44 protein-coding genes and 1 tRNA gene (2 of these 45 only partly in view) are annotated in these 57,671 nt (G+C 65.4%); 21 read left to right on the top strand and 24 right to left on the bottom strand.

Going from position 1 to position 57,671, the window contains the following annotated elements; translation table 11 throughout:
• Positions 1-682, top strand: the 3' end of a protein-coding gene (locus AC1DIX_RS01795) for a family 1 glycosylhydrolase (RefSeq protein WP_477321540.1). Its footprint begins 1,571 nt before the window's first position; 682 of the gene's 2,253 nt are visible here — the last part of the coding sequence; its start codon lies beyond the left edge, outside the window; its stop codon occupies positions 680-682.
• 212 nt (positions 683-894) lie between these two features.
• Entirely contained in the window at positions 895-1,839 is a 945-nt protein-coding gene (locus AC1DIX_RS01790; RefSeq protein ID WP_477321538.1) for a VirK/YbjX family protein, read from the top strand.
• 219 nt (positions 1,840-2,058) lie between these two features.
• Here AC1DIX_RS01790 and waaF read toward each other — a convergent pair whose 3' ends face one another.
• The 6 genes from waaF to dnaE all read right to left on the bottom strand — a co-directional run bounded on the left by waaF (position 2,059) and on the right by dnaE (position 12,700).
• Positions 2,059-3,096, bottom strand: coding sequence for a lipopolysaccharide heptosyltransferase II (gene waaF, locus AC1DIX_RS01785; RefSeq protein WP_477321536.1), 1,038 nt, complete (start codon positions 3,094-3,096; stop codon positions 2,059-2,061).
• Positions 3,093-4,823 (bottom strand): lipid A export permease/ATP-binding protein MsbA, encoded by a 1,731-nt coding sequence (msbA, locus tag AC1DIX_RS01780; RefSeq protein ID WP_477321534.1) that lies wholly within the window; start codon positions 4,821-4,823, stop codon positions 3,093-3,095. The genes waaF and msbA overlap by 4 nt, the downstream gene beginning before the upstream one ends.
• Before the next feature lie 213 nt (positions 4,824-5,036).
• Entirely contained in the window at positions 5,037-6,071 is a 1,035-nt protein-coding gene (locus AC1DIX_RS01775; protein ID WP_477321532.1) for a glycosyltransferase family 9 protein, read from the bottom strand.
• Entirely contained in the window at positions 6,071-7,357 is a 1,287-nt protein-coding gene (locus AC1DIX_RS01770) for an O-antigen ligase family protein (protein WP_477321530.1), read from the bottom strand. Before AC1DIX_RS01770 ends, AC1DIX_RS01775 begins: the two co-directional genes overlap by 1 nt.
• Before the next feature lie 118 nt (positions 7,358-7,475).
• A complete protein-coding gene (locus AC1DIX_RS01765) occupies positions 7,476-9,029 on the bottom strand; it encodes a methyl-accepting chemotaxis protein (RefSeq protein ID WP_477321528.1) in 1,554 nt (517 codons plus the stop codon).
• A 176-nt stretch (positions 9,030-9,205) separates the two neighbouring features.
• Positions 9,206-12,700: a DNA polymerase III subunit alpha gene (gene dnaE, locus AC1DIX_RS01760; protein ID WP_477321526.1), complete on the bottom strand. Its 3,495-nt coding sequence runs from the start codon at positions 12,698-12,700 to the stop codon at positions 9,206-9,208.
• A gap of 222 nt (positions 12,701-12,922) precedes the next feature.
• On the opposite strand from dnaE, the gene AC1DIX_RS01755 reads away from it, so the two are divergent.
• Positions 12,923-13,774: a sulfurtransferase gene (locus AC1DIX_RS01755; RefSeq protein WP_477321524.1), complete on the top strand. Its 852-nt coding sequence runs from the start codon at positions 12,923-12,925 to the stop codon at positions 13,772-13,774.
• 95 nt (positions 13,775-13,869) lie between these two features.
• Here AC1DIX_RS01755 and AC1DIX_RS01750 read toward each other — a convergent pair whose 3' ends face one another.
• The 4 genes from AC1DIX_RS01750 to AC1DIX_RS01735 all read right to left on the bottom strand — a co-directional run bounded on the left by AC1DIX_RS01750 (position 13,870) and on the right by AC1DIX_RS01735 (position 19,201).
• Complete coding sequence (locus AC1DIX_RS01750) at positions 13,870-14,442, bottom strand: DUF4214 domain-containing protein (RefSeq protein WP_477321522.1); 573 nt, start codon at positions 14,440-14,442, stop codon at positions 13,870-13,872.
• Positions 14,443-14,664: 222 nt separating this feature from the next.
• Positions 14,665-16,023: a TolC family outer membrane protein gene (locus AC1DIX_RS01745; RefSeq protein WP_477321520.1), complete on the bottom strand. Its 1,359-nt coding sequence runs from the start codon at positions 16,021-16,023 to the stop codon at positions 14,665-14,667.
• A 2-nt stretch (positions 16,024-16,025) separates the two neighbouring features.
• Positions 16,026-17,396, bottom strand: a complete 1,371-nt coding sequence (locus tag AC1DIX_RS01740) for an HlyD family type I secretion periplasmic adaptor subunit (RefSeq protein WP_477321518.1) — start codon at positions 17,394-17,396, stop codon at positions 16,026-16,028.
• Positions 17,396-19,201, bottom strand: a complete 1,806-nt coding sequence (locus AC1DIX_RS01735) for a type I secretion system permease/ATPase (RefSeq protein WP_477321516.1) — start codon at positions 19,199-19,201, stop codon at positions 17,396-17,398. The genes AC1DIX_RS01740 and AC1DIX_RS01735 overlap by 1 nt, the downstream gene beginning before the upstream one ends.
• 349 nt (positions 19,202-19,550) lie before the next feature.
• Between AC1DIX_RS01735 and AC1DIX_RS01730 the strand changes: the two genes are divergently transcribed.
• The 9 genes from AC1DIX_RS01730 (at position 19,551) to AC1DIX_RS01690 (ending at position 32,519) form a co-directional block, all read left to right on the top strand.
• Positions 19,551-20,351: an ABC transporter permease gene (locus AC1DIX_RS01730; RefSeq protein ID WP_477321514.1), complete on the top strand. Its 801-nt coding sequence runs from the start codon at positions 19,551-19,553 to the stop codon at positions 20,349-20,351.
• Positions 20,351-21,571, top strand: coding sequence for an ABC transporter ATP-binding protein (locus AC1DIX_RS01725; RefSeq protein ID WP_477321512.1), 1,221 nt, complete (start codon positions 20,351-20,353; stop codon positions 21,569-21,571). Before AC1DIX_RS01730 ends, AC1DIX_RS01725 begins: the two co-directional genes overlap by 1 nt.
• Positions 21,568-22,959 carry a class I SAM-dependent methyltransferase gene (locus tag AC1DIX_RS01720; protein ID WP_477321510.1) on the top strand — a complete coding sequence of 464 codons (1,392 nt, stop codon included), beginning with the start codon at positions 21,568-21,570 and terminating at the stop codon, positions 22,957-22,959. Before AC1DIX_RS01725 ends, AC1DIX_RS01720 begins: the two co-directional genes overlap by 4 nt.
• Complete coding sequence (locus tag AC1DIX_RS01715; RefSeq protein ID WP_477321508.1) at positions 22,943-26,719, top strand: glycosyltransferase; 3,777 nt, start codon at positions 22,943-22,945, stop codon at positions 26,717-26,719. Before AC1DIX_RS01720 ends, AC1DIX_RS01715 begins: the two co-directional genes overlap by 17 nt.
• Positions 26,716-28,368, top strand: coding sequence for a DUF6311 domain-containing protein (locus AC1DIX_RS01710; protein WP_477321506.1), 1,653 nt, complete (start codon positions 26,716-26,718; stop codon positions 28,366-28,368). The genes AC1DIX_RS01715 and AC1DIX_RS01710 overlap by 4 nt, the downstream gene beginning before the upstream one ends.
• Complete coding sequence (locus tag AC1DIX_RS01705) at positions 28,365-29,306, top strand: glycosyltransferase family 2 protein (RefSeq protein WP_477321504.1); 942 nt, start codon at positions 28,365-28,367, stop codon at positions 29,304-29,306. The genes AC1DIX_RS01710 and AC1DIX_RS01705 overlap by 4 nt, the downstream gene beginning before the upstream one ends.
• Positions 29,293-29,691, top strand: coding sequence for a GtrA family protein (locus AC1DIX_RS01700; RefSeq protein WP_477321502.1), 399 nt, complete (start codon positions 29,293-29,295; stop codon positions 29,689-29,691). The genes AC1DIX_RS01705 and AC1DIX_RS01700 overlap by 14 nt, the downstream gene beginning before the upstream one ends.
• A gap of 1 nt (position 29,692) precedes the next feature.
• Positions 29,693-30,733, top strand: coding sequence for an acyltransferase (locus AC1DIX_RS01695; RefSeq protein ID WP_477321500.1), 1,041 nt, complete (start codon positions 29,693-29,695; stop codon positions 30,731-30,733).
• 91 nt (positions 30,734-30,824) lie between these two features.
• Entirely contained in the window at positions 30,825-32,519 is a 1,695-nt protein-coding gene (locus AC1DIX_RS01690) for a histidine kinase famiy protein (RefSeq protein WP_477321498.1), read from the top strand.
• A 121-nt stretch (positions 32,520-32,640) separates the two neighbouring features.
• Here the strand turns inward: AC1DIX_RS01690 and AC1DIX_RS01685 are convergent, their stop codons facing one another.
• Positions 32,641-34,113, bottom strand: a complete 1,473-nt coding sequence (locus tag AC1DIX_RS01685) for a DEAD/DEAH box helicase (protein ID WP_477321496.1) — start codon at positions 34,111-34,113, stop codon at positions 32,641-32,643.
• Positions 34,114-34,427: 314 nt separating this feature from the next.
• On the opposite strand from AC1DIX_RS01685, the gene AC1DIX_RS01680 reads away from it, so the two are divergent.
• Positions 34,428-35,123 (top strand): EF-hand domain-containing protein, encoded by a 696-nt coding sequence (locus tag AC1DIX_RS01680; protein WP_477321494.1) that lies wholly within the window; start codon positions 34,428-34,430, stop codon positions 35,121-35,123.
• Between the two features lie 2 nt (positions 35,124-35,125).
• Here the strand turns inward: AC1DIX_RS01680 and AC1DIX_RS01675 are convergent, their stop codons facing one another.
• Positions 35,126-35,863 carry an anti-sigma factor family protein gene (locus AC1DIX_RS01675; RefSeq protein ID WP_477321492.1) on the bottom strand — a complete coding sequence of 246 codons (738 nt, stop codon included), beginning with the start codon at positions 35,861-35,863 and terminating at the stop codon, positions 35,126-35,128.
• A complete protein-coding gene (locus tag AC1DIX_RS01670) occupies positions 35,860-36,381 on the bottom strand; it encodes an RNA polymerase sigma factor (RefSeq protein ID WP_477321490.1) in 522 nt (173 codons plus the stop codon). The genes AC1DIX_RS01675 and AC1DIX_RS01670 overlap by 4 nt, the downstream gene beginning before the upstream one ends.
• 69 nt (positions 36,382-36,450) lie before the next feature.
• Between AC1DIX_RS01670 and AC1DIX_RS01665 the strand changes: the two genes are divergently transcribed.
• Together AC1DIX_RS01665 and AC1DIX_RS01660 are read left to right on the top strand one after the other, a co-directional pair.
• Complete coding sequence (locus AC1DIX_RS01665; protein WP_477321488.1) at positions 36,451-37,740, top strand: S8 family serine peptidase; 1,290 nt, start codon at positions 36,451-36,453, stop codon at positions 37,738-37,740.
• A 110-nt stretch (positions 37,741-37,850) separates the two neighbouring features.
• The gene (locus AC1DIX_RS01660; RefSeq protein WP_477321486.1) at positions 37,851-38,912 is read left to right on the top strand and encodes a hypothetical protein; all 1,062 of its coding nucleotides are present in this window, start codon (positions 37,851-37,853) and stop codon (positions 38,910-38,912) included.
• A gap of 29 nt (positions 38,913-38,941) precedes the next feature.
• Here AC1DIX_RS01660 and AC1DIX_RS01655 read toward each other — a convergent pair whose 3' ends face one another.
• On the bottom strand, positions 38,942-39,559 hold the full coding sequence (locus AC1DIX_RS01655; RefSeq protein ID WP_477321484.1) for an LON peptidase substrate-binding domain-containing protein: 618 nt from the start codon (positions 39,557-39,559) through the stop codon (positions 38,942-38,944).
• A 42-nt stretch (positions 39,560-39,601) separates the two neighbouring features.
• Complete coding sequence (locus AC1DIX_RS01650; RefSeq protein ID WP_477321482.1) at positions 39,602-40,078, bottom strand: cupredoxin domain-containing protein; 477 nt, start codon at positions 40,076-40,078, stop codon at positions 39,602-39,604.
• Positions 40,079-40,186: 108 nt separating this feature from the next.
• On the opposite strand from AC1DIX_RS01650, the gene AC1DIX_RS01645 reads away from it, so the two are divergent.
• Both AC1DIX_RS01645 and AC1DIX_RS01640 read left to right on the top strand, forming a co-directional pair.
• Complete coding sequence (locus tag AC1DIX_RS01645; RefSeq protein ID WP_477321480.1) at positions 40,187-42,463, top strand: CHASE domain-containing protein; 2,277 nt, start codon at positions 40,187-40,189, stop codon at positions 42,461-42,463.
• Positions 42,464-42,477: 14 nt separating this feature from the next.
• Entirely contained in the window at positions 42,478-43,737 is a 1,260-nt protein-coding gene (locus AC1DIX_RS01640; RefSeq protein ID WP_477321478.1) for a cytochrome P450, read from the top strand.
• A gap of 8 nt (positions 43,738-43,745) precedes the next feature.
• Here AC1DIX_RS01640 and AC1DIX_RS01635 read toward each other — a convergent pair whose 3' ends face one another.
• Positions 43,746-44,195, bottom strand: coding sequence for a glycine zipper 2TM domain-containing protein (locus AC1DIX_RS01635; protein WP_441934763.1), 450 nt, complete (start codon positions 44,193-44,195; stop codon positions 43,746-43,748).
• 190 nt (positions 44,196-44,385) lie between these two features.
• On the opposite strand from AC1DIX_RS01635, the gene AC1DIX_RS01630 reads away from it, so the two are divergent.
• Complete coding sequence (locus AC1DIX_RS01630; RefSeq protein ID WP_477321476.1) at positions 44,386-45,051, top strand: endonuclease III domain-containing protein; 666 nt, start codon at positions 44,386-44,388, stop codon at positions 45,049-45,051.
• 61 nt (positions 45,052-45,112) lie between these two features.
• Here AC1DIX_RS01630 and AC1DIX_RS01625 read toward each other — a convergent pair whose 3' ends face one another.
• Complete coding sequence (locus AC1DIX_RS01625) at positions 45,113-45,571, bottom strand: nuclear transport factor 2 family protein (protein WP_441934761.1); 459 nt, start codon at positions 45,569-45,571, stop codon at positions 45,113-45,115.
• A gap of 181 nt (positions 45,572-45,752) precedes the next feature.
• On the opposite strand from AC1DIX_RS01625, the gene AC1DIX_RS01620 reads away from it, so the two are divergent.
• Entirely contained in the window at positions 45,753-47,138 is a 1,386-nt protein-coding gene (locus AC1DIX_RS01620; RefSeq protein WP_477321474.1) for an RNA-guided endonuclease InsQ/TnpB family protein, read from the top strand.
• Between the two features lie 165 nt (positions 47,139-47,303).
• Here AC1DIX_RS01620 and AC1DIX_RS01615 read toward each other — a convergent pair.
• From AC1DIX_RS01615 to AC1DIX_RS01590, 6 genes are all read right to left on the bottom strand, one after another.
• Positions 47,304-47,382: transfer RNA gene (locus AC1DIX_RS01615), tRNA-Ile, on the bottom strand.
• Between the two features lie 120 nt (positions 47,383-47,502).
• Positions 47,503-49,710 (bottom strand): RNA polymerase sigma factor RpoD, encoded by a 2,208-nt coding sequence (rpoD, locus tag AC1DIX_RS01610; RefSeq protein ID WP_441934843.1) that lies wholly within the window; start codon positions 49,708-49,710, stop codon positions 47,503-47,505.
• Between the two features lie 249 nt (positions 49,711-49,959).
• Positions 49,960-51,762 carry a DNA primase gene (gene dnaG / locus AC1DIX_RS01605; RefSeq protein ID WP_477321472.1) on the bottom strand — a complete coding sequence of 601 codons (1,803 nt, stop codon included), beginning with the start codon at positions 51,760-51,762 and terminating at the stop codon, positions 49,960-49,962.
• 163 nt (positions 51,763-51,925) lie between these two features.
• Complete coding sequence (locus AC1DIX_RS01600) at positions 51,926-52,375, bottom strand: GatB/YqeY domain-containing protein (protein WP_441934758.1); 450 nt, start codon at positions 52,373-52,375, stop codon at positions 51,926-51,928.
• Between the two features lie 136 nt (positions 52,376-52,511).
• A complete protein-coding gene (gene rpsU / locus AC1DIX_RS01595; RefSeq protein ID WP_005665410.1) occupies positions 52,512-52,724 on the bottom strand; it encodes a 30S ribosomal protein S21 in 213 nt (70 codons plus the stop codon).
• 116 nt (positions 52,725-52,840) lie between these two features.
• Complete coding sequence (locus AC1DIX_RS01590) at positions 52,841-54,067, bottom strand: BaiN/RdsA family NAD(P)/FAD-dependent oxidoreductase (protein ID WP_477321470.1); 1,227 nt, start codon at positions 54,065-54,067, stop codon at positions 52,841-52,843.
• A 113-nt stretch (positions 54,068-54,180) separates the two neighbouring features.
• On the opposite strand from AC1DIX_RS01590, the gene AC1DIX_RS01585 reads away from it, so the two are divergent.
• A complete protein-coding gene (locus tag AC1DIX_RS01585) occupies positions 54,181-55,635 on the top strand; it encodes a hypothetical protein (RefSeq protein ID WP_477321468.1) in 1,455 nt (484 codons plus the stop codon).
• 161 nt (positions 55,636-55,796) lie between these two features.
• On the opposite strand, the gene ybiB is transcribed toward AC1DIX_RS01585, so the two are convergent.
• Positions 55,797-56,783: a DNA-binding protein YbiB gene (ybiB, locus tag AC1DIX_RS01580; RefSeq protein ID WP_477321465.1), complete on the bottom strand. Its 987-nt coding sequence runs from the start codon at positions 56,781-56,783 to the stop codon at positions 55,797-55,799.
• 142 nt (positions 56,784-56,925) lie between these two features.
• Here ybiB and AC1DIX_RS01575 point away from each other — a divergent pair, with 142 nt between their 5' ends.
• A protein-coding gene (locus AC1DIX_RS01575; RefSeq protein ID WP_477321589.1) for a 3-deoxy-7-phosphoheptulonate synthase crosses the window boundary here: on the top strand, positions 56,926-57,671 show its 5' portion. Its footprint extends 313 nt past the window's final position; 746 of the gene's 1,059 nt are visible here — the first part of the coding sequence; the start codon lies at positions 56,926-56,928; the stop codon falls past the right edge of the window.

The raw sequence follows: 57,671 nt of genomic DNA, 5'->3' as shown, positions 1-57,671 counted from the left end.
CGAGCGGGAGCTCGAGCGCTGCATGCGCGAGAACGCCCACGGTCCCACCGTGCTGGCGCTGGCGGCGATCCGCCACGCGGTGCGCTTCCTGACCTTCTCCAGCGACCTGGTGTTCGACGGCAGCCTGGGCCGCCCTTATGTCGAATCCGACCGGGTGGCGCCGCTGAACGCCTATGGCCGCAGCAAGGCCGAGGCCGAGCGCCGCGTGCTGGATTCCGACCCGCAGGCGTTGGTGGTGCGCACCAGCGCCTTCTTCGGTCCATGGGACGAGCACAACTTCGTGACCCAGGCGCTGGCGGCCCTGTCCGCCGGCCGGCCTTTCGCGGCGGCCGGCGACATGACGGTGTCGCCGACCTATGTGCCGGACCTGGTGAATGCCTGCCTCGACCTGCTGATCGACAAGGAGTCCGGCATCTGGCACCTGAGCAACGGCGAGGCCATGAGCTGGGCCGAGCTGGCCCAGCGCGCCTGCGCCGCCGCCGGCATCGATCCGGCCGGCCTCGAGGTGCGTACGGCTGCCGAGCTCGGAATGGCGGCGCCGCGTCCCCTCCACAGCGCGCTGACCAGCGAGCGCGGCCTGATCCTGCCCTCCTTCGGCGACGCCCTGGGACGCTATCTGCGCGAGCGTGAACTGGGCGGGGAAAGCTTCGACCAGGAAGAGTCGGCGCATTACGCCAGCTGATCAGTTCGTTTGATCAAAAAGCAACAGCCGCGCCAATTTTGGGCGGCTGTTGCTGTTTATATGCTTGACGAATAGCATTGTATTTACCATCGGGATTTCTTTAGTTACACTGTGTTACATAGCGTTACGTTACGCGATTCCGTGTTCACAGCCATGTCCGCCTGCCTTGTCTTATCGATCTCTTTTCCCCTTGCCAGCGCAGGGAGCCCGGAATGAAGCTTTATCGTGAAGAACGGGGCTGGGCCGAACGGCTCATCGCCGCCGCCACGCCGTCCGTCACCCTGGACTCGGCGGTTCCTTCCCACCTGTCGCGCCTGCCGCTGCTGCGCGAGCGGATCAAGATCCGCGTGCGCGCCCTGCTGCATCCGCTGCAGACCCCGGCCTGGCTGCGCCTGCTGAATTCCCATCCGGCCTTCTCGGAATACGTGCGCAACTGCCCGCGCTTCCTGTACAAGGTCTACCGCCCGTATAACAGCCAGGCCCTGACGGCCGGGGAAAGGCTGGCGGCGATCCAGGCCCACTACCAGTTCATCTTCCGCCTCGGCCTCGGACAGACGGTGGCGCGCGCCAGCATCGGGCCGGTGGTGCTGGCGGCTGCCGAAGGCAAGAGCGGCCTGCCCTACGAGATCCAGCTGCGCACGGTGAACATGTTCGACCGCGAAGGCGAATTGGTCATGCAACTGGCCCAGGACGGCAAGGTGATCTACACGGTGGCCTTCACGATCGCTCCGCGCGCGGGCCGTCCGGCCATGAGCATCGGCTGCGTCCAGGGCGGCAAGCTTGACGACGCCCGCGAAGCGATCCGCCTGGCCACCCGCGACCTGCACGGCCTCCGCCCCAAGCAGTTGATGGTGAGCCTGGTGCGCCAGCTCGGCTTCGAATACGGCTGCGAGCGCCTGCACCTGGTCTCGAACCGCAACCGTGTGATCTACACGGCGATCCGCCTCGGCCGCGTGCTGGCGGATTACGACCTGCTGTGGGAAGAGATGGGCGCCGTCAGGAACGCCAGCGGCGACTACGAACTGGACTGCGCCCCGATAGCGGCGCCGGACCTGGAAAACATCCCGTCGAAGAAGCGCTCGGAAGCAAGAAAGCGCCACGAACTGCTGTGCGGCCTCGCCGAAGGCGTCTGCCTCAACCTGCGCGCCCGCAGCTGACCATCAAATTCGGGGTCATCAAATTCGGGGTCAGAGCACTTTTTTGAGCAATGGCCCCAGATAAACCTTTTGCTCCGGCCGAGGGCCCGAAGGCGCTCCCTTCCGGGCGATGCCGACGCTGCGGTCTGCAAAGGTAGTGCTTGGCGATTGCCCGAGGGCTTTTGCCAAAAAAAGTGCTCTGACCCCGAATTTTTAAAAAGTGCTCTGACCCCGAATTTTTCAGGTGCGGGTCAGGATGGGGGCCAGTTCGCTCCAGACGCGATCCACGCTCATCTTGTTCATGCAGTCGTGATGCCCCAGCGGGCATTCGCGCTTGCGGCAGGGCGAGCATTCCAGGCGCAGGGAGACGGTGCGTGCGATTTCCGACAGCGGCGGCGCGTAGTCCGGATCGGTCGAGCCGTACAGCGCCACCACCGGGCGGTTCAGGGCCGAGGCGATGTGCAGCAGGCCCGAGTCGTTGGAGACCACCGCGCGCACCTGCGCCAGCAGGGCGATGGCGTCGTCCAGCGAGGTCTGGCCGGCCAGGTTGAGGATGAGGCTGGATGCGGCGCCGGCCCTGGCCAGGACCTGGGCGCAGGCTTCCTGGTCGTTCGGCGATCCGAGCAGCGCCACCTGCACGCCCGGCACCGTGTCCGCCACGCGCGCCGCCAGCTCGCCATAGTGGGCCGGCGGCCAGCGCTTGGCGATGCCGAATTCCGCGCCCGGGGCGAAGGCCACCAGCGGGCGCTGCAGGTCGATGCCGAGGCGCCGGGCGACGGTCTCGGTTTCTTCGCCGGCCACGATCAGCGAGGGCCGCGCCAGCTGGCCCGGCAGCGGCAGCTCGGGCTCGCGCGCCAGCGCCGCGTAGAACGGCACCATCGAGCGCGGCGGGCTGTCGTCGTGGTGCATCACGTTGACCATCCCGTAGCGCATCTCTCCCTTGTAGCCGACCCGTTGCGGAATCCGCGCGAGCCAGGGGATCAAGGCATATTTCAGGGTGTTCGGCAGCACATAGGCGTCGCGGTAGCCGCGCTTGCGCAGCTGCCGCGCCGTCTTCAGGCGCTCGCCCAGCTGCAGGGCGCGGTGCCGGAACGGCGTCTCCATGATCTGGTCGGCTTCCTGGATGCGGCGCCACACCGGCACCACCTGCGGCGGCGCCAGCACGTCGATGGCGCGCTCCGGGTGGGCCTGCTTGAGCAGGCGCAGCAGGGGCTGGGCCATCACGGCGTCGCCGATCCAGTTCGGCGAGATGACGAGGGTGCGCTCCTGGCCGTTCATGTCGCTTCCGCCGGGGTCGTGAACTGCAGCCGGTACAGGTTGGCGTAGGCGCGGCCCAGCGCCAGCAGCTCGTCGTGGGTGCCCTGTTCGACGATGCGGCCCTGCTCCATCACCACGATCAGGTCGGCGCGCTCGATGGTCGACAGGCGGTGCGCGACCACGAAGGTGGTGCGGCCGGCCATCAAGGTATCGAGCGCGGCCTGCACGGCGCGTTCCGATTCGTTGTCGAGCGCCGACGTCGCCTCGTCGAGGATCAGGATCGGCGCATCCTTGTAGATGGCGCGCGCGATCGCCACGCGCTGGCGCTGGCCGCCGGACAGGCGCATGCCGTTCTCGCCGATCATGGTCTCGACGCCGTCCGGCAGGCGCGCCACCACGTCGTCGAGGTGGGCCGCCTTGATCGCCGCCGCCAGCCGCGCATAGTCGACCTGCTCGGCGCCGTAGGCGATGTTGGCCTTCAGGGTGTCGTCGAACAACACCACGTTCTGGCCGACCAGGGCGAGCTGGGCGCGCAGGCTGGGCAGGGTGATGTCCTGGTAGGGGGTGCCATCCAGCAGGATACGGCCCGACTGCGGTTCGTAGAAGCGCGCCACCAAGTTGACGAAGGTGGACTTGCCGCCGCCCGACATGCCGACCAGGGCCACGGTCTGGCCGGGCTTCACGTCCAGCGACACGCCGTCCAGCGCCTGCGCCTGGGTGTTCGGGTAGCGGAATCCCACGCGCTCGAAGCGTACGTGGCCCTGTGCGCGGCCCAGCACCTGCGTGCCCGGGTCGTGCTCGATCGGCGCGTCGATCAGCTCGAACACGGTTTCGGCGGCGGCGATCCCGCGCTGCATCGGACCGTTGACCTCGGCCAGCGCCTTCAGCGGCGTCAGCAGCATCAGCATCATGGTCACGAAGTTGGTGAACTCGCCCACCGTCATGTTGGCGCGCAGGGCCAGCACCACCACCAGCGACAGCGCCAGCGAGGTCGCGATCTGGGTCACCGGGGTGGTGGCGGCGAAGGCCACCGTCATGCGCTGCGAGAAGCCGCGCAGGGCTTCGCTGCGCCGGTAGAAGCGGCGGCTTTCGTAGCGCTCGCCGGAGAACACGCGGATCACCTGGTGGCCGCGCGCTGCTTCGTCGACCACCTGGGTCATCTCGCCGGTGACGCGCTGGTTTTCGCGGTTCAGGTGGCGCAGGCGCTTGCTGGTGGTGCGCACGATCACGGCGGTCAGCGGTACCACGACCAGCGCCACCAGGGTCAGCTTCCAGTTCAGGTAGAGCAGCGCCGCCAGCAGGCCGATCACTACCAGGGTGTCGCGCACGAAGGCCACGAACACCGACTGGATCATGTCGATCACCTGGCGCACGTCGTTGACGACGGTGTTGATCACCTTGCCGGTCGACTCTTCGTGGAAGCGCGCCACCGGCAGGCGCAGCAGCCTTTCGAAGGCCTGGGCGCGCAGGTCGTTCAGGACCCGGCTCAGCACCCAGTTGTTGTAGTAAGCGGTGGCGAAGGTGCCGATGCCGCGCAGGACGAAAATCGAGACCAGCACGCCGGGAATCCACCACAAGCTGAAGTCGACCTTGTTCTTGAAGCCCTTGTCCATCAGCAACTCGAGCGCCTTGCCAAGCAGGGGCTGGGTAGCCGCGGTCAACGCCATCGCCAGTAGTGAGCCGAAGGCGCGCGAGCGGTATGGTTTGACGATTGCCCAGAGGCGCTTGACGATATTAATGGTATCCACTTGATTTCATAGAATTCTTCTGGTGGTCCCGTCGAAGGAACAGCCACCAGGCTCGCACATTGTCCAATTTGCTTGGAGAAGCCGAAGGACGAAGACTGACTTTACTCGATGCCAGTTACCTGATGGATTACACCGTGTCAGACCGAAAGGAAGCCGTGCGAACTCTTCTAGCTAAAACACTATTTTCGCATGAGCGGTAGCTGAGGACCAGCGCTACGTGTCGTCCCTGTTGACCTGCCCGGACCATTCCAGCAAGACTTGACGGACCATGTCCGGCGCAAGGGCCCGCATGCAGGCACAATCGTCGGAACCGGGGCATCCCGCACATGCCTGCGGCCTGGACAGATTACGTGCTTGCGTCCCCAAGGCGCCCCAACGTGCCGGATCAATCGGTCTCAGCGGCGGGAACAGGCCCAGCGTGGGACGTCCGAGCGCGGCAGCGATGTGGAGCGGTCCGGTACCACTCGCGACCAAACCGTCGGACGCCCCAATCAGCGCCGTGAGCCCGTCGAGGTCGAACTTTCCGCACAAGTTGATAACGTTCGGCAATGCCAGCAGTTCAGCCGCCTGCTCCTCCAACAGCTGTCCTTCCCCGGCGCTTCCCGTGACCCAAAAATGGATATGGGAATGCGCCACGAGATCGCGCGCCAGGTGCGTGTAATGAGCGAGCGGCCATTCGCGTCCGTTGTTGTTCGACTTGGGATGCAGGATGAAATAGCAGCCTTCACGCTCACGCAATGCAAGCACCGCCTGGTTCCGCGGTGCGGATAAGCCGTAGTATGGCGGCAGCTCTTGCAGCGACGGGCGGACATCCATACCCAAGGGACGCAGGAGAGCAAAATTCAGTTGTGCCTCGTGCAGAGCCGACCTGGCACGGCTGAAATACGCCAGCTTATTGCAGGTAAATAAATGGAACAGCCGATGGCTGGTTCCGACCCGATTATGGACACGGGCCTGTTTCGCCGCACGCGCCAGCCTGCGGTCTGGAAACGCAAAAATCACGGTATCGTAATCGCCTTGCGCCAGTACCTCCAGCAGATCATCCTCTGCCTCCGGTGCAATCACATGATCGACGAAGCGGCAATGGCGTACCACAGGTGCGGCGTACGGGCGGCACAACATGTCGATCTGGACATCCGGAAACCGGCATTTCAGATACCCGACCAGAGGCAAAGTGAGCACGACGTCACCAATATTATCGGTGCGGCAGATGAGAATACGCTGAAAATGGACGGAGGAAGGAGCCATTATCGGGGCGAGTCGGTAGGCGCCGATGCCGCAGGCACGTGGGTCGATGTCGCCAGACAAAATCCCATGATTGTGCACACCATCAACGCATAGAAGACCTTTGTAATCATCAGCCAGAACATCACATCGGTCAGGCCAAATCCGATGAAACAAACCACCAGCACCACGCCGGTCAGGCCGAGCGCGGCCCGCTCGCCACTGCTATTCTTCAGTACCTTCCAGAAAAATATTAATGGCCCAACGTACATCAGCAACAAAAAACTGAGATCGAGAATGCCGCCCGTGGCCAGGGTATTCAGCACATCATTATGACTGCTGCTGAACTCAAGCGCGGTACTGTGCTGCAGTCGCCCCTGTGCTGCCATGGCTTGCAGGGTAGCGTGGAAGGCATCGCGTCCGACACCCAGCCATGGATGTTCGGCAATCATCATCAGCGATGCTTTCCATAATTCCAGCCGGACACCGACGTTGGTACCGGCGTTTTGCACGGTGAAATACTGGTTGACCTCCGAGACGGCTTCGGCCACGCGCCGCGCAATGCCAATCGAAGGGACGAAATAAGCACCAACGCAAGCAAGCAGCACGATTCCGGCGCTGTACCAGAGCACCCGGCCGTGCATTTTGCCGCCGAATTTAAGTAGTGGCGGCAATACGAGCAGGAAACCCAGCCAGGCGCCGCGCGACTCCGATAACACAGCCACGGCCACACCGGCAAACAGGGCGACAATGGGCAGCAAGGCGAACCTGGTCTGACGCAACGCCGTAAGCGCACATAAGGACATCGCCCCCATCGCTACGGCCAGGTCGCCGAATGTGATTGGATGGTGGGTAAACCCCTCGACACGCTCGATACCGAAGGCGAAGCGCTGTACCAGCGCGAGGATGGCTGCGCCAATCGTACCGCTGCACAAGCCCAGCCAGAACCATCTGACATCCGGCTTGAGACAAGCGATGACACCGATGCAACTCAACGCAAGCAACAGGCGCAATGGCCCGTCCAGCGTGTGCAGCGCCTGGTGGAAGTACAAAAGTCTTGCCAGAGAGATCAGGAAGTACCCGGCGAAGCCGGCGATGGTCCAGCGGATCGCACCCCAGTTGCGCGAATAGAAGTCGGGCAATCCCTTATTCAGCAGCCATATCGCCATGAGCAGGACCGCGACCTGGCCAATATGTACGCCCCCCTCTACAACCAGGCTCATGAAAGGCAACAGAAATGCCAATGCGGATGCCAGGACCTGAACGCCATCGACTGGGCATTGTCGGGTTTGAACTTTGGCTAGTTTCATAAGGCAATACAGCACTGCAGCCGGGACACTTGAGGGTTGTCATTATAAGAGAAAGCTTATTAGCACACAGAAACGCAATCCTGTGCCATGACTGCAGCTCGAGCATCCCGGCGCAGGACTACGTTGCCGCCACCCGGAACACACTGACCGTCCGCGCCAGCTTCGCCGCCTGCTCCTGCATCGCTTCCGACGCCGCCGCCGCTTCCTCCACCAGCGAGGCATTCTGCTGGGTCACCTGGTCCATCTGGGCGATCGCCTGGTTGATGTGATCGATGCCCGTGCCCTGCTCCCGGGTGGCGCTGCTGATCGCGCCGATCATGCTGCTGACGCGGTTCACGCTGGCGACGATCTCCTGCATCGTGGCGCCGGCATCCAGCACCAGCCTGGCGCCGTCGCCGACCTTCTCGACCGAGTCGCCGATCAGTTCCTTGATTTCCTTGGCCGCCTGGGCCGAACGCTGGGCCAGGTTGCGCACCTCGCCCGCCACCACCGCGAAGCCCCTGCCCTGCTCGCCCGCGCGCGCCGCCTCGACCGCCGCGTTCAGCGCCAGGATATTGGTCTGGAAAGCGATGCCGTCGATGACGCCGATGATGTCGACGATCTTGTTGGACGACGTTTTGATCGCTTCCATGGTGTCGACCACGCGCGCCACCACCTCGCCGCCGCGGTCGGCCACACCGGCGGCCGATTCGGYCAGCTGGCTGGCCTGGCGCGCGTTCTCGGCGCTCTGTTTGACGGTGCTGGTCAGCTCCTCCATCGAGGCCGCTGTCTCTTCCAGCGAGCTGGCCTGCTCCTCGGTGCGGCTCGACAGGTCCAGGTTGCCGCTGGCGATCTGGCTCGAGGCCGTCGCGATCAGGTCGGTGCCGCTGCGCACCTGGGTCACGATGCCGGCGAGGGCGTCGCGCATGGCTTTCATGGCCGCCATCAGGCTGTCGCGGTCGCCTTCGCGCACGATCACTTCCGCGCCGAGGTCGCCGCCGGCGATGCGCCGCGCCACCTCGACCGCATAGCCCGGATCGCCGCCCAGCGAGGCTTCGATCTTGCGGGTCAGGAGCACGACCACCACGCCCAAGGCCGCGCCGATGAGCGTCAGCCAGATCGCCGATTCGCCCAGATTCCGGTAGAAGGCCTGGTCGAGGTCGTCGATGTACAGGCCGGTCATGATGTTCCAGCCCCAGGGTCGATAGGCCAGGGTGTAGGTCAGCTTCGGCACCGGCTTCTGCGCACCCGGCTTGGCCCACAGGTAGCTGGTAAAGCCGCCGCCGTCCTTCGACGCGTTGGCGGCGGCGATGGCGTCCAGGAAGACCTGGCGGCCTTCCGGGTCGCGGGTGGCGCTGCTCTTCGAGCCGACCATCTCGGCCTTGATCGGATGCATCAGCACCTGCTCGCCGTCGAACACGACCAGGTAGCCGGACTCGCCGTAGCGCAGCGCCTTGATGCGGGCCAGCGCCTGCTTCTTCGCTTCCTCAATCGTCAGCGCATGGCTGGCCGCCAGCGCGCCGTATTCCTTGGCGATCGACGCCGCCATCTGGCCGGCATTGGCGAGCTGGGTCTTGCGCTCGTCGAGGCGGACTTCGCGGTTGTGCAGGGAGTCGAGGACGAATACCGCGAGCAGGCAAAGCAGGCTCAGCAGCAGGGGAAGGAAGAGTTTCTGTCGGAAGGAGAGTTTCATGGTGATGATACGATAAGTTGCCCTGGGACACTATCGCCAAAACCGTGCTGAAACTCGATGGCAAGAAATTAAATATGGAAGATATTTTTTTGTTCAGTATCTAAGCCGAACGTTGTCGCGCGTGGGCACGGTGCCCACCCAGGTTATCGATGCGCACCGTGCCCACGCGCACTGTATTAATACTCGACCGCCACCTCTTTCGCCCCCAGCTGCAGCTCGAGCGCATACTTCAACTCGTCCGACGGCGCCACCCGCCAGCCGTCGCCCAGCTGCACCACGCAGGGAATGCCCTGCGGCGACACGCGCAGGCTGACCGGCAGGCCGTCGTGCTGGCGGTAGGGCTGCAGGATCTCGGCCAGCTTGGCCGGGCTGATCGTGCAGGCGACCTCCATCTCCAGCTTGTGGCCGTACTGGATGCGCGCCTCGGCGATACCGAAGGCCTTCTCGGCGGTGATGCGCAGGCCGCCGTTGAAGCGGTCTTCCGAGACCTTGCCGACCACCAGCAGGAATTCGTCTTCGCGGAAGATGTTCTTGTTGGCCTCGAACAGCTCGTTGTAGATCGTGACTTCGACCACCGAGGTCTTGTCGTCCAGGGTGACGATCAGGATCTTGCCGCGCTGGGTCAGCTGGGTGCGCACGCCGGTGATCACGCCGCACAGCATGCGCGGATCGCGCGACGGCTCCAGGTCCTTCAGCTTGGTCTTGGCGAAGCGCCGCACTTCCTGCTGGTAGGAGTCGAACATGTGGCCCGACAGGTAGTAGCCGAGCGCGGTCTTCTCTTCCGACAGCTTCTGCCGGTCGGTCCAGGGCGTGGCCTTCACATACTCCGGTGGAGCGACCAGGTCGGAGTCAATGCCGCCGAACAGGCTGACCTGGTTCGCCGCCGCAGCCGCCTGGCCGGCCGCTTCCATCGCGAAGCCGACGGAAGCCAGCAGCACCGCGCGGTCGACGCCGAAGCAGTCCATGGCGCCGGCGCGGATCAGGGATTCGATGGTGCGGCGGTTGATCTGCTTGCGGTCCACGCGCAGGCAGAAGTCGAACAGGTCCTTGAACTTGCCGCCGTCCTTGCGCGCCGCGATGATGGCTTCGATCGCGCCCTGGCCGGCGCCCTTCACGCCGCCCAGGCCGTAGCGGATGTTCGACACCTGCTTGCCGGTGACGGAGCGCGGCGGGCCTTCCGGCGTGAAGCGGAACTGCGATTCGTTGACGTCCGGCGGCAGGATGGTCAGCTTGCAGACGTCGATCGAATCCTCGACCAGGATCTTGATCTTGTCCGTGTCTTCCATGGCCAGCGACATGTTGGCTGCCATGAACGCGGCGGTGTGGTGGACCTTCAAATACGCCGTGTGATACGACAGCAGCGCATAGGCGGCGGCGTGCGACTTGTTGAAGCCGTAGCCCGCGAACTTCTCCATCAGGTCGAAGATCTCGTCGGCCTTCTCGGTCGACAGGCCGTCCTTGGCGGCGCCGGCGCGGAAGATTTCGCGGTGCTCCGCCATCTCCTCGGCCTTCTTCTTGCCCATCGCACGGCGCAGCATGTCCGCACCGCCCAGCGAGTAGCCGCCGACGATCTGCGCCATCTGCATCACCTGCTCCTGGTAGACCATGATGCCGTAGGTCTCGGACAGGATGGACTCGGTGCGCGGGTCCGGATAGTCGAACTTCTCGCCGTGTTTTCGTTTGCAGAAGTCCGGGATCAGGTCCATCGGGCCCGGACGGTAGAGCGCCACCAGCGCAATGATGTCCTCGAAGCGGTCGGGACGCGCATCCTTCAGCATGCCCTGCATGCCGCGCGATTCAAGCTGGAACACGGCGACGGTCTTCGCCTCCGTCAGCAGCTTGTACGAAGGCCGGTCGGTCAGCGGCAGCGATTCCAGGTTGAAGCCGGCGTCCTGCGGATCGAGCGCGCGGATGTAGTTCACGGCGCGGTCGAGGATGGTCAGGGTGGTCAGGCCCAGGAAGTCGAACTTCACCAGGCCGGCGGCTTCGACGTCGTCCTTGTCGTACTGCGAGACCACGCCGGCGTCGCCACCCTGGGTGTACAGCGGGCAGAAGTCGGTCAGCTTGCCGGGGGCGATCAGCACGCCGCCGGCGTGCATGCCGATGTTACGGGTGATGCCCTCGACCTGCTGGGCAAGGTCGAGCAGCTGCTTCACTTCCTCTTCGTTCTCGAGGCGTTCCTTGAGCATCGGCTCTTCTTCGATCGCCTCGGCGATCGAGACCGGCTTGCCCGGCTTGAACGGAATCAGCTTGGAGATGCCATCGCAGAAGGTATAGCCGAAGTCCATCACACGGCCGACGTCGCGGATCGCGCCCTTGGCCGCCATGGTACCGAAGGTGGCAATCTGCGAGACCGCGTCGCGGCCGTACAGGTCCTTCACGTGCTGGATCACCAGCTCTCGCTTTTCCTGGCAAAAGTCGATGTCGAAGTCGGGCATCGAGACGCGTTCCGGGTTCAGGAAGCGCTCGAACAGCAGGTTGTATTTCAGCGGATCGAGGTCGGTGATCTTGAGGGCGTAAGCGACCAGCGAGCCCGCGCCGGAACCGCGGCCCGGGCCGATCGGCACGCCGTTGTTCTTGCCCCACTGGATGAACTCCGCCACGATCAGGAAGTAGCCCGGGAACTTCATCTTGATGATGGTGTTGTTCTCGAACTCCAGGCGCGCTTCGTAGCGCGGGCGTTCCTTTTCGCGCTGCTCCGGATCCGGGAACAGCTGGACCAGGCGTTCCTCCAGTCCCTTCCTGGTCTCGGCGATGAGAAACTCGTCGATGGTCATGCCCGGGGTCGGGAAGTTCGGCAGCTGCGGCTTGCCCAGCGTGAGCGTAACATTGCAGCGCTTGGCGATTTCGACGGAATTGGCGAGCGCGCCCGGCAAATCCTTGAACAGCTCGGCCATCTCGTCCTGGGACTTGAAGCACATGTTCTCGTTGAAGCGGCGCACGCGCTTGGCGTTGGCCAGCATCTCGCCTTCCGCGATACAGACGCGCGCTTCGTGGGCGATGAATTCTTCCTTCTTGATGAACTGCACCGGGTGGGTCGCCACCACCGGCAGCCCGAGGCGGCCGGCCAGCGCCACCGAGTGGCGCACCTGCTGCTCCTGGTTGGGCTGGCCGGCACGCTGGATCTCGACGTAGAAATGGCCCGGGAAGATGCGCGCCCAGCGCTGTGCGCAGGCCTCGGCCTTCTCGATGTCGCCGTTGTCGATGGCCTGGGCGACGTCGCCGAAGGGGCCGCCCGACAGGACGATCAGGGCGTTCGACTGCGGCACGTCCGGCTCCAGGGTCGATACCGACGTCGCCAGCGCTTCCAGCCACTCGACGCGGATTTCCGCCCTGCCCTTGTACTGGTTGGTGAGCCAGGCCTTGGACAGCAGCTCGCACAGCTGCAGGTAGCCGGTCTTGTTCTTGCAGAGGATCAGCAGGCGGAAGGGCTTGTCGCGGTTCTCGTCGTTGGTGATCCAGGCGTCGACCCCGACGATGGGCTTGAGGCCCTTGCCGCGCGCGGCCTTGTAGAAGCGGACCAGGGCGAAGGCGTTGGCCAGGTCGGTCACCGCCAGCGCCGGCTGCTGGTCCTTCACGGCCGCAGCCACCAGGTCGTCGATGCGGACCAGGCCGTCGACGATCGAGTATTCGGAGTGTACGCGCAGGTGGGTAAAAGTCGGGGCAGTCATCCCATCATTTTAACGCGACGGGACGATGGGCGGGAGCGCTGGGATTGCATATAGGAACGGGCGTGGCGAAATTACCAACAAACTTGGATTCCCGCCTTCGCGGGGACGACGATTGGGAGTGGCGGGGACGACAATCCGGAATTGCAGGGGGGCGACGATCATGAGCCAACTGAGCCTCGGAAGCTTATAATATCGGGCTAAAGCACTGATCCAACAGCACTTATGCAACCGACCCCCTACGTTAACATCGCCGCCTACAAATTCGTCTCCCTCGACAACCTGGAAGAGCTGCGCCCGCAATACCAGGCGCTGTGCAATGAGCTCGGGCTCAAGGGCACGGTGCTGCTGACGCCGGAAGGCATCAACATGTTCGTGTCCGGCACCCGGGAACACATCGACCGCTACCTGGACTGGGTGCGCAGCGACCCGCGCCTGGCCGACCTGGAATGGAAGGAAAGCCTGTCGGCGGAGCAGTCACACCGCCGCATGCTGGTGCGGATCAAGAAGGAAATCATCACCATGCGAATGCCGCTCATCAAGCCAGAGCTGGGCCGCGCCCCGTCGGTCGATCCGAAGACGCTCAAGCGCTGGCTCGATCAGGGCCACGATGACGATGGCGTGCCGGTCGTGATGATGGAAACGCGTAACGCCTTCGAAGTCGATGTCGGCACCTTCGACAATACGCTCGACTACCGTATCGACAAGTTCAGCGAGTTCCCGGACGTCGTGGCGAAGCACAAGGATGAACTGCAGGGCAAGACCGTGGTGACCTTCTGCACCGGCGGCATCCGTTGCGAAAAAGCCGCAATTCACATGCAGAACATCGGATACGACCGTGTCTACCAGCTCGACGGCGGCATCCTGAAGTATTTCGAGGAAGTCGGCGGCGACCATTACACGGGCGATTGTTTCGTGTTCGACTACCGTACCGCCCTGAATCCGAAGCTGGAGCCGACCGAGACCGCCCAATGCTTCGCCTGCCGCGCGGTGGTCACGCCGCGCCAGCAATTGGCGCCGGAATATGTCTTGGGCGTGTCCTGCCCGCATTGCGCTACCAAGGCGGCAGGCCTCTGAACACAAACGCTCCCGGCTGCGGTCAGTCAGCGGGAGCGTCATCTGGTCCTTTTCACCGTGGATGCGTCATGCACCGCACGGCGCGCAGCGCCAAATTACACCACGATGTGCGGTGCATCGACACCTTGGGCCGAGCCAACGATCTGGGCAATTGTGTCATCGATCACACCGGGGTCGCGTGCCGCGGCGGCGCTCTGGAGATCATGGATCGAGCCGATCAGGCCGTGGGCGATGTCGAATGCTTTCGGATTCAGGTACGCAGCGATCTCGGCCTGCGTATCGATATGCTTGGTGAACTCGGTTGCGACCGCGACACGTCCGTTGAACACCAGGGCGTCCGCTGACTGCGCATCTGCCACCATCTTCATCACCACGTTGTCGACCGTAATCCAGCCCCAGTTGAGCGCGTCGGTCCAGAACTTGATGCCCTCCGCGTCACCCTGTCGGCCGAAGGTGTTCTCGTATACCTTTTCCACGACGGCCTGGTTGCCCATGCCGCCGTAATTGGTCTGGTATTCCGCGGATGCGGCAAAGTCCTTCGAGATTTGCGTCAGCACATTGGGATTGATATTCATGGCATCGACCCAGAACTTCAGGCCTTCGGGATCGGCTGGGCGCCCGAAATATTCGACGTACAGTTTTTGTATCGCAGTGACATTGTCTGCCATCGCAGCCTCCTTTTCGAAAATGTAAATTTATTCTACATGACTAAAAAAATAAGGCGCGCATCGCACACAACAGTGCTCTATCACATTCCGATAAACACTATTTCTCGACGGAAGTAATCACTTACATTTCCGACTCTAAATTGTTAAATTATTAAAGTTTCAAACAATATAAAAGCCCCCGGCGATTGGCGGGTTTTACGTGGGTCCGGAATCTGTCGCGGTTCAGCGGAAGTAGGCTGCGACCTCGCGCACGGCGCTCTCGTCGAGCATGCCTGCCGCGGCGCGCAGGCGCACCAGGTTGATCAGGTAGTTGTAGCGTGCCTGCGCCAGGTCGCGCTGGCTGGTGTACAGCTGCTGCTGGGCGTTCAGCAGGTCGAGGTTGATGCGCACCCCGCCCTTGATGCTCTGCTCGGTGGCAGTCATCAAGAGCTTGCCGGATTCCACCGCCTTCTCGAGCGCAGCGATCTTGGCGATGCTGTTCTGCACTTGATCGTAGGACTTGCGCATCTCGACCAGGATGCGGTTGCTTCGCACGTCGAGGTCGGCCTTGGCGCGTTCGTAGCCCGCGGCCGACTGGCGCGTCGCGGCATTGACGGCGCCGCCCTGATAGATCGGAATGTTCACCTGTACACCGACGGTCCGGTTGACCGTATTCTGGTTGTAAGTGTTGAGGGACTCGGCATCGCCTTTACTGTATGCCGCCACGAAGTCGACGCGCGGGTAATGCCCTGCTTTCTGACGCTGGATGTCCAGCCTTTGATTCTCGACCACCAGGCGCGCCGCGGCCAGTTCCGGATTGTTGGCGATGGCGCTCTGCCGCCATTCCTCGAAGCCCTTCAGGGGCAAGCTCGCGAAGTGGAAATCCGGGCCGAGCTTGTCCAGCGTGCCCGGTTCCATGCCGATCACCCCCGCCAGGGTATTGCGCGCGGCGGTGGCGTTGTCCTGCGCCTCGATCAGCTGGGCCTCGGCGAGGTCCAGGCGGGCCTGGGTCTCGATCATGTCGGTCCGGGTACCCTCGCCTTTCTCGAACAGGCGCTGGTTGACCTTCTGCTGCTCGGCATACACGTTGCGCTGGACCTGGGACAGCTCGACTTGGTCTTCGGCAAACAGCGCGTCGGCGTAGGCGCTGATGACGCGGATGATGACGTCATTGGTATTCGCCTCGAACTGCCTGGCGCCCTGCGCGGCCTGCACTTTGCCCTGGCGGTAGCGCGCGATTGCGTCCAGACTCAGGATAGGCTGGCGGACCTGGACGACGGTCGAGCGGCTGATGTAATGCGGATGGGTAGGCGGCGTTTCGCCAAGCGGGGTCAGGTAAGTCAAATCGGCGTTGTTGCGGCTCCCGGAAAAACTGGCCGACACCTGGGGCAGCAGGCCTGAACGCCCCAGCACCGCACTTTCCTTGGCCGCCTCGCTTTCCCAGAAATTCATCCGGTAGGCCGGGTCGTTCTTCAGCGCCGCTTCATAGGCCTGCTGCAGGCTGACCGCGCCGGCACCGCCGGATGCGGCGGCCAGCACGACGGCCGCCATGGCGAGGACTGTCCGGCGCAGCGCGCTGGCACCTTGAATAGCCTTCGCCATGATCAATCCTCGCTCATCGACGAATGGGCCCGGTCGAACACCGGTTTGAGCAGGTAGCTCATCATGGTGCGCTCACCGGTCTTGACGAACAGTTCCACCGGCATGCCGGGACGGATGTCCATCTTGTGCCGGTCGATCATCTTCGCGCCTTTCGGCGACACCTTCACGCGCACGCGGTAGAACGCGGCACCGGTGCGCTCGTCGACGGCGCGGTCGGCGGATACCGTCTCCACCACGCCCGGGATGTGCGGGGTGCGGTTGGTGTTAAAGGCCGAGAAAATCAGCTCGGTCGGCAGGCCCTCATGCACCTTGTCGACCAGGTTGACCGGCAACTGGCCCTCGACGATCAATGGGTCGCCGGACGGCACGATGTCCATCATCTTGAAGCCGGCCGGCACCACGCCGCCGTTGGTGAACACCGCCAGGCCGACCACGGTGCCGCTGACCGGCGCCTTGACGTCCACGTTTGCCAATTCGAACTGCTGGGTGCTCATGCGCGCGCCCTGGGCTTCCGCTTCTTTCTGGGTTTCGGCCAGCGCGGTACGGACTTCTTTTTGGTAGTCCTGGGTACGCTGCGCCTTGCGCAGGGTCAGCTCCATGACCTGGCGCTGTGCCCGGCCGATGTTGCCAATATCTTCCGAAATCGCTCCTTGCAACTGGGCATAAGTACGCTCCAGCTCCAACAGGCGGTTGCGGGCCACATAGCCTTCCCTGGCCAGGTCGCGCATGCCCTCGAGCTGCTCCTTCAGGATGGCGACCTGGGCCTTCTTGCTGTCGCGCGATTCCTGCAGCCCCTGGATCTGGACCTTCAGGCCGGCGATGTTTTCGTCCACCCCGCCCAGTTCGTTCTGCAACGACGCCCGGCGCGAGGCCAGCAGCTGGGTCTGCAGCGTCATCATCTCGGCCACTTTCGGATCGCTGCCGCGCTTGGTCAGCTCCTCCGGAAAACGGATGCTCTTCAAGCCGTCACGCTCGGCGATCAGGCGCGCCTCGGTGGCGCGCGCGCTCAGGTACTGGGCTTCGGTCATGTCGAGCCCGGCTTGCGCGTTGACGGCATTCATGCGCACCAGCACCTGACCGGCTTTCACCACGTCGCCGTCCTTGACGAGGATTTCCTGGATGGTGCCGCCGGTCTGGTGCTGCACCGCCTTGCGGTTCGATTCCGCCGCCACGGTGCCGGACATCGGCACGCCCTTGTCGAGCGGCGCGAACGAGGCCCAGACCAGGAAGCCGGCCACACCCAACAGCACGATCAGCCAGCCGATGCGCGCAAAGACACGGGCATCGGTATTGACGGTCAACGGAGCAAGGTCATGGCTGATGACTTCGGTAGCGCCGCTCTTCTGCGTATCCTTCGATTGGACGAGCTTCATTACTTGCTTCCTTGTTCGGTCGTTGCGGCGGCCGCAGCGGCCTGAGCCTGAGCCTGGGCCTGCGCTTGAGCTTGGGCCTGAGACTGTTGTACGGCCTGCTGCTGCGCCATCGCCTTCTGTGTTGCTTCCTGCAGTGCGGCCAGTACCTGATTGGTCGGCCCGAACATCTGGGCGGCGCCATCGCGCAGCAGCAGAAGCTTGTTGGTGACGCCGATAATGCTGTTCCGGTGCGTGATGAGCACGATGGTCTTGCCGCGGCGGCGCAGGTCGAGAACGGCCTGCACCAGTGCCTGCTCACCCACCTCGTCGAGGTTCGAGTTCGGCTCGTCCAGCACGATCAGGGCCGGGTCCCCGTACATTGCGCGGGCCAGGCCCAGGCGCTGTTTCTGGCCGCCGGAAAGCCCGGCGCCGCCGTCGCCCAGCGGGGTGTCGTAACCCTTGGGCAAGTGCAGGATCATGTCGTGGACGCCGGCGCGCTTGGCCGCCTCGACCACTTTTTCGGCGTCCAGTTCGCCGAAGCGTGCGATGTTGTCGCTGACGGTACCGCCGAACAGTTCGATATCCTGCGGCAAGTAGCCGATGCTCGGGCCAAGCTCGCCCTTGTTCCAGGCATGGATGTCGGCGCCATCCAGGCGCACTTTGCCCATCATGGCCGGCCACACGCCCACCAGCAGCCGCGCCAGCGTCGATTTGCCGGACCCGGACGGTCCGATCACGCCCAGCGCATCGCCGGGGGCGATACCGAAGGACATACCCTTGACCACGGCCTGATTGCTGCCCGGCGGCGCGGCGGTGACGCCTTCCACGGTCAGGATGCCTTGCGGCTTCGGCAGCTCCATGCCGGCGCTGCGCTCCGGGTTTGCGGACAATAACGCGGTCAGGCGCTCGTAGGCGCTGCGGGTGCTCGCCCACGACTTCCACACCGCGATCACCTGCTGCACCGGCGCCAGCGCGCGGCCGACCAGGATCGAGGCGGCGATCATCATGCCCGGGGTGATCTTGCCCTCGACGGCCAGCAAAGCGCCGAAACCGAGCACCAGCGACTGCAGCGAAACCTGCACGAACTTCGTGATCGCGCCGACGATGCCGGCTTTCTGGCTGGCTTCGGCCTGCAGATTCAGGAAGCGGCTGTGCAGCTTGAACCAGCGGCCCATCAGATTCGGCAGCATGCCCATCGATTCGATGACTTCGGCGTTGCGCAGGTTGTTGGTCGCCAGGGTGCTGGCGGCGATCGCCATGGCATTGGCCTCGCTGAGCGGCGCGTGCGACACCTTTTCGTTGATGACGGCCAGTGCTATCAGGACGGCGGTGCCGCACAGGGCGAATACGCCCAGCCAGGGTTCGAAGAAGAAAATGACGATCAGGTAGAACGGGAACCACGGCGCGTCGAAGAACGCGAACAGGGCGTTGCCGGTCAAAAACTGGCGCAGGTTGGTCAGGTCATTCAAGGCCTGGCCCGCATTGCCGCCCGCCTTCTTGAGGTTCTGCTCGAAGGCGGCGGTATAGACGCGCTTGTTGAGCAACATATCGAACCTGGCGCCGACGCGCACCAACACGAAACTGCGCATCATTTCGAGCGCGGACATGAACACGTAGGCGCCGAGCATCATCAAGGTCAGCATCAACAGCGTGATCTCATTGCGGCTCGCCAGCACACGGTCATAGACTTGCAGCATGTACAGGGAGGGCACCAGCGCCAGCAGGTTTGTGACGGCACTGAAAGTGCCGACAGTCACGAACGTACTTTTGAAGCCCCGCAGAGCGGTCTTGATCTCGTCTTGGGATTCGGATGGTTTATTGATCATTTTAGGCTGTCGTCAAAAGGCGCCTGTCGACTAAATTCACCATCATCGGCAGACGGGACATTATCACCCAAAATGCAAAATTCCCTTGGATTCTTGGGAGCAATGACGGAACCGGATCGGGTAACGGCATTCATTCCGAGGAACTGTAATGGCAAGATCAAAGCGAATTGTCAGCATTTGTCACCGGATTGCAGCACCAAGTATAAATTTGAAACAATTAGTAAATCGTAAATTATTGTGAAGCCTCATGTTATAATCGGCAACTTATCTTCGGGTTTTCACCCGAAACGGACGCGCGGCGTCTTACGCGCGGCGCCGATCCCGATGCCATGACCGAGCCCTTACACTTATGATTTCCCGTTCCATGCTGGACGGCGTCTGGCGCTACCGCGGATTCATCGCGGGCAGCGTACGCCGCGAATTCCAGACCAGGTACCGCAATTCCCTGCTCGGGGCCGCATGGACGATCCTGAACCCGCTGGCGATGATCGTCGTCTATACCGTCATCTTCTCCCAGGTGATGGGCAACCGGCTGCAGGGCAACTCCGGCCATTTCGCCTACAGTATCTACCTGTGCGCGGGCGTGCTGACCTGGGGCCTGTTCGCCGAGATCACCACGCGCGGCCAGAACGTCTTTCTCGAGAATGCCAACCTGATCAAGAAGCTTCAGTTCCCGCGGATCTGCCTGCCGATCGTCGTCGTCCTCAATTCCCTCGTCAATTTCGGTATCATTTTCGGGCTGTTCACGGTCTTTCTCGCGATCAGTGGCGCCTTTCCCGGCTGGACCTTCCTGGCCATGCTGCCGGTGCTGGCGGTGCAGGTGCTGTTCTCGATCGGCCTGGCCATGGTGCTGGGCGTACTGAACGTGTTCTTCCGCGACGTCGGCCAGTTCTTCGGCATCGTGCTGCAGTTCTGGTTCTGGTTCACGCCGGTCGTGTATCCGGTTACCGCCCTGCCCGGGCAATACCGCGCATGGCTGTCCCTGAATCCGATGGCGGCCGTGGTGCAGGCCTACCAGGGCATTCTGCTGAACGGCCAGCTGCCGGCCTGGCGCAGCCTGCTGCCGGTGACGGTGCTGGCGCTGCTGTTCTGCGCGCTTGGCATGCACCTGTTCCGCAAGCGCGCCGGCGAAATGGTGGACGAACTGTAATGGGCGCGATCAAAGTCACAGGCCTGGGCAAGGCCTATAAACAGTACGGCAACCGCTGGAGCCGTCTCGCCGAGTGGATCCTGCCCGGAGCCGGGCCGCGACACAAGCTGAAATGGGTCCTGCGGGACATCAATTTCGAGCTGGCGCCCGGCGACGCGGTCGGCATCATCGGCATCAACGGTGCCGGCAAGAGCACCCTGCTCAAGCTGATCACCGGCACCGCCCAGCCGAGCGCCGGCAGTGTCTCGATCGCCGGCAGCGTGGCCGCCCTGCTCGAATTGGGGATGGGCTTCCACCCCGATTTCACCGGCCGCCAGAACGTGTTCATGGCCGGCCAGCTGCTGGGCATCGCGGTTCACGAGATCGAGGCGCTGATGCCGGAGATCGAGGCCTTCGCCGAGATCGGCGACTACATCGACCAGCCGGTTCGGGTGTACTCGTCCGGCATGCAGATGCGCCTCGCTTTCAGCGTGGCCACGGTGCGGCGCCCGGACGTGCTGATCGTCGACGAAGCCTTGTCGGTGGGCGACGCCTACTTCCAGCACAAGAGCTTCGACCGCATCCGCGAATTCCGCAAGCAGGGCACGACGCTGCTGATCGTCAGCCACGACCGCGCCGCCATGCAGTCGATCTGCGACCGCGCGATCCTGCTCGACGGCGGCCGCCTGGCCAAGCAGGGCTCGCCCGAAGAGGTGATGGACTATTACAACGCCCTGATCGCGGAGCGCGAAGGCAGCACTGTCGAACAGGTCGCGACCCCCGAGGGCCGGGTCCAGACCACCTCGGGCAACGGCCGCGCCAACGTGATCGAGGTGGCCGTCGAAAACGAGGAGGGCCGCGCACTCGAGATCCTGAACGTCGGTGTGCCTGCCACACTGCGCATCCGCGTGCGGGTCAATGATGCCCTGCCGCGCCTGGTACTTGGCTACATGATCAAGGATCGCCTGGGCCAGGAGATCTTCGGCACCAATACCCACTTCCTCGACCATGCGCTGACCGAGCTCGCGCCAGGCGAAACCATCGACTACCGCTTCCGTTTCCCGCTCAATCTGGGGCCTGGCAGCTACTCGGTCACGACCGCACTGACGAGCAACGAAACCCACCTCGCCGACAACTACGAATGGCGCGACCTCGCCGCCATCTTCACCGTCGTGAACATGAACCGCCGCGAGTTCGTCGGCAGCAGCTGGCTGGAACCGCAAGTGGAGATCCAACGATGAATCACGCTTCGCCTGGCCAGACCCCGACCAAGCAGACTTCCTTCTACCGCGCCTTCGAGGACCGCTACCGCGGCTCGCGCGACATCATCAAGGACCGGTTGCGCGCCTATGCCCGCTTCACCGACCCACTGCGCGAACTGGCGGGCCGCCCCACCGCGCTCGACCTCGGCTGCGGTCGCGGCGAGTGGCTGGAACTGCTGGGCGAACGGGGTTTCGATGCCAGCGGCGTCGATCTCGACGAGGGCATGCTGGCCGCTTGCCGCGAGCGCGGGCTGGCCGCCAGCCACGGCGACGCGCTGGCCGCCCTGCGCTCGCGCCCCGACGCCAGCCTGGCGCTGGTCTCGGCCTTTCACCTGGTCGAGCACTTGCCCTTCGACCTGGTGCGGGAGCTGATCGCCGAAGCGCTGCGCGTGCTGCAGCCGGGCGGCCTCCTGATCATGGAAACACCGAATCCGGAAAACCTGACGGTCGGCGCCACCAGCTTCTACCTCGATCCCTCGCACCTGCATCCGCTGCCGCCGGGACTGCTCGGCTTCGCGGCCGAGCACGCGGGATTCGCGCGCCAGCGCATCGTCCGCCTGCAGGAAGACCCGAACCTGCACACCGATTCCCAGGTCGGCCTGATCACCGTGCTGGCGGGCGTCAGTCCCGATTACGGCGTGGTCGCGCAGAAGGCCGCCGATGCCGCCGCGCTGGCCCCGTTCGATGCCGCCTTCGCTTCGTCCATGGGCATCACCCTGGGCCAGCTGGCGCTGCGCTACGAGGAGCAGATGGCCCGGCAGCACGCCGAGATCCACCAGATCCTGGCACGCATCGAGCGTCATGGAACCCAGCTGGCGGCCGAGAACCAGGAAGCCCGCCGGCAGCTGGGCGAACTCCACCAGCTGATCGACGAGGCGCGCCAGCATGCCGGGCGCCAGGACGAACGCATTGCCCACGTGGACGAGCGCATGGTCCGCGTGGACGAGCGCATTGCCCATGTGGAGGCGCATGCGGCGGAGATGTCGCAACGCGTGGTCGACCTGCTGTCGAGCACATCGTGGAAGATCACCGAGCCGATGCGGCGCGTGATGGCGGTTGCCTACCGGCTGCGCAATGCCCAGCGCGAAGGCCGCCTGGGCAGCGCGGCGAAATCGCGCCTGCTGCGCCTGACCCGCCGCGCCGGCGGCGCGGTATTACGCCGGCCTGCCCTGAAGCGCGGAGTGCGCGCCGTGCTGCGCAAGGTGCCGGCGCTGGAGTCGCGCCTGTACACGCTCATGCTGGACAACAGCGGCGCCACCCGCCTGGTGCTGGACGAGGAACCGGGCGAGCTGTCGCCGCGCGCGGCGCGCATCTACCGCCAATTGAAACAGGAACAAGCAAGGATGAACAATGCGGATCGTCATTGATCTTCAGGGCGCCCAGTCCGAAAGCCGCTTCCGCGGCATCGGCCGCTATTCGCTCGGCCTGGCGCTCGGCATGGCGCGCAACGCCGGCGGGCACGAGATCTGGCTGGCGCTGAACGCTGCCCTCGGCAACGCCATCGACGATATCCGCCAGGCCTTCGCCGGCCTGGTCCCGCCGGAACGCATCTGCGTGTTCGACATTGCCGGCCCCACGGCCGAAGCGCTGGCCGGCAACGGGCCGAACGCACGCGCCAGCGAGCTGCTGCGCGAATATGCGATCGCGCAGCTGCAGCCCGACGCGGTGGTGATCACCAGCCTGTTCGAAGGCTATGTGGACGACGCCGTGGTCTCGGTCGGCCGCTTCGCCGACGGCGCCGCCACTGCGGTGGTGCTGCACGACCTGATTCCCTTCCTGAACCCGGAGCAGTACCTGCCCCGGCCCGAGCAGCGCAGCTACTACGAGCGCAAGATCGCGTCGCTGCGCCGGGCCGGCCTGCTGCTGTCGAATTCCGAGCACTCGCGCCAGGAAGCGATCGCCGCGCTGGACTTCGATCCGGCGCGTATCGTGACCGTCTCGACCGCCGTCGACGAACGCTTCCATCCGGCCGAACTCGAGCCGGGCCGGCTGGCGGCACTGCTGGGCCGCTTCGGTATCGCGCGCGCGGCGATCATGTGCGCACCCGGCGGATTCGACGCACGCAAGAACATCGACGGCCTGATCGCCGCCTACGGCATGCTGCCGGCGCCACTGCGCGCGGCGCACCAGCTGGTCCTGGCGGGCAAGATCAACGAGGGCGAGCGCCAGCGCCTGGACGACCTGGCGCGCCGCCACGGCCTGGCCGCCGACGAGCTGGTGCTGACCGGCTATGTCAGCGACGCCGAGCTCATCGACCTGTACCGCAGCGCAGCGCTGTTCGTGTTCCCCTCGCTGCACGAGGGCTTTGGCTTGCCGGTGCTGGAGGCGATGGCCTGCGGCGCCCTCGTGATCGGGGCGGACAGCACCAGCATCCCGGAAGTGGTCGGCAATCCGGAGGCGCTGTTCGATGCCCGCAATCCGGCCTCGATCGCGGCCAGGATCGGGCAGGTGCTCGGCGACCCCGCGCTGCAGCAGCGCCTGCGCGAACACGGCGTGGTCCAGGCCCGCAAGTTCAGCTGGGACCACAGCGCCCGCCTTGCGATCGCCGCGCTCGAAGCCGACGTGGCGGCGCGCGCAGCCGCCACGCCGGCCGCCATGGTGGCGGGAAAGCCGCGGATCGCCTTCCTCTCGCCGCTGCCGCCGGAACGCACCGGCGTGGCCGACTACGCCGTGCGGGTGCTGCCGGCGCTGCTGCCGCACTTCGAGGTCGAGCTGATCGTCAACCAGGCCGAGGTCGCGCTGCCGCCCGAGCTGACGCATCTGCCCCACCACCCGCTGGCCTGGCTCGACCAGCATCCGGAGCGTTACCGGCACATCGTCTACCAGTTCGGCAACAGCCCCTTCCACAGCCACATGATGCAGCTGCTGCAGCGCCATCCGGGCGTGGTGGTGCTGCACGACTTCTTCCTCAGCAGCATGCTGTCGTACGAGCAGATCAGCGGTGCCATGCCCGGCGCGTGGACGCGCAGCCTGCTCCATTCGCATGGCTACGCGGCGGTACGCGCCAGTATCGAACCGGGTGGCGTCGACCGCGCCAAGGAAGACTATCCCTGCAACCTCGAGATACTGCAGGATGCCTCGCACGTGATCGTGCACTCCGAGTACGCGCGCCAGCTGGCGCGCGACTGGTACGGTCCGGAAGCGGGCCGCGACTGGAGCCCGGCCCAGCTGCCGCGCGCGGTGCCGTCCGAAAACGACCGTGCCACGGCCAGGCGCGCGCTCGGCATCGCCGACGACGCCTTCCTGGTCTGCAACTTCGGCTTCGTCGCCCCCACCAAGCACTGCATGGAACTGCTGCAAGCCTGGCTGGCATCCGGCCTGCGCGACGACGCCCGCTGCCACCTGGTCTTCGTCGGCGCCAACCATGGCGGCGACTACGGACGCGAGCTGCTCGACACCATCGCGGCCGCCGGCGCCGGCAAGAACGTGCGCATCTCCGGCTGGACTTCGGACGAGGATTATTTCCGCTACCTGCAGGCGGCCGACCTCGGCGTCCAGCTGCGCACCAGTTCGCGCGGCGAGACCTCGGGCACGGTCCTCGACTGCATGATCTACGGCTTGCCGGTCATCGTCAACGCCAACGGCGCGATGGCCGAATTCCCGCACGACGCCGTGTGGATGCTGCCGGACCTGTTCAGCCGGCAGCAGCTGGTCGAGGCGCTCGAGACCCTGCGCGCCGACGACGCCCGCCGCCTGGCGCTGGGCACCGCCGGCTTCGCGCTGATGGGTACCCGCAACAGCCCGGAACGCGTCGGCGCGATGTACAAGGAAGCGCTCGGGCGCGACGCGGTCCGCCAGCGGCACGGCCGCCATGCGTTGTTCCGCGCGTTGCTGCAGACGCCCGGCCTGGACGACGGCGATGCGACGCTGCAGCGCCTGGCGCGCTGCATTTCCCGCGCCCCCGACCCGTTGCAGCCGCGCCAGTTGCTGCTGGACGTGACGACGATCGCGCGCCACGACCTGAAGACCGGAATCGAGCGCGTGGTGCGCAACCAGCTGCTCGAACTGTTGCAGCTGCGCGCCATCGGCTACCGGGTGGAGCCGGTATATCTCGACAGCGCCGAAGGCCAGCCGCAATACCGCTATGCGCGCAACTACGCGGCGCGCCTGCTCGGTATCGAACAGGTGCTGGAGGGCCAGGACCCGGTGGTCGACGTGCTCGCCGGCGATATCTATTACTGCGCCGACCATTCCCCGCACGCGGCGATGGAAGCCGCGAAGAGCGGCCTGTACGCGGCCTGGCGCGCGCGCGGCGTAAGCATCAATTTTGTGGTGTACGACCTGCTCCCCGTGCTGCGTCCGGACTTTTTCCCGCCGCGCGCCGACATTATCCACGCCACCTTCCTCGACTGCGTGGCGGGCGAAGCCGACCGCATGATCTGCATCTCGCAAGCCGTGTGCGACGACCTGGCCGCCTGGCTGGACCGCCGTGTCCGCGAGGCCGGCATCCAGCGCCGTCCGAACCAGCTGCTGACGGCGCTTCATCTGGGCGCCGACCTCGAACTCGAGCAGCCGCACGGCGCCGCGTCCGCGCCGCTGGTTGAGCACGTCGCCGCCCGCCCCAGCTTCCTGATGGTCGGCACGATCGAGCCGCGCAAGGGCCACCTGCAGGCGATCGAAGCATTCGAACTGCTGTGGGCCGCGGGCGTCGACGTCAACCTGGTCATCGTCGGCCGCGAAGGCTGGAAGCCGCTGCCGGATGCGGACCGGCGCACCCTGCCGCGCATCATGGAACGCCTGCGCGGCAGTCCGGAACTGGGCCGCCGCCTGCTGTGGCTGGAGGGCATCGACGACGATACCCTGCAACAGGTCTACCTGGCCAGCACCTGCCTGCTGTCCCCGAGCGAAGGCGAAGGCTTCGGCCTGCCGCTGATCGAAGCGGCCCACCACGGCCTGCCGCTGCTGGTGCGCGACTTGCCGGTGTTCCGTGAAGTGGCCGGCGAGCATGCGCGCTACTTCTCGGGCCTGGACGGCGAATCGCTGGCCGCCGCCGTACGCGAGTGGCTGGCGCTGCACGCGGACGGACGGCAACCGCCGTCCCGCGGCATGGCCTGGATGACCTGGCAGGAACAGGCACGAGCCCTGCTCGCCCTGCTGACCGCGCCGTCCACGGAGCACCAGTCATGAAGCGCTGGTATCGGGACGGCGCCAACGGTCCGCTGGGCCTGGCCGTGGCGGCGCTGCTGAGCCTGGGCTATGCCCTGTGGCTGTACAAGTATCCGGTGCTGCGCGGAACCTCGCCCTTCTGGTGGCGCGAGGACGCCGACATCACCCAGTACCTGGCCGGCTTCAATGCCTTCGTCCACGAGCCCTGGCACTGGCCGCTATTGCACATGACGTCGCTGAACGCGCCCGAAGGCACCTACGCCACCTTCCTCGACACGGTTCCGCTGTACGCCTTGTTCCTGAAACTGGTGCATCCGGGCGCGGGTTACTGGAATCCCTACGGCCTGTGGATCGCGCTGTGCTTCACGCTGCAGGGCGTGGGCGCGTGGTGGATCTGCCGTGAAGCAAAGATACGCAGCTGGCCGGTGCTGGTGGCGCTGGCGCTGCTGCTGGCCTGCTTCCCGGCGTTCACCCGCCGCATTCCGCACACCAGCCTGATGTCGCAATGGCTGCTGCTGTTCGCGCTGGCGCTCTACCTGCGCAGCGGCCGCATGTTGCGCCTGGCAACCTGGCCATGGGTGGCGCTGATCGTCGGCGCCTTCTACATCAACATCTACCTGTTCGTGATGGTTTCGAGCGTGTTCGCCGCCGACGTGTTGCGCGAAGCGCTGCGCAGGCCCGACAGGCGCGCCTCCCTGCAGCGCGCCCTGCTGGCGCCAGTGCTGGCATTCGGCCTGCTGTACCTGAGCATGTGGATCACCCTGCTGCCGCTGCCGCCGGGCGCCGCCAAGGGCGACTGGGGCTTCGGCTACTACTCGATGAACCTGCTGTCGCCGCTGAACGGCGGCATGCTGCTGCGCCTGGAACACCCCCAGGCCGCCGATACGCAAGGCGAAGGCCATAACTACCTCGGCATCTTCCTGCTGGCGCTGACGGTGGTCGTGTACCGGCTGCGCGCCCGTTCCGACCCGGCGTTCTGGCGCCGCCATGCCGCGCTGTTCGCCGTGCTGGTCATGCTGACGGTCTACGCCTTGTCGAACCGCGTATTCTTCGGCCCCACCCTCCTTTACACCGTATGGGTACCATCCGCGCTGGAACACCTGACCGCGACCTTCCGTTCGTCGGGCCGTTTCTTCTGGCCGGTCGGCTATGCGATCGTCGTATTCACGGTGCTCGGCGTGGCACGCTACATCAGGCCGCGGCCGGCCGCGGCGCTGCTCGCCGCCCTGGTGGCGCTGCAGTTGTGGGACCTGAAGCTGCACCATGAAAGCGTGCGCGCCGAAATTGCCCAGGGCGGCACCCAGGTCATCGATGCCGCGCACTGGGATGCGTTCCTCGGTCCGGGCGTACTGGCGCTGAATTATTACCCGCCGTCCCGCTGCGGCCAGTCGCCAGCGCACCGGACGCTGCTGCCGACGATGGTGTATGCAGTGAAACATGGCTATCCGCTGTCGACCGGCTACATTGCCCGCACGGCAAAGCCATGTACCGGCTACGACACCGACATCGCGCGCCTGCCTGCCAGTACCGCCGTCGTCTTCGAGAAAGAGACTTTCCCGGACCAGGGCGATGCCGAGCGGCTGATGGGCCATGACGCGACCTGCGCCGACATGCAGGCCGTGTTCCTGTGCAAGCGTAACCGTATTTCCCCTTCCCCTGAAAAGCCATGAAAAAACGCGTTTCGCTGATTGCGCCTTTTTATAACGAGGCAGGCAACGTAATGGAATTCTTCCGGCGCGTGGCCGCGGTGGCGGACAGCCTGCCGCAGTACAGCTTCGAGGTGGTGGCCGTCAATGATGGCAGCCGCGACAGTACCTGGGCCGATCTGCTGGAAGCCCGCGCTCGATATCCGTGGGCCCACCTGGTCGACCTGTCGCGCAACTTCGGCAAGGAAGCCGCCCTGACGGCAGGACTGGACCGTGCAGAGGGCGATGCCGTGGTGCCCATCGACTCGGACCTGCAGCATCCCCCCGAACTCCTGGCGCAGATGCTCGACCAGTGGGAGCGCGGCGCCGAGGTCGTGCTGGCGCGCCGTACCGACCGCGATGCCGACGGCAAGCTGCAAAAATTGTCGGCCACTTCCTTCTATCGCTTCCACAACAAGATCTCGGACGTGGAGGTGCCGATGGACGTCGGCGACTTCCGCCTGATGGACCGGCGGGTCGTGCTGGCGCTGCGCGAACTGCCGGAAAATCATCGCTTCATGAAAGGCTTGTTCGCGTGGGTGGGCTTCCGTACCGTGACGATTCCGTACGAGCATACGAAGCGCCATGCCGGCGCATCCAGTTTCAACTTCTGGAAATACTGGAACCTGGCGCTGGAAGGCATTACCAGCTTTTCGACGGCGCCGCTGAAAATCTGGACGTATATCGGACTCAGCGTTTCCTTCCTGGCTTTGCTGTATGCGACGATGATCGTAGTCCGGACCCTGCTGCATGGCATCGACGTGCCCGGCTACGCATCGCTGATGGCGGGCGGCATGTTCCTCGGCGGCGTACAACTGATCGGCATCGGCGTGCTGGGCGAATACGTGGGCCGCATCTATCATGAAGTCAAGCGCCGGCCGGTCTACCTCGTGCGTGAAGAACACACCCATGACGGGGCTTGAGCGGCTGCTGGCGCGCCATCGCGCCATGCTGATGTTCGGCCTGATCGGTCTCGCCAACACCCTGCTGCATTCCGGCGCGGTGATCGCCCTGGTCGAAACTGCGCTGGCCGGCCCAGTGCCGGCCAATGTGGCCGGTTTCGCCGTGGCAAATACCTTTTCCTTCTTCGCGAATTGCCGCTATACGTTCCGCCAGCCGCCGAGCTGGCTGCGCTACCGCAAGTTCCTGGCCGTTTCCCTGCTGAGCCTGGTCCTGACGGTCGCGCTGTCGGCGCTCGCCCAGGCCCTGCGCTGGCATTATCTCGCCGGCCTGCTGCTGGTCCTGCTCTGCGGTCCGGTGCTGACCTATGTGCTCCACAAGAGCGTTACCTTCCGTCACGCCGCCTGACATGACGACGCGTTCTTTCCCTCCCCCGCGCGACCATGCCCTGGACAGCGTCCGCGCGGTCGCTACGTTGCTCGTGATCACGATCCATGTGTGCGCCAAGGGTTTCTTCCTGATGAGCCAGCATAACTGGTGGGCGGTCAATCTCTACGAAAGCACGGCGCGCGTGTCAGTGCCGCTGTTCTTCATGATCAGCGGCGCGCTGCTGCTGCCGCGCAGCCACGAGATCGCATCCATCGGCCGCCGCCTGTGGCGCATCGGACTGCCGCTACTGGCGTGGTCGCTGCTCTACCTGCTGTGGTTCCGCCATACCGGTCAACATCACCGCGGCTGGCTGACCCTGATCCTCGCCGGTCCCGTGGTCGCCCACCTGTGGTATCTGTACGCGCTGGCGGGCATCTATGTCTTCCTGCCGGTGCTGGCGGCCTTCCACCAGGCGCTGCCGCTAAGGCAGCAGGTGTTCTGCCTACTGTTCTGGTTCGTCGCCGCCAGCCTGGTGCCGCTGGAAATCACCCTTACCGGACAACGGCTGCTGGGCATCGACTGGGCCGCGCTGGCGCTCTACCCCGGCTACATGGCGATCGGCGCCTTGCTGTACAAAAAACTGCCTGCCGTACCACAGCGAGCTGTTACCACTTGGGCATGGATGGCCTGGATTTTATTGTCCGTAACGATCGCAGTGGCAACGTGGTGGCGCAGCCATATTCTGGCGCATGCCGACGAGACCTTCTATGTGTATTCGAGCCCGCTGGTGGTAGCGGCTGCCATGGCCGCGTTCGTCGGCCTGCGTGGCCTGGCCGCAGCCGCCGTCCGGCCCGGCAGCAGGCTGCATGGGGCCATCGGCTGGTTCGCCAACRTGAGTTTCGGCGTCTACATGATCCATGTCTGGCTACTGTTCGCGCTCGATGGCTACGGCATCGACTACCGCTTTACCAATCCGTGGCTGGCGATCCCGCTGCTGGTGCTGCTGGCCGCCGCGCTCTCCGCGCTGCTGGTCCGGGCTCTGCAGGTCCTGCCGCTGGTGCGCGCCATCGTGCCGCGCTGAGCGCCGCTGCGCATCGGTGCGTCGGCGAACAGTGGAGGGCTGCCGTACGCACGTAGAATCGTCGTCGACATGTCGACGATTAGGATGCGCGATGGCGACCGGAAGCAGAAAGGAAGAAGGGCTGGAGAAACCACTCGACCGGCAGGGCGGCCAGAGCGCCGGCGTGCCGGCCGAGGGCGAAGTCGAAGGCAATGCCTACAGCCCGCTCGGCACCGCCGGCGTCAAGCACTGGCAGGCGACCTATATCACCGAGGACGGCCTCCAGGACCGCGGCAACATCTTCTTTGCCGCCGTCGAGATGACGCGCATGCCGATGGTCGTCACCGATCCGCGCCAGCCCGACAATCCGATCGTGTTCGCCAACGGCGCCTTCTTCGACCTCACCGGCTACACGGATGAGGAGGTGATCGGCCGCAACTGCCGCTTCCTGCAGGGCCCGCAAAGCGATCGCCGCACCGTGGAAGAGGTGCGCAATGCGCTCAAGGAGGAGCGCGCGGTCGCGGTCGACATCCTGAACTACAAGAAGGACGGCAAGCCATTCTGGAACGCCCTGTTCATCGGTCCGATCTTCGACCAGGACGGCACGCTGCTGTACTTCTTCGCCTCCCAGATGGACATCACCGAGCGCCGCACCACGCAGGAAGCCTATCTGCAGGCGCAGAAGATGGAAGCGATCGGCCAGCTGACGGCCGGCATGGCCCACGACTTCAACAACCTGCTGCAGGTCATCAACGGCAATCTCGAAGTTGCCTTGATCAGCCTCGACCGCCCGGAGGTGGCGCGCGCGCAGCTCGGACGCGCCCAGCGCGCCGCCATGCGCGCCGGCAAGCTGACCCAGCAGCTGCTGACCTTCGCGCGCAAGCAGCGCCTCGAACCGAAGCCGGTCAACATCAACAACCTGGTGGTGGATTTCTCCGAGATGCTGGTACGCACCCTGGGCGGCAAGATCGAGCTGCGCCTCGACCTGCGTCCCGGGCTGCCGGTCTGCATGCTGGACCCGACCCACCTCGAAATGGCCCTGCTCAACGTCCTGATCAATGCGCGCGACGCCATGCCGGACGGCGGCGAGGTGACGGTCGCCACCGCGATCGTGCGCGGCGAGGACCGCCTGAAAGTGCATGGCCTGCCCCACGGCACCTATATTTCCCTGTGCGTGATCGACCACGGCCCCGGCATGGTGCCCGAGGTGCTGCGCCGCGCGACCGAACCCTTCTTCACCACCAAGGGCCCCGGCACCGGGCTCGGCCTGGCGATGGTGCACGGCTTCGTCCAGCAGTCGCACGGCCGCCTCGAGATCGACAGCCACCCCGGCGAAGGCACCAAGGTCACGATGATCTTCCCGGCCGCCGACAGTGCCGCCAGCCGCGCCGACGCCGCAGCGGGAGCGAACGATGCCGCTGCCGACCAGGCCGAAGCCGCCCGGAGCAAGCCCTGCGTGCTGGTGGTCGAGGACAACGACGACGTGCGCGAGCTGGCCGAACAGGTCTTGGGAATGGAAGGCTATGCGGTGCAGTCGGCGGGCAGCGGCGAACAGGCGATGCACCTGCTGCGCGAAGGCGCCCGGGTGGACCTGCTGTTCACGGACGTGATCATGCCGGGCGGGATGAACGGGCTGGAACTGGTCGAACAGGCCCGCGCCCTGCGTCCGGGACTGCCGGTGCTGGTCACGACCGGCTACATGGACGAACTGCCGCAGGGCGGGCGCGGCGGCGGGCTGGACATCCTGGCGAAGCCTTACCGGCAGGATGATTTACTGGAGCGGGTCAGGCAGGCGTTGGAACGCTAGCGCGTAAACGTCGTCCCCGCGAAGGCGGGGACCCAAGTTCTGCGTGCGTCATCGAAACGCATACAAACTTGGATCCCCGCCTGCGCGGGGACGACGGCATTTACGGGAACGACGTAGCTATTTACTGCTTCGGCAACCCACCCAACAAAGCCGCCAGCTTCTGCTTCGGCTTGGCCGAAGCCACCTGCACCGCTTCGGCCGGGTCCTTGCGCGGGACGGCTGCGGGCTCGTAGGGCTTGAGGAACCACGGATCGATCTTCTCGCGGCGCGGGGCGCCCGGGCCGCGCGGGCCGCGTTCGCTGCGTTCGCTCCGCTCGGCGCGCTCGCCACGGTCGCTGCGCTCGAAGCTGCGGCCATCGGCCTCGCGGCGGCCGGTACTGCGGCGGTCGCTCGAGCGCTCGGCCGGGCGGCCCGGCGCGAAGCCGGTCAGTTCGGCGCGCGTGATGGTCTGCTTGATCAGCTTCTCGATGTCGACAAGCAGGCGCTCGTCCTTGTCCGAGTAGACCGACAGCGCATCGCCGGTGGCGCCGGCGCGGCCGGTGCGGCCGATGCGGTGCACGTAGTCCTCGGCGTTGTACGGCAGGTCGTAGTTGATCACGCAGGGCAGGTCGGTGATGTCGAGGCCGCGCGCGGCGACGTCGGTCGCGACCAGCACGTCGATCTCGCCCTTCTTGAAGGCGTCGAGCGCGGCGATGCGTTCCTGCTGGGTCTTGTCGCCGTGGATGGCCGAGGCCTTGATGCCTGCCTGCTCCAGGTAGCGCGCCAGGCGCGAGGCGCCGATCTTGGTGTTCGAGAACACCAGCACCTGCTTCAGGTCGCGCGAGCGGATCAGGTGCTCGACGACGTCGCGCTTCTGCTCTTCCGCCACCTTGTACAGCACCTGGGTGATCGCGGTATTCGTGGCATTGCTGCGCGCGACCTCGATGGTCAGCGGATCGGTCAGGAAGCTGGCGGCCAGCTTCTTGATCTCGGGCGAGAAGGTGGCCGAGAACATCAGGTTCTGGCGCTTCTTCGGCAGCAGGTTGATGATGCGCTGCAGGTCGGGCAGGAAGCCCATGTCGAGCATGCGGTCGGCTTCGTCCATCACCAGCATCTGCACCTGGGCCAGGCTGATGTTCTTCTGTTCGACGTGGTCGAGCAGGCGGCCCGGGGTCGCGATCACGATCTCGACGCCGCGGCGCAAAATCTCGGTCTGCGGCTTCATGTCCATGCCGCCGAAGACGACGGTGGAACGCAGCGGGGTGTGCTGGGCGTAGGCCTTGACGTTCTCGGCGACCTGGATCGCCAGTTCGCGGGTCGGGGTCAGGACCAGCGCACGCACGGCGTGACGGGCCGGCGACATGCTGGTATTCGCATGCGGCAGCAGGTTCTGGATGATGGGCAGCGAGAAGCTCGCGGTCTTGCCGGTGCCGGTCTGGGCCGCGCCCATGACGTCGCGGCCCTGCAGGACGACAGGAATGGCCTGGGCCTGGATCGGGGTCGGGTGGACATAGCCCTGGTCCGACAGCGCGCGCTGGATCTCAGGCGCCAGACCGAAATCGGCGAAGCGCACGGTCGGCGCGCCGCCAGCATCATTGGTGGTCGTTTCAGACATTTCTTCTTTCGGGCGTTAACAATTGCGCTCTACGCCGGGCTGCGACCTGGCATGGCCAACGCGGGAAACTCCGGGGTGACGGGACGCGCCTGGTACGGCGGTGGCGGCTTGGACGGACGTAGAGATACTAAACCGCGCTCAATTTACCTCAAATCTACCCCTCTGTATATGAAATCCTGTACTTTTGGGCCCCGATTTGCGCGCATTTACGCGATTTTCTCTTTACATTCCTTTACCTGGCTTTACCTTTTCCGCCCTCCCCCACTGGGGCTTGCGTCCGATAATTGATGCAGTGCATTAATAAAGGAAGCAATATGGTCGYAAGCATCAGCAGCAACAGCAACAGCGTGTCGAACTGGGCCGACGCCATCTTTTCCAGGCTCGATACCAGGAACCAGGGCTATATCGACAAGACCGACCTGCAGGACGCCCTGTCGAAGGTCGGCGGCAAGGACAAGGCCGGCGGCCAGTCGGTGAACGTGGACGACACCTTCAGCGCCCTCGACGGCGACAACGACGGCAAGATCACCAAGAGCGAACTCACCGACGCGATGACCAAACTATCGGACCAGCTCAACGCGCAGTTCGACGCCTCGCGCGCCGGCCGCGGCGGCGGCGGACAACCACCGGCGGGTCCGCCGCCCGGCGCCCAGGGTGGTGGCGGCACAAGCGGTACGAACGCCACCGACAGCAGCAGCAGCAGCAGCGACTACATCGCCGCCGCCGACACCGACGGCAACGGTAGCGTCAGCGAGGCCGAAAAAGCCGCCTACGACAAGAAGCTGGCAACTGCCCAGTCCGACGGCGGCGGCAGCGGCGCCTCGGACGGCACCCGGCACGCCCGGCACCAGAAGGATCCGGTACGCGAACTGGCGCACGCCATGCACCTGCTGAAGGCCTATGCGGAGAACAGCGGCGGCAGCGGCGGCAGCAATGGCTCGACGGCTTCGACCGGCAGCACCGATGGCGCGAGCGATACGGGCAACGTCAGCGTCAGCGTCGAAGCCTGATATCAGCGGCGCTGCCAGCCGTGTTCGCGCGCCGCGCGCTCGGCGGCGGCATCGAGCGAAGCGCCGGCGATCCGCTGGTCGATCGCATCGAGCACCGCGGCCGGCATGTCGCTGCCGGCCTGGCGGTAGCCGGCCTGTTCCGGCGCCTGGCCCTGCGCCAGCACCGGAATCCGCCAGCTTCCGGCCTCCCGGCAGGCCAGGCCCGCGGTCGCCCCCAGTTTGAAGCTGCGGCAGTATGCCCCTTCTTTCGTCTGGAAGCTGAGGCCAAGGCGCAGCTGTCCCGCCGGCGCGTCCGACGCCAGCCGCTGCGACAGGGCATCGGCCAGCTCGCCGCGCGCCACGAGTTCGCCGCCCTGCTGGACGATGGGCGAGGCCTCGCCGCTGCGCAGCTGTTGCCAGCCCAGCGCGCCGGCCAGTACCCCGGCCGCAAGCGAGGCCGCGATCGCGCCCCACTGGGGCCAGGCCCAGCGCGCCGGTAGCGGACGCGCGTTCGCCTGCGCCAGCACGTCCACGCGCACAGGGCTGCGTGGCGCGAGCGCACCCGCTTGCAGGCGCTCGGGCACCGGCTCGTCGAGCACGCCGGCAAACGCGGCAAAGACATCGGCGCGCAAGGCCCGATGCCGCTCGACCGCCGCCGCCACCCGGGGATCGTCGCGCATGGCCTGCTCGACGCGCGCGCGCTGCTCCGGCGCCAGTTCGCCGTCGGCATAGGCCATCAGGGTTTCATTATCAACATTCATGTCGGTTTCCTTGCCCGGTCGGACAACAGTTCCTGCAGGGCTTCCCGGGCGCGGGCCAGCCGGCTGGTCAGGGTGCCGATCGGTATATCCAGAACTTCCGCCGCTTCCTTGTACGGCAAACCGTCGACCAGCACCAGGCCGATGACCATCCGGTGATCGTCGGACAGCAGGCTCACCGCCTTCTCGACTGCCATCCGCTGCTGGTGCGCGGCCGCGTAATCGTCGCCCACGTGCTCGCCCTCCTCTTCCGGGGCGAACAGCTCGCTGCGGCGCGCACGCGAGCGGACTTCGTCGATCCAGGCATTCTTCACGATGCGGAACAGCCAGCTGTCCAGGCGCGTGCCCGGCTGCCATTGCTCGGCGCGGGTCAGCGCGCGCTCGACGGCGATCTGCACGAGGTCGTCCGCGTCTTCACGGTGGAAGGTAATGGAACGCGCGAACCGGCGAAGGCGCGGCAACAGCGCGGCGATGTCGTTTTCCAGGTCGGCGCTCATGGTCTTCATGATAGAACGGTTCAAGCAGGGATTTTCTTCCCTGCCCCGTTCGTTTTATTTTTCAGGACAACTCATGCATATTATCATCGGCCCATGAAGCGCATTTATTTCCTGATCGCACTCAGCATCGTTTGCAATGCCGCCTCGGCACAGCTGCGCCTGCCGTCGCTGGGACTGCCGCCCGGCCTTGGCCAGCTCGACACGCTCCACGCGCCGGTGCAGCGGCTCGCCGACCGCATCGACCTTCCCGACCTGCGCGCGCTGCGCCTCGACACGGTCGGCAAACTGCTGCGCGAGCATCCCGACGTGCTGGAAGCCGATCCGCATGGCGAGCCGGCCGTCCGGGCCCAGATCCTGGCATGGTCGCCTTCCGCAGCCGGTCTCGAGGCGGCGCGCCAGGCGGGCTTGCGGGTGCTGGCCGAGGAGCGTTTCGAGGAACTCGGGCAAAGCCTCGTCGTGCTGGGTGTGCCCGCGGGGAGCGCCACCGCGGCACTGCTGGAACGCCTGCGCGCGCTCGACCCCGAAGGACACTATGACTTCAACCACGTCTATACAGGCAGCGGCGCGGCGCCCGCCGCGGAGCTTCCGCGCGCGTCCGTGCCATCCTCCACGGACGGCAGCCCGGCAAACGAGGCTAGGCTCGGGCTGATCGACAGCGGCATCGATACCGGCCACCGCGCCTTGCGCGATGCCAGGATCCGCGCCTGGGGCTGCGATGGCGTGGCGCACCCCGATGCGCATGGCACGGCGGTGGCCGCGCTGATGGTCGGGCGCGACGAGCGCTTCCGCGGCGCCCTGCCCGGCGCCCAGCTGTTCGCCGCGGACATCTACTGCGCCAGCCCCACCGGCGGCTCGGCGGGACAAATCGCGGCGGCGCTCGGGTGGCTGGCGCGCGAACAGGTCGGCGTGATCAATATGAGCCTGGTCGGTCCGCCCAACCAGGCCCTCGAACGCATGGTGGCGGCGATGGTCGCGCGCGGACACCTGCTGGTCGCCGCGGTCGGCAACGACGGACCGGCTGCGCCGCCGCTCTACCCGGCCAGCTATCCCGGCGTGGTCGGGGTGACGGGAGTCGACCGCCGTGGCCGGCCGTTGCCGGAAGCGGCGCGCGGTCCGCAAGTGCTGTTCGCGGCGCCCGGCAACAACATGGCCAGCGCCAGCCCCGGCGAACCGCCTTACCGCCCGGTGCGCGGCACCTCGTTTGCGGCCCCCATCGTCGCCGGGCTGCTGGCGCCGGCACTGCCCCGGCCGGACCRCCGGCAGGCGCGCGATGCCGTCACCGCGCTCGCGCACCGGGCCGGCGACGGCACGACCGTCAGCAATGCATTCGGCTACGGCATCGTCGGCGCCGACTTGCGTACCGATCCGGCGCAGCTGCGCTAGCGGCAAAAAATTTTGGGATTTTTTTTGAGAATGATGGAATAAACGGCTGAGCAGGATCGTTTTCCTGATAACGGCGGCGGACAGTCCCCGCCAACTCAAGGAGAACAGACATGAATACCAAAACGATCGCCCGCCACATCGCCCTCATCGCTTCCATCGGCTTTGCCGCCTCGGCGCACGCCCAACTGCTCGGCGGCGGCCACCTCGGCGGCTCCATCGGCGGCATGCTGGGCGGTGGCGGACAGTTCGGCTCCATGGGTGTGCCGGTCACGCGCGTCGACAGCCTGGCGGAAGCGCGCCGCACCGTCCGCGTGCCGGATACCGACAGCGCGCGCAACGGCGCCGCGCTTGTCGGCAATGCATCGGGCAATGCCTCGGGCAAGGCGGCCGGCAACGCCGGCGCCGGCGCGCTCGGCAAGAGCGTCGCCGGCGAAGCGTCCGGCGCCCTGAGCGGCGCCGTTTCCACAGCCGCCGGCCAGAGCGCCACTGCGGCGGCACCGACCGCAGGCAGCGCCCTGCCCGCCAGGGCGATCGCCGGCGAAGCTTCCGGGACGCTGTCCGGCAGCGCCGCCGCGGCACTGCGCCAGACCGCTTCGGCCGCCGCGGGCGCGGGCAATCCGGCGACGGCGCCGCAGGCCGGCGTGCCGGCGGCTCCCAAGCTTCCCGCCATGCCTGCCATGCCTGCCATCTCCGCCGCATCCGCCGCACAGGACGCACAGCAGGGCGGCGCTGGCCTCGACAGCCTGTCGTCCGCTGCCGGCAAGGCGCAGGCCGGCCAGCTCGCCGCCATGGGACACGGCGGCCAGGACGGTAACGGCGACGTGGCGCTCGGCGGCCGGGGCACGGGCGCCGCGAAGAACGCCGCCACCCAGGGCGCGAAAACCCAGCTGGCCACCACCCGTGGCTACGGCGCCGCCAGCACCGCGAACACGAAACATACCCTTCATTCCGCTCACCAGGGCACGGCAAGCGGCAGCAAGCAGGCGCCGGCCCCGGCAAGCAGCACCGGCGGCACGCACGGCGGCGGCGGCGGCCTGGCCGGCAGCGGCAGCGCAAATGGAAACGGCAGCGGCAGCGTGGCCGGCAATGGCGGCGCGGGCAAGGGGGGCGCCGTGAGCGCCGGCCTGTCGATCGGGGGCAGCGCTTCGGCGAACGCCGGCGCCGGGCAATAAACAGGCGGGCCCGGCCCGTCCGGGCCGGTTCAGGACGTGATCAGACCGTGCTCGTCGAGCACGTCGTGCAGCAGCTCGAGCCGGATCATCGGGTTGTCCAGCATTAGCATGTTCTGCTTCTGCTGGTTCGGCAGCGGCAGCAGTTCGCACCAGCGGTTGGCGACCCAGCCGCAGTCGTCCAGGCGGAACGGCGGCTGCACCGGCCAGCGGCTTTGCGGCACGTCGTGCAGCGAGGCCAGCACGCGGTCGAGGGCGTCGGCCGCGCCCTTCAGGTCGGACGGGATGCGCACCGCGTGGTCGTCTTCCAGCAGCTCGGCCTCGGCCATCCACAGGCCATTGCTGCGGCGCTCGGTGGAGAGCAGCTGGAAGCGCGAACCGCCGCGGCATACCACCTGCAGCAGGCCCGGGGTCGAGGCCGTGGTGTCCTGCACCGACGCCAGCGTCCCCAACGCCACGAAGCGTTCCATTCCTTCCGGCGTGCGCACTTCCTGTCCCTGGGTCAGCAGCACGACGCCGAAGGGCGCATCCTCCGTCAGGCAATGGCTGATCATGTCGAGGTAGCGGACCTCGAAGATCTGCAGCGGCAGCACGCCATCCGGAAACAGGACCGTGCTGAGTGGGAACAGCGGTAAGGAGATCGTGGCCATGCGCGCATCATGACAGATTCGCTTCGCGGGACGGAGCACGATTCAATCGTCCGGACCCCGCAAGGGAAGATCGCGGACAACGTCGAGCAGCGCCGCCAGGCGCCAGCGCAGACGGGCCCAGCCGGGGTCCGGCTGGGGCAGCACCTTCACCGTCACCTTCGAGCCGGGCGCGACGTCGCAGGCGAAGGGATAGTCGCCGGCCTGCTCGAAAGGCAGGCGCACCTCGTGGCCCGGCAGCACCAGCACCTGGCCGAACACGTGCGGCGCCAGGTCGCGGTTACGCAGCAGCAGGACGTCGCGCACGCCCAGCGTCAGTCGCAGCTCCGCGGGCACCAGCACGGGCCCGGCCTGGCCGCGCAGGACCGCCGCCCCATGCGGAAATTCCAGCAGGTGTTCGCGCGTCGGATAGTGCAGCGGCGCCAGCGCGGCCCACAGCAGCGCGGCGAACAGGACCGCGGCCAGGGCCCACTGCAGGCGGCGCGGCAGGCTGGCATGGGAGAGGAAGGGCAAGGCAGGCATGGGCGTCGTGGAATGGTGCCGACATTGTAGCCGGAGCAATATCGGCACGCCATCGGCGCCGACTGTTGTGCGCCTTGCCACAGCATGGACGGGTATTCTCTTGCCACCATGACGCTTTTCGATCAGTCAACCAATGCCGCCTCGTCACGCAGCCCGGCTTCCGTCCCGCTGCTCCTGGCCGCGCTGGTCTTCCTGGCGTCGCTGATCGTCACCTACGTGGTGGCCAACAAGGTCGAACACAGCGCCGAGAACGAGCTCGAGGCCATCTTCAACTACCGCGCCCGCGACCTCACCGCCAGCGTGGTGCGCCGCCTGGCGGTCTACGAACAGGTACTGCAGGGCACGCGCGGCTTCCTGCGCGGCTCGGTTGACGTCAGCCAGCGCGATTTCGCCGACTACTACGCCATCCTCAGGCTCAACGAGCGCTTTCCCGGCATCGAGGCGCTGGGCATCGCCGCCATCATTCCGTCGGCCCGGCTCGAGGCCCATGTCGCCGCCATGCGCGCCGCGGGCTTTACTGAGTACGAAGTCAAGCCGCCGGGGCCGCGTCCGCTGTACACCTCGGTCACCCACATCCAGCCCTTCGAAGGCCGCAACCTGCGCGCCTTCGGCTACGACATGTTCAGCGAGCCGGTGCGGCGCGCGGCGATGGAGGCGGCGCGCGACAGCGGCGCGGCGGTCGCCACCGGCCGCGTCACGCTGGTGCAGGAGGGCGCGAACAGCGCGCAGCCCGGCTTCCTGATGTACGTGCCGGTCTACCGCCGCGGCGAACCGCGCGCGACCCTGGAGGACCGGCGCGCCGCCATCGCCGGCTGGGTCTATGCGCCCTTCCGCATGAACGACCTGATGCGCGATCTGGGCGGCGAGCATGCGAGCGACCTCGACGTCGAGATCTACGACGGCCGCCAAGCCGTCGACGCCGCCCTGCTCTACCGCTCGCCGGGCGCCCGTCCCGCGCATGCGCGCGCGAGGTTCACCCACACCGACGTGGTCGATACCGCCGGCCGCACCTGGACCCTGGCGATCCGCTCCGCGCCGCGGCTCGAGGCCACCCTCGACAAGCGCCCGACGGCGGCGATCGCGGCGACCGGCATCGGCCTCGGCCTGCTGCTCAGCCTCGTGGTGTGGCTGCTGGCGACCGAGCGCCGCCGCGCCCTGCAGCTGGCCGGCGGGATGACGCTCGAACTGCGCGAATCGCGCGACCGCATCGATGCCGACCGCCGGCGCGTCCGCCTGATCCTGCAGAACGCCTACGACGCCTTCCTGGCGGTGGGCCCGGACGGCCGCGTCACCGACTGGAATGCCCAGGCCAGCAAGCTGTTCGGCTGGAGCGAAGAAGAAGCGCTCGGCCGCGAAGCCGTCGAACTGATCACGGCGCAGGAACAGCGCGAGCGCTGGCGCACCCATTTTGCCGCCTTCACCGCGCGCGGCGAATGCGCGCTGCTGGCCCGGCCCACCGAGATCACGCTGGCGGACCGCCACGACCGCAGCTTCCCGGTCGAGATCGCGGTCACCGCCCTGCCCTCGGGCGGCGGCTTCGGCGCGGTCGCCTTCGTGCGCGACATCCGGCCGCGCAAGGAGCAGGAGGAGCGCGAGCGCGAGCGCCAGCAGCGCCTGGTCGATGCGCGCGCGGCGCTGCATCGCTCGCAGAAGCTGGAGGCGGTCGGCAAGCTCACCGGCGGCGTGGCCCACGACTTCAACAACATCCTGCACATCATCAGCGCCAACGTGCAGCTCATGATGCGCAACGAGGAGAACAGCCGCAAGCGCCTGCTCGGCATCATGGACGCGGTGGAACGCGGCAAGAAGCTGACCACGCAGCTGCTGGCCTTCGCGCGCCGCCAGCCGCTGCACCCGAGCGTGGTCGCCCCGGCGCAGCTGATCGAACGCATGGACAGCCTGCTGCACCGCGCGGCCGGCGACGCCATCGAGATCCGCTTCGACATCTCGCCGGAACTGTGGAACACCCTGGTCGACCCCAACCAGCTCGAGAACGTGCTGCTGAACCTGGTGATCAATGCGCGCGACGCCATGAACAACCAGGGCCGCATCACGATCGCCCTCGACAACATCGGCGTCGAGGAAGGCAGCGCGCTGGCCGTCAACAACATCCGGCCGGGCGAGTACGTGAGGATCGCCGTCAGCGACACCGGCAGCGGCATGCCGCCGGAAGTGATGGAACGCGCCTTCGAACCCTTCTTCAGCACCAAGCCCGAGGGCAAGGGCACCGGCCTGGGACTGTCGATGGCGCACGGCTTCGTCAAGCAGAGCGGCGGCCATATCCGCCTCGCCAGCGTGCCGGACCAGGGCACCACGGTCACCATCTTCCTGCCGCGCGCGCTGCAGGACAAGCCGGACCCGTTGTACATCCCGACCCCGCACTGAACGGAATGATTCCGATGCGCGCCAACAGCCCGATTCCTGCGGACGGCGGCTTCGACCACACGCTGGCGCTGCTGTCCGAAGGCTACCGCTTCCTGACGGGACGCTTCGAGCGCTTCGGCGCCGACATCTTCACCACCCGCCTCATGCTGCGCAAGGCGCTGTGCGTGCGCGGCGAGGATGCCGCGCGCATGTTCTACCAGCCGGGACGCTTCACGCGCCGGCACGCGCTGCCGCCGACCACGATGGCGCTGCTGCAGGATGTCGGCAGCGTGATGGCGCTGGACGGCGAGGCCCACCGCAAGCGCAAGGCGATGTTCATGTCCTTGCTGGGACCGCTGGAGCGCCAGCGCCTGGTGGGACTGGCGGTGGCGCAGTGGCGCGCCCGGTTCGCGCACTGGGCCAGCCTGCCTTCGGTGGTGGTGCATCAGGAAGCGGAACTGGTGCTGTGCCGCGCGATATGCCAGTGGGCCGGCATCCCGGTCAGCGCCGACGAGGCGCGCGAACGCACCGCGGAATTGTCGGCGATGATCGACGGCGCCGCATCAAGCGGGCCGCGCACCTGGAAGGCGCTGATGCTGCGCCACCGCACCGAGCGCTGGGCACGCGCCCTCATCGACGCCGTGCGCGCCGGACAAGCGCAGCCGCCCTTCGACAGCGCGCTGAATGTCATCGCGCGCCACCGCGACGCCGACGGCCGCCCGATCGACCGCAAGCACGCGGCGGTGGAGCTGATCAACTTCCTGCGCCCGACCGTGGCGGTGGCGCGCTACATCGCGTTCGCGGTGCTGGCCATGCACGAGCATCCGGCATGCCGCGAGCGCATCGCCGCCGGCGACGACGCTTACTTGACGATGTTTGCGCAGGAAGTGCGGCGCTACTACCCCTTCCTGCCGGCGATCGGCGGACGGGCGCTGCACGATTTCGACTGGCACGGGCTGCACATCGCGAAAGGCACCTGGGTCCTGCTCGACCTGTATGGCACCGACATGCATCCGGCAATCTGGGGCGACCCCGGCGTGTTCCGGCCCGAGCGCTTCGAGCGCCACGAGAGCAGCGGTTTCGACCTGGTGCCGCAAGGGGGAGGAGATCACTATGCGGGCCACCGCTGCCCCGGCGAGGCGGCCACGGTCGACCTGCTGAAATCGGCGGCGAAGCTGTTCGCCACCGAGATTGTTTACGAAGTACCGCCCCAGGACCTGACGATCGATCTGGGGCGGATTCCGACCCTGCCGGCCAGCGGCATGGTCATCGGGAAGGTAAGGCCGCGAGCCTAGACGCGGACTCAGTCGCGGATCAGGCGGCCCTGCTGCACGCGCACGCGCTCGCCGTTGCCGAAACGCGGACGGCCCTGCTCGGTGAAGGTGCGGTAGCCGCCGGCGGCCATCTTGACGCGGACGTCGGTGTAGGTGACCTTGTTCATGTTGCGCTCGACGCGGTTGCCGGCATAGGCACCGCCGACAGCGCCGGCGATGGTGGCGAGGGTGCGGCCATTGCCGCTGCCGACCTGGTTGCCCAGCAGGCCGCCGACCACGGCGCCGCCGCCGGCACCGAGGCCGCTGCCACGCTCGGCCGCGCGTTCATAGGTATGGGTCGAGACCACGGTGCCGCAGTTATGGCATTGCGCGGACGCGTGATGGTTCGGTGCGGCCTGGGCGGCCAGCGGTGCGGCGCCGGCCGCGGCGAAAGCGGCGATCATGGCGAGGCGGGAGCCGTATGCAGAGATGTTTTTCATGATGTTCCCCTTTTTGTATGTTGTGTTAAGCATGGGCACAGGTTAACGGTGGCGGCCTGTTCCGGAAAGAGTAAAACCGTATCAAATGCAAGCGGTTGTAACGGGACCATTGTTCAAACGATGAGCCGTGCGCCCGATTTGGGCGCCTCCTGCGTATCCTTGGGCCATCCACCGAGCGGAGGCCGGGTATATGGAAAAGCGACCGTTCGACGTCGGCATCGCATTCGAACGCATCGAAGAAGCGGTACGGCCCTGGCCGAAGGCGGCGCTGTTCCAGCTGGCCGAGGAAGGCCATACCTCGGTCTTCGAGCAGCTGCTGGCCTGCATGATCTCGATCCGCACCTACGACGAAGTGACCTTGCCGGTATCGCGCAAGCTGTTCGCGCAGGCCCGCACGCCTGCGGAGGTTTGCCGCTTATCCAGGGAAGAACTGGACGCCTTGATCAGTCCCAGCACCTTTCACGAGCGCAAGGCGCAACAGATCCTGGCCATCGCGCGCGAAGTGGAAGAACAATTCGGCGGCATCCTGCCCGGCGACCGCGAGGTGCTGCTGTCCTTCGCCGGCGTCGGCCCCAAGTGCGCGAACCTGGTGCTGGGCGTGGCCTGTGGCACGCCCGTGATCAGCGTCGACATCCACGTGCACCGGGTGACCGGGCGCTGGGGCTATGTTTCGGCCTCGACGCCTGAAAAGACTTTATTGGCGCTTGAAAAGAAGCTGCCTCAGCAATACTGGATCGACATCAACCGGCTGCTGGTGCCGTTCGGGAAGCACATCTGCACCGGGAACCGTCCGCGTTGTTCGACTTGCCCGGTGCTGGACATGTGCCGGCAGGTGGGGGTGACGGCGCACCGGTAAGCGCCATCACGACGAAGCGGCCACGCCCGGAGGCGCGGCCGCATGGCTTGAACATGCAGTGTCAATGGATGGCCGGACGCGTAGCGCCCTTGCCGGCAGCGGCGCCGGCACCGGCACCCCGCGGTTGGTAGGCCTGGGCGGCCTTGTTGCTATCGAAGTACTCCTTGAAGCTCGCGATCTTGCCGCCCGCGATGCTGAACACGTGGCACCAGTCATCGCTGTATTCGGCGCCCGTTGCCTTGACGGTATAGGCGCCGTGGCCGAGCACGACCACCTGGTCGCCCTGCCCGATGAAGCGGTCCGGCTTGAATTCGCGCGGTTCCTGGCACTCGGCCAGGATACGGAAAAAGTCGGACACTTGGGCCAGACCGTGGCGCTTGCCGGTGAAGGGGATGCCTTCCACTTCCGGAAGCTCCCATTCGATGTCCTGCGCAAGCAGGCTCAGCAGGGTCTGGATGTCGCCCTTGTCATAGGCGGCGTACGCCTGTTTGAGCAGGCTGATGTTTGCTTGCTCGCTCATGATCCCCTCCATGGTTGTCGGATGATCGGACTTTCAGTATCGGTTTTTTGGAGGGAAATGCAATGGTGGGCGAGTAATTGGGGAGAGAAAGCCACGGCCAGCACAAGCATGGCGTCTGATGCTGAACTAACGATGTCATTCCAAATCTAACGATTCATCTTCTTGGCGCTTCCCTCCCAACATGCTGCTGGCACATCGCATCCGATTGGACCCGACTCCCGTCCAACGCGAGTACTTTACTCGTGCCGCAGGCACGGCGCGCCGCGTGTGGAATTGGGCCCTGGCCGAGTGGCAGCGCCAGCTTTCAGCTGGCCAGCGTCCGAACGCGATGGCGCTGAAAAAACAGTTCAACGCAATCAAGTATTCTGATCCAGCTTGGCTCGACGCCAACGGGCAGCCATGGCTGCGCACCATCCATCGCGATGCACATTCGCAACCGTTCGCTCATCTTGCCGTGGCCTGGAACCGGTACTTTGCGGCAATGAGAGAACATAAGCGTGCCTATAGGCCTGTATTCAAGAAGAAAGGACGCTGCCGCGACAGTTTCTATGTCGCCAACGACAAGTTGCGCCTGGAAGGCATGGCTGTGGTACTACCGAAGGTCGGGCGCGTGACATTACGTGAAACATTGCGATGGCCCGGCAAGATCATGGGTGCAAACGTTAGTCGGGAGGCCAATCATTGGTTTCTAGCGCTGCAGGTTCTGGTGCCGGAACAGGTCGCTTGCCTGTGCCGTAGAAGCGATGGTGTTACCGGTGTCGATCTGGGCGTTAGCACTGCCGCCACTCTGTCCAGTGGAGAGAAGATTGCCGCCCCGCGTCCACTCAAAGTATTGCTGCGACGCCTGCGCATCCGAAGCCGGCGCTTGTCACGAAAGTTAGAAGCCGCCAAGGCTAGTGCCGGAATCACGGGAAGTATCCTAAAAGGCACACGACTCCCGGTATCAAAAACCCAAATCAAGTGCACCCGTGCGCTGGCACGACTGCATGCACGCATCGCCCACGTGCGCGCAGACTTCATGCACAAGCTCACGACCCGCCTCTGCCGTGAAAACCAAACGGTAGTGATCGAGGACCTGAACGTAAGCGGCATGCTGGCCAACTCACGGCTTGCACGCGCAATTGCCGACGTGGGCTTTCATGCCTTCCGTCGCCAACTCGAGTACAAGAAAATACGCTACGGTACGACTTTGGTACTGGCCGACCGGTGGTATCCGTCGAGCAAACTGTGTTCAAAATGCGGTCAACGCTACGGAAGCTTGAACTTGGGCAGCCGCGTCTGGGTATGCCCCAGTTGTAATGCACGGCACGACCGCGACGTCAATGCAGCTATCAATCTACAACGGCTCGCAACCAGCGCCCTTCGCGCGCAGTCTGCGCTACCCGTGGCGAGTCCGGCGGCGACGTCGGACACATTTGTCGGCATGATGCTGGCGAAAGTCGGGAAAGTGACGCCTGTCAGGTACGAGTACGGTCAGCAAGACGGCTCGGGGCAGGAAGAGAATAGCACTCATGTTGAGCGTATTCTTGAAAGCAGTCGAACCGGGCACCAACAAACTAATACTTAAGGGGTGCTCTTTGCCCTAATAAAAAACCGCAGTGTGATTTACTGCGGCTTGGTATTGAAGCGGGATCAACTGGGCAGTGGAGAGGCGCGCGCGATGGATTTCGCGGAACTTACGCCATTTGCGGAACTCGTGCAACTCCAGAAAATGACGTAAGTCATTGATTACTGGTAGGCCTCCCGTGAGTCGAACACGGCACCAACGGATTATGAGTCCGCTGCTCTAACCAAGCATGAGCTAGAGGCCCGAAACTGGTACAACCTAAGACGCTAAAAACTCGCCACTCGAGGATAGTGTCGAAACACCGATAGCCCGAAGTGGCGAGAGCATATTGCCTTTACTGTAGTGCCGTCAAGTCTGGCGAAGATCAGCTGCTGCCCTCGAGGAAGCTCTTCAGCTTGTCCGAGCGCGACGGGTGGCGCAGCTTGCGCAGGGCCTTGGCTTCGATCTGGCGGATGCGCTCGCGGGTGACGTCGAATTGCTTGCCGACTTCTTCCAGCGTGTGGTCGGTCGACATCTCGATGCCGAAGCGCATGCGCAGGACTTTCGCCTCGCGCGGGGTCAGCGAATCCAGCACGTCCTTCACCACGCCGCGCATCGAGGCATGCAGGGCCGCGTCGGACGGCGCCAGCGTGTTGTTGTCCTCGATGAAGTCGCCCAGGTGCGAGTCGTCGTCGTCGCCGATCGGGGTTTCCATCGAAATCGGCTCTTTCGCGATCTTCATGATCTTCCGGATCTTGTCTTCCGGCATTTCCATCTTGATCGCGAGGGTTGCCGGATCGGGCTCCGCACCGGTCTCCTGCAGGATCTGGCGCGAGATCCGGTTCATCTTGTTGATCGTTTCGATCATGTGCACCGGAATACGGATCGTGCGCGCCTGGTCCGCGATCGAACGGGTGATGGCCTGGCGGATCCACCACGTCGCATAGGTCGAGAACTTGTAGCCGCGGCGGTATTCGAACTTGTCGACCGCCTTCATCAGGCCGATATTGCCTTCCTGGATCAGGTCCAGGAACTGCAGGCCGCGGTTGGTGTACTTTTTCGCGATCGAGATCACCAGGCGCAGGTTGGCCTCGGTCATCTCGCGCTTGGCCTTGCGCGCCTTCATTTCACCGGCCGCCATCTGGCGGTTGATGTTGCGCAGGTCCGGCAGCGGCAGCACGACGCGCGCCTGCAGGTCGATCAGGCGTTGCTGCAGCTCCTTGATCGTCGGGATATTGCGGCCGAGGATGGCGCTGTAGGCGTGGCCGGCGTTCACTTCGCCGTCGACCCAGTCGAGGTTCGTCTCGTTGCCCGGGAAGACCTTGATGAAGTGGGCGCGCGGCATGCCGCAGCGGTTCACGGCCACGTCCAGGATCTGCTTCTCGATGTGGCGCACTTCGTCGACCTGGCCGCGCAGGGTGTCGCACAGCTTCTCGACCACCTTCGCGGTAAAGCGGATGCCCAGCAGTTCGGCCGAGATCGCATCCTGGGCCTTGACGTAGTCCTTCGAGTTGTAGCCCTGCTTCTCGTAGGCCTTGCGCATCTTGTCGAACTGCTGTTCGATCGTGTGGAACTTGTCGAGGGCGGAGACCTTCAGCTGCTCGAGCTGCTCGGCGGAATAGCCGGCCGCGCCGGAACTGGCGCTGGCTTCTTCTTCCTCTTCCTCTTCTTCCTCTTCCTCTTCTTCCTCGTCGTCTTCATCGGTGTCGGACGAGGTCGGCGCGACCGCGGTCGGTGAGGTTTCCTCGGATTCGTCCGCGTCGACCATGCCGTCGACGATCTCGTCGATCTTGATCTCGTCGTTCTCGATGCGGCGCGAGGCGTCGATGATCTCGGCGATCGTCACCGGGCAGGCGGAGATCGCCTGGATCATGTCGCGCAGGCCGTCTTCGATGCGTTTCGCGATCTCGATCTCGCCTTCGCGGGTCAGCAGCTCGACCGAACCCATTTCGCGCATGTACATGCGGACCGGGTCGGTGGTGCGGCCGAAATCGGAGTCGACGGTCGACAGCGCGGCTTCGGCGGCGGCTTCGGCTTCGTCGTCGCTGGTGACGGTGGCGACATTGTCGGACAACAGCAGGGTCTCGGCGTCAGGGGCGTGCTCGTAGACGGCAATGCCCATGTCGTTGAAGGTGCCGATGATGCCTTCGATCGCTTCCGGATCGACGATATTGTCCGGCAGGTGATCGTTGATCTCGGAATAGGTCAGGAAGCCGCGCTCCTTGCCCGACTTGATCAGGGCCTTGAGCTTCTGGCGGCGGATTTCGAGCTCTTCTTCGCTCGCTTCGGTATCCGACGAGAACGCGTCTTTCAGCAGCGCTTTTTCCTTGGCTTTGCGGTCCTTGGCCTTGGCCTTGTCCGCAGCCTTCAGTTCGGCGCGCTCGACCGCGTTCAGCGCGGCGACTTCGTCGTTCTCGGGCGTGAATTCCTTGGGCTTGCGACCACGCCGTCCGGGTACCTTGACGGCCGGCAGCACGTAGCCCGACGTATCGATCGCGGCGAGTGCTTCCGCGTCGGTCGTCTGGCTCACAGGCGCAACACCCGCAACGCGGGCTTCCGCCTTGTCTTGAGAATTGTCCGCCTTGGCGGACATCCTGATGGATTTGGTAGCCACTTTGGGTTCGGGTTTCTTGGTTGGCACAGGCGCTTTCGAAGTCACAACGACCTACTTTACTAAGTTAAAGATAAAGTTTTGTTACCCGCTTTTACTGCCCACTAACTGAAACTCCRCGCCGCGTTTGAGACGAAAAATCGTTTCAAAGCTTGCAATAGTTAGCGTTTTATTATAGCACGCACCCCCATATTTTCCAGTCGAGAACACCCATGTCGCCCAGTAGGTGCATCAGGCAAATTTTGCGGGGGTGTCGTTCGCGGCTTCGCGCATCAAGAGGTCCTGCTGTGCTGTGATTTCGCGATAGCGGGCACTCACCTGATCTGGGGTCAAGCCGGAAGAAAACAACTGGTTCAACTCCTGTTTTAAGACATCCATCTTGATTTGCCGCACAGCACTTATGATCCACACGCGGTCCGTGTCGATATCCGATTCGGGTTCCGAAGCGATCTCGGCGACCAGGTGATCGAACTCGGTGCTGGCTTCCTTCAACTGCTGGGACAAGGCCGCGAAGCTGGCGTTCGCTCCCAGCGCCTGGGCCTGGGCCACCAGCCAGCGCAGGCGGTCGGCCGGCTCGGCGCCGAAGTGATCAAAGGCGCGCAGCGCGGCTTCGTCGAGGTCCAGGGCCAGCGAAGGATGGGCCACTAGCATGCGCATGATCTGCAATTCCAGCCCGACCGGCTCCGGACGGCCCTGGCGCGGCGGCGCCTTGCGCGCGACCGATACCGGCTTGGACAGTTCGAACAACGCTTCGATCTCCGCCGGGGTTGACTGGGTCATGCTGGCCAGGCCGCGCACGATCTGCAAGCGCAGCGCGGTCGGCGCCATCGCCTGCAGCAGCGGCTTGGCCTCGAACTGGGCATGCGCCCTGCCCTCCGGCGTGTCGAGGTCGTGCTCGGCCGTGATTTCGCGCAGCAGGAAGGACGACAGCGGCATCGCCTCGTCGATCTCGCGGGCAAAGGCGTCGCCGCCGAACTCGCGCACATAGCTGTCCGGGTCGTGTTCCTGCGGCAGGAACAGGAACTTGATGGTCTTGTCGTCCGTCACTTGCGGCAGACAGGCTTCCAGCGCGCGCCGGGCGGCGCGGCGGCCGGCCTTGTCGCCGTCGAAGCTGAAGATCACGTTGTCGGTCTGGCGCAGCAACTTTTGCACGTGGGCACTGGTGCAGGCCGTGCCGAGCGTCGCCACCGCCTGCGGGAAGCCGAGCTGGGCCAGGGCGACCACGTCCATATAGCCTTCCGTCACCAGCACATAGCCGGCGTCGCGGATCGGCTGGCGCGCCTCGAACAGGCCGTACAGTTCCTGGCCCTTGTTGAACAGCGGGGTTTCCGGCGAGTTCAGGTATTTCGGTTCGCCGCCATCCATCACGCGGCCGCCGAAGCCGATCACCTGGCCCTTGGTGTTGCGGATCGGGAACATCACGCGTTCGCGGAAGCGGTCGTAGCGTTTCTTGTTGCCGCCGTCCTCGTCCACGCGGTCGATCACCAGGCCGGACTCGACCAGCGCGAGAGCCTCGTAGTCCTTGAACACCGAGCGCAGATTGTCCCAGCCTGCCGGCGCATAGCCCATGCCGAAGCGCGCGGCAACCTCGCCCGTCAGGCCGCGGCCCTTCAGGTAGGCGATCGCGTTCGGCGCCTGGCGCAGCTGGGCGCGGTAGTAGTCGCAGGCCTGGTTCAGCGCATCGGTCATCGCCAGAGACTGGGCCTGCTGGGCGGCGCGCTGGGCCGGCGGAATCTTGTCGTCCTCGTTCGGCACGACCATGCCGACGCCTTGCGCCAGGTCCTTGACCGCGTCGACGAAGCCCATGCCCGAGTATTCGATCAGGAAGCCGATGGCGGTGCCGTGCGCGCCGCAGCCGAAGCAGTGGTAGAACTGCTTGGTCGGGCTCACCGTGAAGCTGGGCGACTTTTCATTGTGAAAAGGGCACAGACCCATGTAGTTGGCGCCGCCCTTCTTCAGTTGGACGTAACGGCCGACCACATCGACAATATCAACGCGGTTGAGCAGATCGGTAATGAATGATTGCGGAATCACTAGATAGATAACAGTGTTTGTCTAAACGCAGACTATACCGCAGCGCTCGCTACAGGTTGATTTGCAGCAAGGCAACAGGGCATTGCCACCCTGAATCGGAGAAAGCTGACGCGGCCGTGGCAAAGACACCTCAGCCGCGCCAGCCGGCAAGCGCATCGACTAGTTACGCGCCCGCCAGCGCCTTCTTCACTTGTGCCGACACGGCCGTCATATCGGCGCGCCCTGCCAGCCTGGGTTTCAGGATACCCATCACTTTGCCCATGTCCTGCGGACCGGCGGCGCCGGAAGCAGCGACTGCGGCTTGCACTTCGGCGGCGATTTCCTCGTCCGACAGGCCGGCCGGCATATAGGCGGTCAGGATGCCCAGTTCCGCCTTTTCGATATCGGCCAGGTCCTGGCGGCCGCCGGCCTCGAACTGGGTGATCGAATCCTTGCGCTGCTTGATCATCTTTTCGACGACGGCGGTCACCTGGGCATCGTCCAGCTCGATGCGCTCGTCCACTTCCTTGCGCTTGATTTCGGCAAGGACGAGGCGGATGGTGGCCAGACGTCCGCTTTCCTTGGCGCGCATCGCGGCTTTCATGTCGTCGGTCAGTTGTGCTTTCAAGCTCATGGATTCTCCGTGTTCTTTTTGGATTGGGAAAAAGGCAAAACCCGCTGCGGTATCGACCGGAGCGGGCTTCGACATATTCAGGCCTCGAAAGCCGGGACTGGCACAGGCCGTCGCCGGATCAGGCAGCTGAATGGAATTAGTACAGCTTCTTCGGCAGCTGTTGGCTGCGGATACGCTTGTAGTGACGCTTCACGGCGGCGGCCAGCTTGCGCTTGCGCTCTGCAGTCGGCTTCTCGTAGAACTCGCGTGCGCGCAGTTCGGTCAGCAGACCGGTTTTTTCGATAGTGCGCTTGAAGCGACGCATAGCGACTTCGAACGGCTCGTTTTCTTTAAGGCGGATAGTGGTCATGTAAAAATGAAACCGTTGGATTTAGGGAAGAACGAAATTCTAACAGCTTTTCAAGATGCGTGGTAGGTTTTCTCATCATGCCCCAGGCATGTGCCTGAATTGCCACATCCTGGAAATCACTCGATGCTGGCGCCCGCCACGTATCCCGAAGCCCAGGCCCACTGGAAGTTGTAACCGCCCAGCCAGCCGGTCACGTCGACCGTCTCGCCGATGAAATACAGGCCCGGAACCTTGTTCGCCATCATCGTCTGCTGCGACAGTTCGCGCGTATCGACGCCGCCCAGGGTGACCTCGGCCTTGCGATAACCTTCCGAACCGGTCGGCACGATGGCCCAGCGGTTGATCGCATCGCCCAGCTTGCGCAGTTTGGCGTCGGCCATGTCAGGCAGGCGCGCGTCCGGGGCAAAGCCGTTGGCGATCAACAAACCTTCGGCCAGGCGCGCCGGCAGCCATTGCGACAGGATATTGCCGAGCTGCTTCTTCAGGCTCGTCTTGGCAGCGATCAGCTCTTCGGCCACGTCGAGTTCGGGCAGCAGGTTCAGCACGATGGGCGTGCCCGGCTGCCAGTAGCTGGAAATCTGCAGGATCGCCGGGCCGGACAGGCCGCGGTGGGTGAACAGCAGGTCTTCGCGGAAGTGGCCGAATTTAGCTTCCCCTTTGGCGCCCTTCCCTTTCCTCGACCCCGTCTCGACCTCGACCTCCAGCGCAATGCCCGCCAGCGGCACGAAGGGCTGCCAGCTCGGGCCATCGAAGGTCAGCGGCACCAGGCCGGGGCGCGGCTCGATCAGCTCGAGGCCGAACTTCTTCGCGATGCGGTAGCCGAGGTCGGTGGCGCCGATCTTCGGGATCGACAGGCCGCCGGTGGCCACCACCACATTCGCGGCCCCGATATCGCCACTGTCGGTGCCGACGATGAAGGCGCCGTCTTCCAGCTGCTCCACACCGCTCACCTTGCAGGGCATGCGCCACTCGACGCCGCCGACGTCGCATTCGGCCTTCAGCATGCGGATGATCTGTTCCGACGAGTCGTCGCAGAACAGCTGGCCGCGGTGCTTCTCGTGGTGGGCGATGCGGTATTTTTTTACAAGTGTCAAAAAATCCTGGGCCGTGTAGCGCGACAGTGCGCTGCGGCAGAAGTGCGGATTCTCCGACAGGAAGTTCTGCCAGCCCGCATTGATGTTGGTGAAGTTGCAGCGGCCGCCGCCGGAGATGCGGATCTTCTCGGCCAGCTTGGCGGCATGGTCGACCAGCAGCACGCGCTTGCCGCGCTGGCTTGCTACGGCCGCGCACATCATGCCGGCCGCGCCCGCGCCGATCACCACCACATCGTATCGTCTTGCCATACCAACCGTCCCGCCCTGCCGACAAAAGACGAGATTGTAAGCCGGCAGGCTCATCCACGCATACATATCCGATTTTGAACACGGCGGCTCGACGGGACGTTATGCTTTCCGCCATGAACATCGTCCAACGCTGCTTCCTGACCGCCGCCGCCCTCCTGTCCATCGACGCCAATGCCCAGGCCGCCGAACTCGGCGTGCTCGCTCCCGTCATCCAGGACAAGGTCGTCCTGATGCGTCCCGCTCCCGGCAGCGCCGGCCGGGCGCCGGTGGTGACCCGGGTCCGCGACGGCCGGCTCTACGAGGCCCTGCAGCGCGAAGCCGCCAGCGGCACGACCGCCGCCGTCCTCGCCCTGGACGAGCTGGCGATGAAGACCGCCGGCGCGCCCGTCGGCACCACCTGGCTGTACCTGTCGCAGGAAGACGGCGGCTTCGCGCGGCGCGGCTTCTGGCTGCAGGAAGGCGGCGCCACCCGCTGGGTCGACGAAGCCATGGTCGACCTGGTGGTCGATGCCGGCAGCGTGGGCGACGGCAGCTTCGAAGAGATCTTCGCCCACGAACTGGGCCACGTGATGCTGCGCCGCCTGCTCCCTGGCCTTCCCGCCGGCTATTCGCGCACGCCCCACCACAGCTTCAGCGTGACCGACCAGCAGACCGCCTTCGACGAAGGCTGGGCCACCCACTTCCAGGGCCTGGCGCGCCTGCTGACGCAAAACGCCCGCCTGCGCGCCCAGGACGCCGGCCTGGAAGGCAAGGCGGACACCGCGCTATGGCTCAGCAACCTGGACCGCACGATGCGCATCGACGGCATGCGCCGCAACTGGTTCGTCTACCGGCAAACGGCGCGGCCGGGCGTATCCGCGCAAGCCTTCGACCTCTCGCCGTCCTTCGACCCGGCCCGATTGAAGAGCGCGGCCCAGATGCTGGCCAGCGAAGGCGCCTTGTCCACCTTCTTCTACCGCCAGCTGGCCACGCCCGATGCGGCGGGCCTCGGCGCGCGCTATGCGCCGATGTTCCGTGCCCTGCACGCGATGTCGCGGGAAAAGCTGGATGCCGCGACGCCGCTGCTGCCGCTGCTGGCGCGTACGCTGGCGCGGGAGGCGCCCGAAGACGGAAAACGCTTCATCGCCGTCCTGGCCGAGACCAGCCACGGCGCGCTGGTCTCACTTGAACTGGCGGCCGCGAGCCAGGCCAGCTTCGCGCCCGCGCTGGCCGGCGACGGCGAGGCCTTCGTCCCCATGCTCAAGCCCTTGCGCACCCGCTTCGCGCAGGCCGTCGCCGAAACGCAAGCGCAGCCGGAGCGGCTGGCCAGCCACGTCAAGCCGGCGATCTGGCTGCTGGCCTCGCCCACGCTGGCAGTCGACCTGAACACGGCCGAGCGCCCTCACCTGCTGGCCCTCGGCCTGGACGAGAAGACGGCCGGACACGCCCTCGCCAGCCGGCGCCAGGATGGCGATTTCAGTAGCCTGGAAAATTTCAACGCGCGTGTGAAACCGGCGCCGGCGGCCGCACGCAGGCTCGCCGCTCAGCAGGAAGCGCTCAAGAAACTCGGCCCGAACCGGCGCGACTGAGAACCTATCCCGGTAGGCAAGGGGAAGCTACTGGCGATGCATGGCAAGCTCAGGCAAGGCGCGAGGAGGCCGCATGGCGAGCCATGCAACGACGAGCAACGCCGCCTGCGCTTGTCATGCGCGCCAGAAGCGACTCCTGCCTACCGGGATAGGTTCTAAGTTCAGGCTGCGCGCAGCGCCGCCGACACCCGCAGGCAATGCGCCACCTGGGCCGCAATCGGCGCCGGCACCGGCTGTTCGCCGCGCAGGGCGCGCTGGATCCAGTCGGCGGTGGCGGCCGCGTCGCGCCCTTCCGGCGCCGGCGCCAGTTCATCCGCCGGCGGATCGCGCTCGGCCAGCAGGGTCTGCGTGCCGGCATGGAACCAGTCGATCTGCTGGGCGCGGTTGGCGTTCGCCACCGTCTCGCCCTCGGTGCCGCGCATCAGGAAGGCGTCGCCGCGCGCGGCCGGCGCCGCGTTCCGGAAGTACTCGGTCAGCATCGCCAGGTATTCGGGGTGGGTGTAGGAGACCAGGCGCAGCGCCGGCCCTTCGAAGGGCTGCAGGATCTTGACCAGGGTGTGCGTCGAATTGCGCACGCCGAGGATGCGGCGCAGCGAGAGCTGGTGGGCCAGCCTGGGCGCCAGGGTCTCGATGGGCATGAAGCAGGGCTTGCGCTTGCTGAAGGCGTCCAGCATGTCGGCGGTGGAGCCGGTCGGACCAATGCCCATCTCGGCCAGGATCTCGGCCGTGGTCACGCGTCCCGGGTCCTGCTGCACGCCGTGGATCAGCACCGGCACGCCTTCGCGCGCCAGCAGCAGGGCCAGCAAGGGCGTCAGGTTGGCCAGCTTGCGCGCGCCGTTGTAGCTGGGGATCAGCAGCGGCGCATACGGCCCCGGCGGCGACGGCAGCGGCGTGAAGGAGCGCTCCGCCGCATCCATGAAGCCGGCGATCTCGTCCACCGATTCGCCCTTGATGCGCATCGCCAGCAGGATCGCGCCCAGTTCCAGGTCGGATACGCGGCCGTCCAGCATGGCGCCGTACAGCGCGCCGGCATCCTCGCGCGACATGCTGCGCGCGCCCTTCACGCCGCGGCCGATCTCCTTGATGAACTGGGCCGCATGAAATGGTTCGAGATCGGGTTCGCGATCGGGTTGGTGATTGGTCGTCATGGCGATAGCATACCGCAGGCGCTTGGCGCGAATGCATCGGCGCCCGGCGAATTTTTCTCGCATTGCAGTGCAGCATATGCGATTTCCGGCTAGACTGGTCCTCTTCCAACGACAACAACGCCCGGAAAATCGTCTAGCCATGCTGATCACGCCCGATATCGAAAATACCAACGTTACCTCGTTCGCGACCATGCCGTCCCCGGTCGAGCTGCACCAGAAGCTGCCGCTGACCGACACGGCCTTCACCACCGTGATGAGGGGCCGCGAAACCCTGCGTAACATCCTCGACCGCAAGGACAAGCGCCTGTTCGTGGTGGTCGGCCCCTGCTCGATCCACGACCCGGTCGCCGGCCTGGATTATGCGCGCCGCCTGAAGGCGCTGCAGGCCGAAGTGATTGATACGATGGTGCTGGTGATGCGCGTGTATTTCGAAAAGCCGCGCACCACCACCGGCTGGAAGGGCTATATCAACGATCCCTTCATGGACGACTCCTTCCGCGTCGACGTCGGCATGGAACGCGCCCGCCAGTTCCTGCTCGACGTCTGCGAGATGGGCCTGCCGACCGCCACCGAAGCCCTCGATCCGATCTCCCCGCAATACCTGGGCGACCTGATCGCCTGGACCGCGATCGGCGCGCGCACCACCGAATCGCAGACCCACCGCGAGATGTCCTCGGGCCTCTCGACGCCGGTCGGCTTCAAGAACGGCACCGACGGCGACGTCAGCATCGCCGTCAACGCCGTGCTGTCCTCGTCCAGCCCGCACTCCTTCCTGGGCATCAACGGCCAGGGCGGCGTGTCGATCGTGCGTACCCGCGGCAACGCCTACGGCCACGTGGTGCTGCGCGGCGGCGGCGGCCGTCCGAACTACGATTCGGTGTCGGTGGC

It is taken from the genome of Massilia sp. 05N420, assembly GCF_056397205.1.
The sequence above is the reverse complement of the archived record's forward strand: the minus strand, read 5'-3'. Positions and strand labels throughout refer to the sequence as shown.

What these genes read in the sequence shown, in the direction of transcription:
- rpsU (WP_005665410.1), bottom strand. Translation starts at nt 52,724, where the DNA reads ATGACCACTATCCGCCTTAAAGAAAACGAGCCGTTCGAAGTCGCTATG.
- AC1DIX_RS01740 (WP_477321518.1), bottom strand. Translation starts at nt 17,396, where the DNA reads ATGAAGCTCGTCCAATCGAAGGATACGCAGAAGAGCGGCGCTACCGAA.
- AC1DIX_RS01590 (WP_477321470.1), bottom strand. Translation starts at nt 54,067, where the DNA reads ATGGCAAGACGATACGATGTGGTGGTGATCGGCGCGGGCGCGGCCGGC.
- AC1DIX_RS01675 (WP_477321492.1), bottom strand. Translation starts at nt 35,863, where the DNA reads ATGAATGTTGATAATGAAACCCTGATGGCCTATGCCGACGGCGAACTG.
- AC1DIX_RS01620 (WP_477321474.1), top strand. Translation starts at nt 45,753, where the DNA reads ATGCTGCTGGCACATCGCATCCGATTGGACCCGACTCCCGTCCAACGC.
- rpoD (WP_441934843.1), bottom strand. Translation starts at nt 49,710, where the DNA reads ATGTCCGCCAAGGCGGACAATTCTCAAGACAAGGCGGAAGCCCGCGTT.
- AC1DIX_RS01650 (WP_477321482.1), bottom strand. Translation starts at nt 40,078, where the DNA reads ATGCCTGCCTTGCCCTTCCTCTCCCATGCCAGCCTGCCGCGCCGCCTG.
- AC1DIX_RS01645 (WP_477321480.1), top strand. Translation starts at nt 40,187, where the DNA reads ATGACGCTTTTCGATCAGTCAACCAATGCCGCCTCGTCACGCAGCCCG.
- AC1DIX_RS01690 (WP_477321498.1), top strand. Translation starts at nt 30,825, where the DNA reads ATGGCGACCGGAAGCAGAAAGGAAGAAGGGCTGGAGAAACCACTCGAC.
- AC1DIX_RS01715 (WP_477321508.1), top strand. Translation starts at nt 22,943, where the DNA reads ATGCGGATCGTCATTGATCTTCAGGGCGCCCAGTCCGAAAGCCGCTTC.
- AC1DIX_RS01585 (WP_477321468.1), top strand. Translation starts at nt 54,181, where the DNA reads ATGAACATCGTCCAACGCTGCTTCCTGACCGCCGCCGCCCTCCTGTCC.
- AC1DIX_RS01790 (WP_477321538.1), top strand. Translation starts at nt 895, where the DNA reads ATGAAGCTTTATCGTGAAGAACGGGGCTGGGCCGAACGGCTCATCGCC.
- AC1DIX_RS01730 (WP_477321514.1), top strand. Translation starts at nt 19,551, where the DNA reads ATGATTTCCCGTTCCATGCTGGACGGCGTCTGGCGCTACCGCGGATTC.
- AC1DIX_RS01775 (WP_477321532.1), bottom strand. Translation starts at nt 6,071, where the DNA reads ATGGCTCCTTCCTCCGTCCATTTTCAGCGTATTCTCATCTGCCGCACC.
- AC1DIX_RS01725 (WP_477321512.1), top strand. Translation starts at nt 20,351, where the DNA reads ATGGGCGCGATCAAAGTCACAGGCCTGGGCAAGGCCTATAAACAGTAC.
- AC1DIX_RS01685 (WP_477321496.1), bottom strand. Translation starts at nt 34,113, where the DNA reads ATGTCTGAAACGACCACCAATGATGCTGGCGGCGCGCCGACCGTGCGC.
- AC1DIX_RS01720 (WP_477321510.1), top strand. Translation starts at nt 21,568, where the DNA reads ATGAATCACGCTTCGCCTGGCCAGACCCCGACCAAGCAGACTTCCTTC.
- AC1DIX_RS01745 (WP_477321520.1), bottom strand. Translation starts at nt 16,023, where the DNA reads ATGGCGAAGGCTATTCAAGGTGCCAGCGCGCTGCGCCGGACAGTCCTC.
- AC1DIX_RS01735 (WP_477321516.1), bottom strand. Translation starts at nt 19,201, where the DNA reads ATGATCAATAAACCATCCGAATCCCAAGACGAGATCAAGACCGCTCTG.
- AC1DIX_RS01640 (WP_477321478.1), top strand. Translation starts at nt 42,478, where the DNA reads ATGCGCGCCAACAGCCCGATTCCTGCGGACGGCGGCTTCGACCACACG.
- AC1DIX_RS01625 (WP_441934761.1), bottom strand. Translation starts at nt 45,571, where the DNA reads ATGAGCGAGCAAGCAAACATCAGCCTGCTCAAACAGGCGTACGCCGCC.
- waaF (WP_477321536.1), bottom strand. Translation starts at nt 3,096, where the DNA reads ATGAACGGCCAGGAGCGCACCCTCGTCATCTCGCCGAACTGGATCGGC.
- AC1DIX_RS01660 (WP_477321486.1), top strand. Translation starts at nt 37,851, where the DNA reads ATGAATACCAAAACGATCGCCCGCCACATCGCCCTCATCGCTTCCATC.
- AC1DIX_RS01710 (WP_477321506.1), top strand. Translation starts at nt 26,716, where the DNA reads ATGAAGCGCTGGTATCGGGACGGCGCCAACGGTCCGCTGGGCCTGGCC.
- AC1DIX_RS01705 (WP_477321504.1), top strand. Translation starts at nt 28,365, where the DNA reads ATGAAAAAACGCGTTTCGCTGATTGCGCCTTTTTATAACGAGGCAGGC.
- AC1DIX_RS01770 (WP_477321530.1), bottom strand. Translation starts at nt 7,357, where the DNA reads ATGAAACTAGCCAAAGTTCAAACCCGACAATGCCCAGTCGATGGCGTT.
- AC1DIX_RS01630 (WP_477321476.1), top strand. Translation starts at nt 44,386, where the DNA reads ATGGAAAAGCGACCGTTCGACGTCGGCATCGCATTCGAACGCATCGAA.
- AC1DIX_RS01755 (WP_477321524.1), top strand. Translation starts at nt 12,923, where the DNA reads ATGCAACCGACCCCCTACGTTAACATCGCCGCCTACAAATTCGTCTCC.
- AC1DIX_RS01750 (WP_477321522.1), bottom strand. Translation starts at nt 14,442, where the DNA reads ATGGCAGACAATGTCACTGCGATACAAAAACTGTACGTCGAATATTTC.
- AC1DIX_RS01600 (WP_441934758.1), bottom strand. Translation starts at nt 52,375, where the DNA reads ATGAGCTTGAAAGCACAACTGACCGACGACATGAAAGCCGCGATGCGC.
- dnaE (WP_477321526.1), bottom strand. Translation starts at nt 12,700, where the DNA reads ATGACTGCCCCGACTTTTACCCACCTGCGCGTACACTCCGAATACTCG.
- AC1DIX_RS01655 (WP_477321484.1), bottom strand. Translation starts at nt 39,559, where the DNA reads ATGGCCACGATCTCCTTACCGCTGTTCCCACTCAGCACGGTCCTGTTT.
- ybiB (WP_477321465.1), bottom strand. Translation starts at nt 56,783, where the DNA reads ATGACGACCAATCACCAACCCGATCGCGAACCCGATCTCGAACCATTT.
- AC1DIX_RS01700 (WP_477321502.1), top strand. Translation starts at nt 29,293, where the DNA reads ATGACGGGGCTTGAGCGGCTGCTGGCGCGCCATCGCGCCATGCTGATG.
- AC1DIX_RS01635 (WP_441934763.1), bottom strand. Translation starts at nt 44,195, where the DNA reads ATGAAAAACATCTCTGCATACGGCTCCCGCCTCGCCATGATCGCCGCT.